42 protein-coding genes, 3 other RNA genes and 2 pseudogenes (2 of these 47 running past the window's edge) are annotated in these 57,671 nt (G+C 64.1%); 31 read left to right on the plus strand and 16 right to left on the minus strand.

All coding sequences use genetic code 11. The features are described from left to right. The 3 genes and pseudogenes from ABQZ00_RS07055 to ABQZ00_RS07065 all read left to right on the plus strand — a co-directional run. Positions 1-1,718 carry the 3' portion of a beta-L-arabinofuranosidase domain-containing protein gene (locus ABQZ00_RS07055; RefSeq protein WP_323537243.1) on the plus strand. It extends 658 nt beyond the left edge of the window, so only the last 1,718 of its 2,376 coding nucleotides appear in the window; the start codon falls outside the window, past its left edge; its stop codon occupies positions 1,716-1,718. Positions 1,719-2,080: 362 nt separating this feature from the next. Next, complete coding sequence (locus tag ABQZ00_RS07060) at positions 2,081-2,275, plus strand: helix-turn-helix transcriptional regulator (protein WP_323537242.1); 195 nt, start codon at positions 2,081-2,083, stop codon at positions 2,273-2,275. A gap of 13 nt (positions 2,276-2,288) precedes the next feature. Further along, positions 2,289-2,519: pseudogene (locus tag ABQZ00_RS07065) on the plus strand (transposase); the annotation flags it as partial. Positions 2,520-3,096: 577 nt separating this feature from the next. Here ABQZ00_RS07065 and htpG read toward each other — a convergent pair. Then, the gene (gene htpG, locus ABQZ00_RS07070; RefSeq protein WP_323537241.1) at positions 3,097-5,001 is read right to left on the minus strand and encodes a molecular chaperone HtpG; all 1,905 of its coding nucleotides are present in this window, start codon (positions 4,999-5,001) and stop codon (positions 3,097-3,099) included. Between the two features lie 241 nt (positions 5,002-5,242). On the opposite strand from htpG, the gene rsmD reads away from it, so the two are divergent. The 5 genes from rsmD (at position 5,243) to ggt (ending at position 9,171) form a co-directional block, all read left to right on the plus strand. Further along, positions 5,243-5,866 carry a 16S rRNA (guanine(966)-N(2))-methyltransferase RsmD gene (gene rsmD / locus ABQZ00_RS07075; protein WP_323537240.1) on the plus strand — a complete coding sequence of 208 codons (624 nt, stop codon included), beginning with the start codon at positions 5,243-5,245 and terminating at the stop codon, positions 5,864-5,866. Further along, a complete protein-coding gene (gene coaD / locus ABQZ00_RS07080) occupies positions 5,863-6,369 on the plus strand; it encodes a pantetheine-phosphate adenylyltransferase (protein WP_055851671.1) in 507 nt (168 codons plus the stop codon). Before rsmD ends, coaD begins: the two co-directional genes overlap by 4 nt. A gap of 46 nt (positions 6,370-6,415) precedes the next feature. Continuing rightward, the gene (locus ABQZ00_RS07085; RefSeq protein ID WP_055851674.1) at positions 6,416-6,913 is read left to right on the plus strand and encodes a hypothetical protein; all 498 of its coding nucleotides are present in this window, start codon (positions 6,416-6,418) and stop codon (positions 6,911-6,913) included. 198 nt (positions 6,914-7,111) lie between these two features. After that, positions 7,112-7,396 (plus strand): YfhL family 4Fe-4S dicluster ferredoxin, encoded by a 285-nt coding sequence (locus tag ABQZ00_RS07090; protein ID WP_115513252.1) that lies wholly within the window; start codon positions 7,112-7,114, stop codon positions 7,394-7,396. Next, positions 7,393-9,171: a gamma-glutamyltransferase gene (ggt, locus tag ABQZ00_RS07095; protein ID WP_323537239.1), complete on the plus strand. Its 1,779-nt coding sequence runs from the start codon at positions 7,393-7,395 to the stop codon at positions 9,169-9,171. The genes ABQZ00_RS07090 and ggt overlap by 4 nt, the downstream gene beginning before the upstream one ends. 337 nt (positions 9,172-9,508) lie before the next feature. Here ggt and ABQZ00_RS07100 read toward each other — a convergent pair whose 3' ends face one another. Next, positions 9,509-9,985 (minus strand): hypothetical protein, encoded by a 477-nt coding sequence (locus tag ABQZ00_RS07100; RefSeq protein WP_323537238.1) that lies wholly within the window; start codon positions 9,983-9,985, stop codon positions 9,509-9,511. A 455-nt stretch (positions 9,986-10,440) separates the two neighbouring features. On the opposite strand from ABQZ00_RS07100, the gene ABQZ00_RS07105 reads away from it, so the two are divergent. Further along, on the plus strand, positions 10,441-12,165 hold the full coding sequence (locus tag ABQZ00_RS07105; protein WP_503064268.1) for a glycoside hydrolase family 9 protein: 1,725 nt from the start codon (positions 10,441-10,443) through the stop codon (positions 12,163-12,165). A 64-nt stretch (positions 12,166-12,229) separates the two neighbouring features. On the opposite strand, the gene ABQZ00_RS07110 is transcribed toward ABQZ00_RS07105, so the two are convergent. Together ABQZ00_RS07110 and upp are read right to left on the minus strand one after the other, a co-directional pair. Beyond that, positions 12,230-12,308, minus strand: a non-coding RNA gene (locus tag ABQZ00_RS07110) — sX9 sRNA. A 304-nt stretch (positions 12,309-12,612) separates the two neighbouring features. Then, on the minus strand, positions 12,613-13,245 hold the full coding sequence (gene upp / locus ABQZ00_RS07115; RefSeq protein WP_323537236.1) for a uracil phosphoribosyltransferase: 633 nt from the start codon (positions 13,243-13,245) through the stop codon (positions 12,613-12,615). Between the two features lie 151 nt (positions 13,246-13,396). Between upp and ABQZ00_RS07120 the strand changes: the two genes are divergently transcribed. The 5 genes from ABQZ00_RS07120 to ABQZ00_RS07140 all read left to right on the plus strand — a co-directional run bounded on the left by ABQZ00_RS07120 (position 13,397) and on the right by ABQZ00_RS07140 (position 19,834). After that, positions 13,397-15,958 (plus strand): TonB-dependent receptor, encoded by a 2,562-nt coding sequence (locus ABQZ00_RS07120; RefSeq protein WP_323537235.1) that lies wholly within the window; start codon positions 13,397-13,399, stop codon positions 15,956-15,958. After that, positions 15,958-17,076, plus strand: a complete 1,119-nt coding sequence (locus ABQZ00_RS07125) for a phytase (protein WP_323537234.1) — start codon at positions 15,958-15,960, stop codon at positions 17,074-17,076. The genes ABQZ00_RS07120 and ABQZ00_RS07125 overlap by 1 nt, the downstream gene beginning before the upstream one ends. Then, positions 17,073-18,452 (plus strand): purple acid phosphatase family protein, encoded by a 1,380-nt coding sequence (locus ABQZ00_RS07130; protein ID WP_323537233.1) that lies wholly within the window; start codon positions 17,073-17,075, stop codon positions 18,450-18,452. Before ABQZ00_RS07125 ends, ABQZ00_RS07130 begins: the two co-directional genes overlap by 4 nt. Positions 18,453-18,792: 340 nt before the next feature. Next, positions 18,793-18,868, plus strand: a non-coding RNA gene (locus ABQZ00_RS07135) — sX9 sRNA. Positions 18,869-19,126: 258 nt separating this feature from the next. Then, positions 19,127-19,834 carry a glycosyltransferase family 32 protein gene (locus ABQZ00_RS07140; RefSeq protein WP_323537232.1) on the plus strand — a complete coding sequence of 236 codons (708 nt, stop codon included), beginning with the start codon at positions 19,127-19,129 and terminating at the stop codon, positions 19,832-19,834. 354 nt (positions 19,835-20,188) lie between these two features. Here the strand turns inward: ABQZ00_RS07140 and ABQZ00_RS07145 are convergent, their stop codons facing one another. Beyond that, positions 20,189-21,685 (minus strand): aminotransferase class III-fold pyridoxal phosphate-dependent enzyme, encoded by a 1,497-nt coding sequence (locus ABQZ00_RS07145; RefSeq protein ID WP_323537231.1) that lies wholly within the window; start codon positions 21,683-21,685, stop codon positions 20,189-20,191. A gap of 77 nt (positions 21,686-21,762) precedes the next feature. Here ABQZ00_RS07145 and ABQZ00_RS07150 point away from each other — a divergent pair, with 77 nt between their 5' ends. The 10 genes from ABQZ00_RS07150 (at position 21,763) to ABQZ00_RS07190 (ending at position 32,029) form a co-directional block, all read left to right on the plus strand. Further along, positions 21,763-22,236: an Lrp/AsnC family transcriptional regulator gene (locus ABQZ00_RS07150; protein ID WP_386261615.1), complete on the plus strand. Its 474-nt coding sequence runs from the start codon at positions 21,763-21,765 to the stop codon at positions 22,234-22,236. A gap of 1,089 nt (positions 22,237-23,325) precedes the next feature. Continuing rightward, complete coding sequence (gene queA / locus ABQZ00_RS07155) at positions 23,326-24,396, plus strand: tRNA preQ1(34) S-adenosylmethionine ribosyltransferase-isomerase QueA (protein ID WP_323537230.1); 1,071 nt, start codon at positions 23,326-23,328, stop codon at positions 24,394-24,396. Positions 24,397-24,477: 81 nt separating this feature from the next. Continuing rightward, on the plus strand, positions 24,478-25,623 hold the full coding sequence (gene tgt, locus ABQZ00_RS07160) for a tRNA guanosine(34) transglycosylase Tgt (protein WP_115513243.1): 1,146 nt from the start codon (positions 24,478-24,480) through the stop codon (positions 25,621-25,623). Positions 25,624-25,756: 133 nt separating this feature from the next. After that, positions 25,757-26,110, plus strand: a complete 354-nt coding sequence (yajC, locus tag ABQZ00_RS07165) for a preprotein translocase subunit YajC (protein WP_055851709.1) — start codon at positions 25,757-25,759, stop codon at positions 26,108-26,110. A gap of 331 nt (positions 26,111-26,441) precedes the next feature. Continuing rightward, entirely contained in the window at positions 26,442-28,286 is a 1,845-nt protein-coding gene (gene secD / locus ABQZ00_RS07170; protein WP_055851713.1) for a protein translocase subunit SecD, read from the plus strand. A gap of 114 nt (positions 28,287-28,400) precedes the next feature. Next, positions 28,401-29,369, plus strand: coding sequence for a protein translocase subunit SecF (gene secF / locus ABQZ00_RS07175; protein WP_055851716.1), 969 nt, complete (start codon positions 28,401-28,403; stop codon positions 29,367-29,369). 497 nt (positions 29,370-29,866) lie between these two features. Then, on the plus strand, positions 29,867-30,184 hold the full coding sequence (locus ABQZ00_RS23800; RefSeq protein ID WP_503064248.1) for a MafI2 family immunity protein: 318 nt from the start codon (positions 29,867-29,869) through the stop codon (positions 30,182-30,184). 69 nt (positions 30,185-30,253) lie between these two features. Then, positions 30,254-30,706: a hypothetical protein gene (locus ABQZ00_RS07180; RefSeq protein WP_323537229.1), complete on the plus strand. Its 453-nt coding sequence runs from the start codon at positions 30,254-30,256 to the stop codon at positions 30,704-30,706. Between the two features lie 116 nt (positions 30,707-30,822). Continuing rightward, positions 30,823-31,671, plus strand: coding sequence for a TIR domain-containing protein (locus ABQZ00_RS07185; RefSeq protein ID WP_323537228.1), 849 nt, complete (start codon positions 30,823-30,825; stop codon positions 31,669-31,671). 100 nt (positions 31,672-31,771) lie between these two features. After that, positions 31,772-32,029, plus strand: coding sequence for a hypothetical protein (locus ABQZ00_RS07190; protein WP_323537227.1), 258 nt, complete (start codon positions 31,772-31,774; stop codon positions 32,027-32,029). Between the two features lie 342 nt (positions 32,030-32,371). Here ABQZ00_RS07190 and ABQZ00_RS07195 read toward each other — a convergent pair whose 3' ends face one another. From ABQZ00_RS07195 to ptsP, 4 genes are all read right to left on the minus strand, one after another. Beyond that, positions 32,372-33,649, minus strand: a complete 1,278-nt coding sequence (locus tag ABQZ00_RS07195; RefSeq protein WP_323520080.1) for a carbohydrate porin — start codon at positions 33,647-33,649, stop codon at positions 32,372-32,374. A gap of 171 nt (positions 33,650-33,820) precedes the next feature. Continuing rightward, complete coding sequence (locus tag ABQZ00_RS07200) at positions 33,821-35,560, minus strand: PTS fructose transporter subunit IIC (RefSeq protein ID WP_323537226.1); 1,740 nt, start codon at positions 35,558-35,560, stop codon at positions 33,821-33,823. Positions 35,561-35,710: 150 nt separating this feature from the next. Next, the gene (gene pfkB / locus ABQZ00_RS07205) at positions 35,711-36,667 is read right to left on the minus strand and encodes a 1-phosphofructokinase (protein ID WP_323537225.1); all 957 of its coding nucleotides are present in this window, start codon (positions 36,665-36,667) and stop codon (positions 35,711-35,713) included. Then, positions 36,664-39,180, minus strand: coding sequence for a phosphoenolpyruvate--protein phosphotransferase (ptsP, locus tag ABQZ00_RS07210; RefSeq protein WP_323537224.1), 2,517 nt, complete (start codon positions 39,178-39,180; stop codon positions 36,664-36,666). Before ptsP ends, pfkB begins: the two co-directional genes overlap by 4 nt. 161 nt (positions 39,181-39,341) lie before the next feature. On the opposite strand from ptsP, the gene ABQZ00_RS07215 reads away from it, so the two are divergent. Beyond that, entirely contained in the window at positions 39,342-40,340 is a 999-nt protein-coding gene (locus tag ABQZ00_RS07215) for a LacI family DNA-binding transcriptional regulator (protein ID WP_115513231.1), read from the plus strand. A 986-nt stretch (positions 40,341-41,326) separates the two neighbouring features. Here the strand turns inward: ABQZ00_RS07215 and ABQZ00_RS07220 are convergent. Genes ABQZ00_RS07220 through ABQZ00_RS07230 form a run of 3 tightly spaced genes read right to left on the minus strand, consistent with a single transcriptional unit; the run spans position 41,327 to position 46,500 of the window. After that, positions 41,327-44,497 carry a multidrug efflux RND transporter permease subunit gene (locus tag ABQZ00_RS07220; protein ID WP_055851747.1) on the minus strand — a complete coding sequence of 1,057 codons (3,171 nt, stop codon included), beginning with the start codon at positions 44,495-44,497 and terminating at the stop codon, positions 41,327-41,329. Positions 44,498-44,509: 12 nt separating this feature from the next. After that, on the minus strand, positions 44,510-45,826 hold the full coding sequence (locus ABQZ00_RS07225; RefSeq protein ID WP_055851751.1) for an efflux RND transporter periplasmic adaptor subunit: 1,317 nt from the start codon (positions 45,824-45,826) through the stop codon (positions 44,510-44,512). Positions 45,827-45,840: 14 nt separating this feature from the next. After that, on the minus strand, positions 45,841-46,500 hold the full coding sequence (locus ABQZ00_RS07230) for a TetR/AcrR family transcriptional regulator (RefSeq protein ID WP_055851754.1): 660 nt from the start codon (positions 46,498-46,500) through the stop codon (positions 45,841-45,843). Positions 46,501-46,777: 277 nt separating this feature from the next. Between ABQZ00_RS07230 and ABQZ00_RS07235 the strand changes: the two genes are divergently transcribed. Then, a complete protein-coding gene (locus ABQZ00_RS07235) occupies positions 46,778-51,787 on the plus strand; it encodes an NAD-glutamate dehydrogenase (protein ID WP_323537223.1) in 5,010 nt (1,669 codons plus the stop codon). A gap of 248 nt (positions 51,788-52,035) precedes the next feature. Here ABQZ00_RS07235 and ABQZ00_RS07240 read toward each other — a convergent pair whose 3' ends face one another. Next, a complete protein-coding gene (locus tag ABQZ00_RS07240) occupies positions 52,036-52,824 on the minus strand; it encodes an SDR family NAD(P)-dependent oxidoreductase (protein WP_323537222.1) in 789 nt (262 codons plus the stop codon). A 293-nt stretch (positions 52,825-53,117) separates the two neighbouring features. Between ABQZ00_RS07240 and ABQZ00_RS07245 the strand changes: the two genes are divergently transcribed. Further along, positions 53,118-53,693, plus strand: a complete 576-nt coding sequence (locus tag ABQZ00_RS07245; protein WP_115553979.1) for a TetR/AcrR family transcriptional regulator — start codon at positions 53,118-53,120, stop codon at positions 53,691-53,693. Positions 53,694-53,758: 65 nt separating this feature from the next. On the opposite strand, the gene ABQZ00_RS07250 is transcribed toward ABQZ00_RS07245, so the two are convergent. Then, positions 53,759-53,854, minus strand: a non-coding RNA gene (locus ABQZ00_RS07250) — sX9 sRNA. Positions 53,855-54,300: 446 nt separating this feature from the next. Between ABQZ00_RS07250 and acuI the strand changes: the two genes are divergently transcribed. From acuI to ABQZ00_RS07270, 4 genes are all read left to right on the plus strand, one after another. Then, positions 54,301-55,287: an acrylyl-CoA reductase (NADPH) gene (acuI, locus tag ABQZ00_RS07255; protein WP_323537221.1), complete on the plus strand. Its 987-nt coding sequence runs from the start codon at positions 54,301-54,303 to the stop codon at positions 55,285-55,287. Continuing rightward, complete coding sequence (locus ABQZ00_RS07260) at positions 55,284-55,706, plus strand: hypothetical protein (RefSeq protein WP_323537220.1); 423 nt, start codon at positions 55,284-55,286, stop codon at positions 55,704-55,706. The genes acuI and ABQZ00_RS07260 overlap by 4 nt, the downstream gene beginning before the upstream one ends. Positions 55,707-55,873: 167 nt before the next feature. Beyond that, a complete protein-coding gene (locus ABQZ00_RS07265; protein WP_153066566.1) occupies positions 55,874-56,101 on the plus strand; it encodes a hypothetical protein in 228 nt (75 codons plus the stop codon). After that, entirely contained in the window at positions 56,098-56,865 is a 768-nt protein-coding gene (locus tag ABQZ00_RS07270; protein ID WP_323537219.1) for a hypothetical protein, read from the plus strand. Before ABQZ00_RS07265 ends, ABQZ00_RS07270 begins: the two co-directional genes overlap by 4 nt. Positions 56,866-56,900: 35 nt before the next feature. Here ABQZ00_RS07270 and ABQZ00_RS07275 read toward each other — a convergent pair. Both ABQZ00_RS07275 and ABQZ00_RS07280 read right to left on the minus strand, forming a co-directional pair. Continuing rightward, a pseudogene (locus tag ABQZ00_RS07275) lies at positions 56,901-57,245 on the minus strand (transposase); the annotation flags it as partial. 28 nt (positions 57,246-57,273) lie between these two features. Then, positions 57,274-57,671, minus strand: partial view of a DHA2 family efflux MFS transporter permease subunit gene (locus tag ABQZ00_RS07280; protein ID WP_323520048.1) — the final stretch only. It continues 1,039 nt past the right edge of the window; the window shows 398 of its 1,437 coding nt (coding positions 1,040-1,437); its start codon lies beyond the right edge, outside the window; the stop codon is at positions 57,274-57,276.

Raw genomic sequence — 57,671 nt, forward strand, 5'->3', positions numbered from 1 at the left:
AGGTGGCGGTGGGGCTGGGTGGTTATCTGCAGGGCATCTTCGCAGCGTTGAACGATGCGCAGCTGCAGAAAGTGTTGTCCTGCGAATTCGGTGGCCTCAACGAATCGTTCGTCGAGTTGCATGTGCAAACCGGCGATGCGCAGTGGCTGGCACTGGCGCAGCGGCTGCACCATCACGCCGTACTCGACCCGCTGGTCGCCCAACGCGATGAACTGGTCCACCAGCACTCCAATACCAATATCCCCAAGCTGATCGGCATGGCCCGCGAGTACGAGGTCACTGGCGACGCCGCCTCCGGCGCGGCAGCGCGCTTCTTCTGGCACACGGTCACCGACCGCCACACCTACGTGATCGGTGGCAACGGCGACCGCGAATACTTCCAGCAGCCGGATAGCATCTCCAAGTTCCTCACCGAGCAGACCTGCGAGCACTGCGCCAGCTACAACATGCTCAAGCTCACCCGGCATCTGTATCAATGGGGGCCGCAGGCGGCGTATTTCGACTACTACGAGCGCACGCTGCTCAATCACGTGATGGCGCAGCAACACCCGCGCACCGGCATGTTCACCTACATGACACCGCTGCTGGCTGGCGAAGCGCGTGGCTGGTCCAAGCCATTCGACGATTTCTGGTGTTGCGTCGGCAGCGGCATGGAGGCGCACGCGCAGTTTGGCGACTCGATTTACTGGGAAGACGGGCAGGGCGTCTACGTCAATCTGTATGTGCCCTCCAGCGTGCGCGACGCAGCGGGCTTCGCACTGAGCTTGCGCAGCACGCTTCCCGAGCAAGGCCAGGTAACACTGCGCATCGACGCCGCGCCGGCAGGCACACGCACGCTCGCCTTGCGCGTGCCCGGTTGGGCCGGCGCGCACACGCTGCAGGTCAATGGCCAGCTGCAAACACTGCAGCCAGTGGAGGGCTACCTACGTATCGACCGGCTGTGGAAGGCCGGCGACAGCGTGTCCCTGAATCTGGAGATGCCGCTGCGCCTGGAACCCACACCCGACGATCCGGCGTGGGTGGCCGTCATGCGCGGCCCGCTGGTGTTGGCCGCCGACCTCGGCGATGCCGCAACACCATGGAACAACAAAACGCCGGCGCTGGTCGGTGGCGATGACGTCCTGCAACGTCTGCAGCCGCTGCCGGCCCATGGCCACTACGCCTATGCCGATGGCGCCCAGCAATGGCGTTTTTCCCCGTTCTACGCCCAGTTCGATCGCCGCAGCGCCGTCTACCTGGAACATCGCGATACCGCTGCCTGGCAACAACGCCAGGCCGAACAAGCTGCAGTCGACGCAACGCAACGCGCACTCGACGCGCGCGCACTGGATCGTGTCGCCCTGGGCGACGACGTATCAGAAAAGGCACACGCCCTCACCAGCGACAGCTCCTACGCCCTCAGCTACCGCCGCCGCGCCGGCCGCGACGCCCGCACCGGCGGCTTCATCGCCTTCACCCTGCGCAACACCGCCCAGGCCCGCATCCTGCGCCTACGCTACTGGGGCGACGAAACCCGCCGCCGCTTCCGCATCCTCGCCGACGGCGAACTCATCGCCAACGAGCGCCTGGACGGCAATCGCGGCCTGGACTTCATCGATGTGGACTACGCATTGCCCACCGCAGTGGCCGGCCGCGCCACCCTACAGATCCGCATCGAACCGGAAACCGGATACTCGGCCGGGCCTGCGTTCGGGTGTTGGGTGTTGGAGTCGGCGTGAGCGCGTACATAGCAGCGACCACGACTTCACTCTATGGTCGATGTCGTCGCCTGCAGCTGATGATAGGTGCCTCTGCCTAAGGGCGACGATGCTAAAAAACGAAATGAATCACGTTCTTTAACGGGAGATAACGCTATTGCGCCCAGTCATGGTTGTGTCTGCGATTCGTTATGTAGTCCGCAACATCTGACTCCAAAGTGCTACTGGCACGACTTGATAAATTCGCAATGCTTCCGCGCAAATGATGGGAGCTTCAATGTTCCCAGCTGTTATCCAACTAAAGCCCTTCCTACTGTTTGACTTCGGCTCTTCAAGTGAGGAGACTCTGAACCTATGCATGTAGGAGATGGTGGAGGAGCTAATTGGACAGCGAAACGATTTCTTTAGCGACGAGGATCCGTGCTGCCAGGATTGGGGCTGGAATGTCCCAGACCGAGCTGGCGCAAAAATTGGGCGTCAATAGGGCAACCGTTGGGCACTGGGAACGTAGTGGATTTGCGCCCAGCCTCGATTACCTCTATGCGATGAGCGGTGTTGTGCAAGGCAGTCTAAATTGAGTTTTTCACGCCGTTACTAATCTTCGCCGCGTTGCTCGGAACAACGGAAGCCTTTGACTCCATCGAGCAACTCGCCTTTGGCAGCGGTCATTGGCGCGTACGCAATGCTGCACTAGAAGTCGCTAGCTTGCTCGCACCAGGAGAGAGGGGCGGGCTGTGGCGCAGCGCCGAACACGATGCCGATCCGGCAATCCGTCGTTCGGCGAGGATCTGGCTGGAACGGGAGCAGAGCGAAGTCGAATGATGGGTTTCTTTCGAGATAAGTTAAATACCCGGTTCGTTCGCCGATGGGGTGGGGGTATCCTGTTTGCAACTGCGATCTTGCTCCTGTCCAATCCCGAGTTGCTGTCGGCTGTGCTGTTGGTAAATATGATTGGTGTGGATGTGCTGGTCTTGTTTATCGGAATTCAACTGCGGCAAAATTGGTCGATTATTAGTGCCTTCATTATTGCTCCCTGCTGTATTAGGATAAAAAGGCTGTTTAAGTCGAATTGAATTCTGGTCAAGAATTTTGAGTCATAGTTAGATGCCAGTCGTATGAGGTCTTCATGGTGGTCTAAGATTACTGCTGGATAGTGGTCGCTACGGACTGCGTTGAGGCTGAATCGATGAATATTCTATGTCAGTAGCGTGGTAAATATCCTCTAGGGCTCATTATCTAGATCTAAATGGATGGCCGGTCTCGTCTGCAGCTACTCCTATGTTAAGGCATGTAGCAAAAAAAGTGCGGAGGAGGAAGGTTGGTCAAGCATTTGCCAGTTTAAATACAACGGCCAGAGTATGCTCCAGCCGTTGTATTTTCAGCTGCTACATCGCAGCTGTTAGGCCGACAACTCCAACAACAACTTATTCAACCGCCGCACATACGCCGCCGGATCCTTGAGGCTATCGCCCGCCGCCAACGCAGCCTGGTCGAACAATACGCGGCTCAAATCGCCGAAGCGGTCCATGTCTTGTTCCGCATCCAGCTTTTCGATCAGCGGGTGGGCCGGGTTAAATTCGAACACCGGCTTGCTTTCCGGCACGGCCTGGCCGCTGGCTTCCAGCAACTGACGCATCTGCAGGCCCAGGTCGCCCTGGCCGATGGCGAGGATGGCGGGGGAGTCGGTCAGGCGGTGGGAGACGCGTACTTCGGCCACGTCGTCGCCGAGGGCGGTCTTGATGCGCGAGGCCAGGCCTTCCTTGGACTTGGCGACTTCTTCCTGCGCCTTCTTGTCTTCTTCCGAATCCAGCTTGCCCAGGTCCAGGTCGCCGCGTGCCACGTCGACGAACGACTTGCCGTCGAATTCGGTGAGGTAGCTCATCAGCCATTCGTCGATGCGGTCGGTGAGCAGCAACACTTCGATGCCTTTCTTGCGGAAGACTTCCAGGTGCGGGCTGTCCTTGATCTGCGCGTAACTTTCGCCGGTGAGGTAGTACAGCTTGTCCTGGCCCTCGGCCAGGCGGCTCACATAATCGGCCAGGCCCACACTCTGCGCGCCGGTGGTGTCGTGCGTGGACGAGAAACGCAGCAGGCCGGCGACCTTTTCGCGGTTTGCATAATCTTCAGCAGGGCCTTCTTTCAACGCCTGGCCGAAGTTGCGCCAGAAGGTGGCGTAATCGTCAGGCTTGTCCTTGGCGAGTTTTTCCAGCATGTCCAGCGAGCGCTTGGTCAGCGCGGACTTCATCGAGTCCACCACCGGGCCGGATTGCAGGATTTCGCGCGAGACGTTGAGCGACAGATCCGACGAATCCACCACGCCCTTGATGAAACGCAGGTACAGCGGCAGGAACTGCTCGGCCTGGTCCATGATGAAAACGCGCTGCACGTACAGCTTCAGGCCCTTGGCCGAATCGCGGTGATACAGATCGAACGGGGCGCGGCCGGGAACGAACAGCAGCGAGGTGTATTCCAGCTTGCCTTCGACCTTGTTATGGCTCCACGCCAGCGGGTTGCCCGCATCGTGCGCGACGTGCTTGTAGAACTCCTGATATTCCTCGTCCTTGATCTCGGACTTGGGGCGCGTCCACAACGCGCTGGCGCGGTTGACCGCTTCCCACTCCGGCTCGGCGGGCGCATCGGCCTGTTCGCCGTGATGCTCCTTGCGCATTTCGATCGGCAGGCCGATGTGGTCGGAATACTTCTTGAGGATGTTGCGCAGGGTCCAGCTGTCGGCGAAAGAATCTTCGCCTTCCTTCAGTTGCAGCACGATACGGGTGCCGCGCTCGGGCTTGTCGATGCTGGCGATTTCGAATTCGCCTTCGCCACGCGAGGACCAATGCACGCCTTCGTTGGCGGGCAGGCCGGCGCGGCGCGAGTACACGTCCACCTGGTCGGCGACGATGAAGGCGCTGTAGAAACCGACGCCGAACTGGCCGATCAGGTTGGCGTCCTTCTTCTGGTCGCCGCTCAGATGCTTGAGGAAGTCGGCGGTGCCGGACTTGGCGATGGTGCCCAGATGCGAGACCGCATCCTCGCGGCTCATGCCGATGCCGTTGTCGTCGATGGTGACGGTGCGCGCGTCCTTGTCGTAGTCGACGCGGATGCGCAGCTCGCTGCTGCCTTCCAGCAGCTCGGGCTTGACCAAGGCTTCGAAGCGCAGCTTGTCGGCGGCGTCGGCAGCGTTGGAAACCAGCTCGCGCAGGAAGATTTCCTTGTTCGAGTACAACGAATGGATCATCAGCTGCAGCAGCTGCTTGACCTCGGTCTGGAAGCCCAGCGTCTGCTTGTCGGTGTCAACGGTCATTGGGGTCGTGCTCCATGGTGGTCCGGGCCGCACTGCGGCCGATGGCCTGGGGGATGAGGCCGTCGGCGGTTTTTTTCAAGGCGTGCCTGCGCGAAGGTGTGGCGCGTCGGTGCCCCGGACGGGCGGGGCGGGTATGCCGGCGGCAGCGGTATCATGGGCGGCCATCGCCTGCATTCCGACCCATGCTGCCACTTGCGCCACCTGTGTTACGCCGTCGTCCGCCTGCCACAGGCGCGTTGCGATGAGCCGCCCGGCACGGCCGGCGCCGCGTGGCGCCGAAGGCCAGGTGCGCATCGTGGGCGGGCGCTGGCGCAACACGCGGTTGGCGGTGCCTGACCTGCCGGGCCTGCGCCCCAGCAGCGACCGCGTGCGCGAAACGGTGTTCAACTGGCTGATGCCGCGGCTGCGCGGGGCGCGTGTGCTGGATCTGTTTGCCGGCTCCGGCGCGCTGGGGCTGGAGTCGGTCTCGCGCGGGGCCGCGCATGCCACGCTGATCGAGCGCGACCCCGGCCTGGCGCAGCGGCTGCGCGAGCACGTGACCAAGCTGGAGGCGGCCGATCAGGTGCAGGTACTGCAGGAAGACGCGCTGCGCTGGCTGGAGCGCGCGCCTGCGGCCCTGTTCGACATCGTCTTCGTCGACCCGCCGTTCGCGGCCGGTCTGTGGCCGAGCGTGTTCGAACGCCTGCCCGCACATCTGGCCGCCGAGGCCTGGCTGTATCTGGAAGCGCCGGCCGACCTGGCGCTGCAGCTGCCGGCCGGTTGGCACCTGCACCGCGAGGGCGGTACCCGGCAGGTGCGCTATGCGCTGTATCGCCGGGCCGCTGCTACACTGAACGGCGATCCGACCCCGGTAGTTTCCGTATGAGCGTGGCCAACAGCCGCACCGCCGTCTATCCCGGTACCTTCGACCCGATCACCAATGGCCATATCGACCTGGTGAACCGTGCCGCGCCGTTGTTCGAGCGCGTGGTGGTGGGCGTGGCGTACAGCCCGTCCAAAGGCCCGGCATTGCCGCTGGAAAAACGCGTCGCGCTGGCACAGGAGGCATTGGCGGCGCACAAGAATGTGGAAGTGCGCGGTTTCGATACGCTGCTGGCGCATTTTGTGCGCGACATGCATGCCGGCGTGCTGCTGCGCGGCCTGCGTGCGGTGTCCGACTTCGAATACGAATTTCAGATGGCTAGCATGAATCGTCATCTGATCCCGGAAGTGGAAACGCTGTTCCTCACTCCGGCCGAGCAATACAGCTTCATTTCGTCGTCGCTGGTGCGCGAGATCGCGCGGCTGGGCGGCGACGTTTCCGGCTTCGTGCCGGCCTCGGTGGTCGAAGCCTTGCGGCAAGTGCGCGAGTCCCGCGCGCAGGCCTGATCTCATCTGTCGTTCCATCACCACGCTTTTCAAAGGGAGGAGTTTCATGAAACACACCATGCGCGCTCTGGCGCTCGCTTCGATCGCCGCTCTGGCGGTCACCGCCTGCAAGAAAGAAGAGCCGGCGCCGACCGCCGCTGCCGCTCCGGCAGCGCTGAAGGCCCCGGCCAAGGACGACAACGCCGGCTGGAAGAAGTACCTGCAGGAAGTGGTCGGCCAGAACCTGGGCGCCACCACCAACAGCCCGTTCCTCTACTACTTGCCGCCGGAGTCCGATGCCGAGTTCGCCGGCAGCTACGAGCGTCAGCTGGAAAGCGTCAAGACCGCGCTGGCGCGTGGCGTGCAGCCGGGCAACATGCTGGCCTTCGGTTCGTCCGCCTCCACCAAGATGGCCGACCTGATCGACGCCGCGTTCAAGGACGTGCAGCCGGATTCGATGAAGGGCGTGCGCGTGCTGTTCATTGGCGACGCCGCCGAGAATGCGCGCGTGCAGACCATCGTCCAGCCCAAGGGCGCGGAATACACCTTCGTTGAAGCCAAGTAATGCCGTATCAGGCCGGATGCGCGGGAGGGCGCACCCGGCCGCGGCGTGGAAACGCACCATGCTGCTGAAGTTGCACTCCCTCGTAGCCGGCCTGTCTGGGCCGGCTTTCGGCAACGCCCCCGGCGTTGTCGTCCGGCTCGCCCGCGCGGTTTGCGCCTGCATGCTGCAGCGCGCTGCGCCCCGATCTGCGGAGCTGCCATGTCGCTGAAGATCAATGCGCTGTGCGTCAATTGCGACGTCTGCGAACCGGCATGCCCGAATCAGGCGATCTCGATGGGCGAAACCATCTACGTGATCGATCCGGCACGCTGTACCGAATGCGTGGGCCATTTCGACGAAGCGCAATGCGTGGTGGTGTGCCCGGTCGAGTGCATCGACCCGGATCCGGAGATTCCGGAAACCCATGATCAATTGCTGGCCAAGCTCATGCAGCTGCAGCGCGATCATCCCGAACTGTACGAACAGGAGCCTCCCGTCCCGTGAGCACTTTCTCCCAACGTTTTTCGATACGCGGCCTGCTGTTGCTGGCCTTGGTGCTGGCACCGCCGGCCTGGTCTGCGGATGGCGCCAAGCCTTCCGCCGGCGCGCCCGCTGCAGTCGCCGCGCATCCGCCCGGTGCGGCGGTGGCCAGCGGCCATGCATTGGCCACCGATGCCGGGCTGCAGATCCTGCGCGAGGGCGGCAACGCGTTCGATGCGGCCATTGCGGTGTCGTCCACGCTGGCGGTGGTCGAGCCGATCAGCTCGGGCCTGGGCGGCGGTGGATTCTTTCTGCTGCACGATGTCAAGACCGGCAAGGACGTGATGCTGGACGCGCGCGAATACGCGCCGGAATCGGCCACGCCGGAAAAATTCCTCAATAAGCAGGGCGAACTGGACCGCGACCGCTCGGTCAACGGGCCGTGGTCGGCCGGCATTCCCGGTCTGCCCGCCGCGCTGGTGGAGCTGGCGTCCAAGCACGGCCGGCTGCCGCTCAAGCAATCGCTGGCGCCGGCGATCCGCATCGCCACCGACGGCTTCCCGGTGTATGCGCGCATGGCCAAGGGCTACGCCTCGCGGCGCGAAGTAATGGAGCGCTATCCCGGGACGCGTGAGGTGTATTTGCGCGGCGGAAAACCCATTGCCGAAGGCGACACCTTCAAGCAACCCGAGTTGGCCCATACCTTGAAGCTACTCGGCGACAAGGGCTTTGACGGGTTCTACAAGGGCGAGACCGCCAAGAAGCTGATCGCCGGTGTCAAGCAGGCGGGCGGGCATTGGACTGCGGCGGAGCTGGCCGGTTACACGGTGAAAGAGCGCACGCCGATCCAGTTCGATTATCGCGGCTGGAAGATCACCACCGCGCCGCCGCCGTCCTCGGGTGGTATTGCGCTGGCAGCCATGCTGCAGATTCTGGAAGGCTGGGACTTGAACAAGCTCGATGACGTGCATCGCACGCATCTGGTGGTGGAATCGATGCGCCGTGCCTACCGCGACCGCACCTTCTTCCTCGGCGACCCGGACTTTGTCGACGTGCCGCAGCGCGTGCTGACCAGCAAGGATTATGCGCAAGGCCTGCGTGCCACCATCAATCCGGAAAAAGCCACGCCCAGCGATCTGTTGTCGGGCAACCCCACGCCGTTGGAAGACGACGAGACCACGCACTTTTCCATCATCGATGGCGAAGGCAATCGCGTCGGCGGCACCCAGACCGTCAACCTGTTGTACGGCTCGGGCCTGATCCCCAAGGGCACCGGCGTGCTGCTCAACGACGAAATGGACGACTTTGCGCTGAAGCCGGGCACGCCGAACGCCTTTGGCGTGATGGGCTACGCGGCCAACGCGCCCAAGCCGGGCAAGCGCATGCTCAGCTCGATGACGCCCACCTTCATGGAATCGGCCGACAAGGCGATCGTGCTAGGTACCCCGGGCGGCAGCCGCATCATCACCATGGTGCTGCTCGGCATCCTGGGTTACGACGCGGGGCTGGATGCGCAGGCGGTCAGTGCGTTGCCGCGCTATCACCATCAGTGGTTGCCGGACGTCATCGACGCCGAAACCGACGCGTTCTCGCCGCAGACTGCCAAGGGCCTGCAGGCGATGGGTCACGCGCTCAAACTGCCCGGCGATACGGCAGAAGGCGGGCGCGGGTCCAGCCACGTGTGGGGCAACCTGCAGACGGTGGAATGGGACAAGCGCAGCAATGTGCTCAGCGGCGGCAGCGACCCGCGTAATCCGGTGGGGAAGGCGGAAGTGCAACTGGATGCGGCAGCGCGATAACCCGTCAGGTCCCTTGACCAAGCTGCGGTGAAGTAGGTTGGGCTGATGTGGCGAGTGCGCTTGTTCGTGCCCCTGATCAGGACTGGCGGCATGCTGTCGTTAGTCACACTTCTGCGAGGTGTTCTGGTCTCCACTTGATGCAATCACCGCATGGTGATTGCATCAAGTGCGGCCACGGCACTCTTGAGCCCAGCAGCAACGCGTAGGCAGGCAGCACCTGACAGCATGTGCCAACGGTTCCTAATGTGCCAACGGTTCCTACGCAGCACCTACGCTCAACCGACAACAGCATTTCCTGTGTTGTCGGCTTGCAAGCGCCCACCTGCGGATGAGCAACTCAATTGAGTTTGATGTAGGTCCCTCTGTGCTGCGGGTCGTAGCACAGGGCTCCAGTCAGCGCTTTGCTTGTGGTGTTGCCTGGATCCTGTGGGTAGATGTGACAGGCAGTGTAGGGTGCTTGGGCTCCAGTGAACCTCAAGGTGAAATGCTGGTTGTCATCGGCGGGGCTGGTATGCACCCCGCCATTGGCCAAAATGATGACCTCGCAGACTGCTGCCTGCGCAAGTTCGCATCGACGCAATGTTGCCTGCAACGGCGCTCCGATGGCGGCGTACATGCCAGAGATCCAGTTGTTCTGCACCTGATTGGGGCTGGCATTCCACTGTTTGGATGCCAAGGCGGTCTGGCTTGAGGCTAGTAGCCCGAGCAGCAGCACTATCGGAAGGCATTTCCAGCGCTGCGGATGCTGCGAGCAATGCGGCCCCGGCGCGTTCGGGCTACGAGGAGTCGACGAAATGGTTGGGTGGCTGGTCATCTGTGGTCCTTGGCAAAGAGAGCCCATGCCGTAACACTCGCAATCACAAGCGTCGGGCAGGGCAGTGCGATGGGAGGTGCGGCATTGCCGCAACGCCAATCTAGGCGTGTGGCAATCTGAAAAATTGGGGGAGACGACGAGGCTTGCGGTTGTTTCTATTGAAATTCGCGTGGGACGCCGCGCAGTTGTTTTTCCGCTACGCCAACTGGGTGCGAACGCCGACAGACTGCGATGCAGGCAGCAGAAAATTCGGGTGAATCGCGAGGGTGTCAGCGCGCAGTCGCGATTGCTGTCATCCGGCGATGTTGGCGATCCGTGCTTTGGAGCGACGACACGCCGGCGATGTCGGTGCGTCGCAAGATCTGTTCAGCTGTCCGCATCGCGCGCGCTCGCCCGGGCTTGTGGCAGCACCGACATCCGGCCACCATTGGGCGATGAACAATCTCAATCTGCTGATGATCACAGCCGCCGTCCTGCTTTCCCCCACTGCCTGTTCGGCACAGACCGCTACGGAAAAGACCGGCGGTTCGATCCACGTCAATCAACTCGGCTATCTGCCGGGCTCAGCCAAGTTGGCGGTGGTCGGGTTGCCGCAGGACGCGGCGCCGGGGGCGGACCGTTTCACGGTCGAAGATGCGCAGGGCCGCACGGTGCTGAAAGGCACGTTGCAACCGCCAGCGCTGTGGTCGCCGGCCGGGCAGCAGGCGCGGGTAGCGGATTTCTCCAGCGTGCGTGCGCCGGGCACCTACCGGTTGAAGATCGATGGGTTGCCGACCTCGGATGCATTTCCGATCAACGCGCATGCGTATCAGCCGGTGGTCGATGCCTCGCTGAAGGCGTTCTATTTCAATCGCGCCAGCACCGCGTTGCCGGCGCAGTTCGCCGGGCGCTATGCGCGTGCGGCCGGGCATCCGGACACGCAGGTACGCATCCATCCATCGGCGGCATCGGCCACACGTCCAGCCGACAGCGTGATCAGTGCACCCAAGGGCTGGTACGACGCCGGCGACTACAACAAGTACATCGTGAACTCTGGCATCAGCACTTACACTTTGCTGGCGGCCTACGAGCACTACCCGGCGCTGTTCAAGGCGCAGGCCCTGACCATCCCCAACGACGCGCCCGGCGTACCCGGCATCCTGCAGGAAACCTGGTGGAATCTGGAATGGATGCTGGCCATGCAGGACCCGGCCGATGGTGGCGTGTACCACAAGCTCACCGACAAGCAGTTCGACGGTCTGGTAATGCCCGATCAGGCCAAGCAGCAACGCTACGTGGTGATGAAGGCTACGGCGGCCACGCTGGATTTTGCAGCGGTGATGGCCGCGGCCAGCCGTGTGTATGCGCCGTTCGAAAAGCAGTATCCGGGTGTGTCGGCGCGCATGTTGAAGGCGGCGCGTGATGCCTGGGCGTGGGCGCAGCAGCATCCGGATGTGATCTATCGCCAGCCCGATGACGTGCGGACCGGAGGTTATGACGATGCGCAGGTCGACGACGAATTCGCGTGGGCGGCGGCGGAGTTGTATGTCACCACCCGTGAGGATGGTTTCTACGATGCGATGTTGGCGCGCAATGTGCCGGCCAGCGTGCCGGGCTGGAGCAATGTGGGCGGGCTGGCCTGGATGTCGCTGGCCGCGCATCGCGACACGCTGACCGCGCATGCGGATCGTGCGCGCATCACGGGTGAGATCACCGGTCTGGCGCAGCAGTTGACCGAGCAATGGCAGGCATCGCCGTGGCGCCTGGCCATGACCGACAAGGATTTCGTCTGGGGCAGTAATTCCGCCGTACTCAACCGCGCGATGATGCTGTTACAGGGCTATCGCCTGACCCAACAACGGACGACGCTGGATGCCGCGCAATCGCATCTGGATTACATCCTGGGGCGCAATCCGCTGGGGTTGTCGTTCGTCACCGGGGTAGGCCAGCGCACGCCGATGCATATCCACCATCGCCCCTCGGAGGCCGACGGCATCGACGCGCCGGTGCCGGGCTGGTTGGCCGGCGGCCCGCAGCCGGGCCAGCAGGACGCCAAGGACTGCAAGGTGCCGTATCCGTCCACGTTGCCGGCGCTGTCGTATCTGGATAACACCTGCAGTTACGCGAGCAATGAAGTCGCCATCAACTGGAATGCGCCGCTGGTGTATGTGAGTGCGGCGATCGAGGCCTCGACGCGCTGATGGCTGCCTGAGGTTTCTAGCAAGCTGCACGATCAGGCCGCAGCTCTATCACTGTATTTAGAGCGGCTGATAAAACGTAGCGAGCAGTCGTCAGGTGGGTGCGGGCGGCGCGCTCAGACCCGGAGTGTACGAGATGGGCACATGCCGATTCCAAGCACCGGCCGTGCCCGTCTGGCGGCTGCACAGTCGTTTTGTTAGCTGCTCTTAGTTGCTATCTCATGCGCGTGCGCAGGGGGGGCTGTCCCTTCTCCCCTCGGGAGAAGGTGGCGCGTAGCGCCGGATGAGGTTACGGCGTCGGCAAGAACACTGGCATACCGTACCCTCACCCCAACCCCTCTCCCAATGGGAGAGGGGCTTGCCAAGCTGGTCTTTGACCAATCAGTCACCCGAGCGAGTGACTCGTCGTCCCATTTCAGACTCGGTCGATCCTGAGGCTCCCGCTGCGACTCACTCCACCCGCGTCCCGAAAATCCGGTCGCCCGCATCGCCCAGGCCGGGCAGGATGTAGCCCTTCTCGTTGAGGTAGTCGTCGATGGCGGCGGTGTAGACCTCCACGTCCGGGTGCACGGCTTCCAGCGCTTTCAGACCTTCCGGCGCGGCGACCAGGAAGATGCCCTTGATGCGGCGGGCGCCAGCGCGCTTGAGCATGTCGATGGTGGCGATCAAGGTGCCGCCGGTGGCCAGCATCGGGTCCAGGATCAGCGCGTCGCGTTCTTCCAGGCGGCCGGTCAGGCGTTCGAAGTAGGGCACCGGTTGCAGGGTTTCTTCATCGCGTTGCAGGCCGACCACACTAACGCGCGCAGCGGGGATCAGTGCCAGCACGCCTGGCAGCATGCCAAGGCCTGCGCGCAGGATCGGCACCAGGGTGATCTTGGCGCCGGCGATGCGCTGCACATCGACCGGGCCGGCCCAGCCTTGTTGCACGTGCGATTCGGTGTCCAGATTGGCCGTGGCCTCGTAGGCCAGCAGGGTGCCGAGTTCGGTCACGAGTTCACGAAAGCCCTTGGTGCTCAAGGCGGCATCGCGCAGCAGGCCGATTTTGTGCTGGACGAGAGGGTGGCGGACTTCGACGATTTTCATGGGCAGCGACAGACGGGAGAGGCGCACAGTGTGCCGCAGCCGTGCGTGGCGCTGCCACACATCGGGTGTGATCGCGCTTGCATATGTCATGTCGGTGAAACGTCGCAGACATAGTGTGTGCACCCATTCTTAACCGATTGGGGAAGCACTCGTGTTGAACAAGACTCCGCTCTGCCTGGCGATCACGCTGACGCTGGCAACCGCCGGCTGGGGCCCGCAGGCACGGGCGGCAGAGGCTGCTGCTGCATCCGGCGCAGCCAGCGGTGCGGCGGCCATCGATCTGGAGCGGCTGGAAGTGCGCCCGCAGCTGGAAGCGCAGGAGCGCGCGGTCGATCTCAAGCGCGCGTCCGATGCGATCCAGGATGCAGTGGCCTCCGATGCGATGGGCCGTTACCCCGACAAGAATGTTGCAGAATCCTTGCAGCGCCTGCCCGGCGTCAGCGTCACCCGCGATCAGGGCGAAGGCCGCTTTGTGGTGATCCGCGGGCTGGATTCGTCGCTCAACAGCGTGACCATCGACGGCATGAGCATGGGCACGCCCGAAGACGGCACGCGCTCGGCGCCGCTGGACGTGATTCCGTCCGATTCCACCGAGCGCTTGAAGGTGGTGAAGTCGCCCACGCCGGACATGCCGGGCGATTCGATCGGCGGTGCGATCCAGGTGGAATCCACCTCTGCGTTCGATCGCGACGGGCGCACCCTGCGCGGTTCGATCGAAGGCAGCCATCAGTCGCTGTCGGGTAAGACCAGCCCCAAGGGCGCGTTCAATTACAGCGACATCTACAACGGCACCTTCGGTGTGGCGGTGGGTGTGAACTATCAGGACCGCGAGTTCGAATCGGACAACACCGAAGTGGCGTACGACGCCTTCGCCGGTGGCGCTGCCGACGACCTGTTTGCCGGCGAAGTGCAGCGCCGCAAGTACTTTATCGAGCGCACCCGCATGGGCGCCAACCTCAATCTGGACTGGCGCCCGGATGCCGACAACCGCTACTACCTGCGCTCGCTGTACAGCCGTTTCGACGATGCCGAAACGCGCCAGCGCACCATCTTCGGCCTGGCCGATGGGCAGGTAAGCGCCAACGGCGATGGCACCTACAACGTGGCCGATCTGCCGGCAGACAGCATCGCCAAGCGCGTGCGCTACCGCACCAAGAAGGAAGACAACACGGCGATCAGTTTCGGCGGCGAAAACCGCCTGAGCAGCGCCACGCTCGATTACAAGGTGGGCTACACCAAGACCACCGAGCGGGTGAACGATGAGATGGAGGCGCGCTTCGACTACGACGGCGACGACCTGTCGGCCACCGTGGATCAACGCAGTGGCATCCCGCGGCTGGGTTTCTCCGATAACGGATGGCAGAGCAACCAGGACTTCGTGTTCGACCGCTTCGTGCTGTCACCCAAGACGGTGGACGACAGCGAGCACAGTGCGCAGGTCAATGTGCGCTTCGACGGCGAACATTCCAGCCTGAAGATGGGTGTGCTCGGTCGCTGGCGCGAACGCGATGTGGACGTCAACGAACAGGAACTGCGGCGTGGCCCGGCGATCGATCTGAGCAGCTGGACCACCGCCGCACCGGAGCACCGTGGCGGCACCTTGGGCGAAAGCATCGGTTCGGACGGCATGCGCCGCTACTGGCGTGCGTCGGGTGGTCTGTACAGCGCACGTCCGCAGGAGGTGGGCGGCAATGTGCAGACCTCTCTGCAGGACGACTACACCGCGAGCGAAGACGTGTTCGCCACGTATGCGATGGGTACCTGGGATATCGGCGCGTTGCGCATGATTGCCGGCGTCCGCGTGGAGAACACCCAGTTCAACGCCACCGGTAACCAGGTGGACGTGGCCGAAAACGGCCGCACCGCCACGGTAACGCCGCGCCAAGCCTCCAGCAGCTACACCAATGTGTTGCCGGGCCTGCACCTGCGTTACGACAGCGGCAACGACTGGGTGTTGCGGTTTGCGGCCAACAAGACCTTGTCGCGCCCGTCGTTCGGCGATGTGTCGCCACGCGTGAGCATCAACCGCGGCGATGAAGAAGTAAGCATCGGTAACCCGGACCTCAACCCGTATCGCTCCACCAATCTGGATCTGTCGTTCGAAAAATACATCGGCAGCACCGGGCTGGTGTCGCTGGGCGTGTTCAACAAGTCGATCGACGATTACATCGTGCAGACCCTCAGCACCACCGATGCCGAATTTCCTGGCCTGCAGGTGACACGCTCGATCAATGGCGACACCGCCAAGGTGCGCGGCGCCGAGTTCAATTGGCAGCAGACGCTGGACTTCCTGCCCGAAGGCTGGAACGGCGTGTTGGTCGGTGCCAGCGCCACGGCCCTGGACAGCGACTTCGACCCGGGCCTGAGCAATCGCGCCGGCGACGACTTCATGCTGCCGCGCTCGTCCAAGCGCATCTACAGCGGCCATCTGGGTTACGAAAAATACGGCTTCAGCGCACGTGTGGCGGCGGTGTATCGCAGCGAATATCTGGACACCATCGGCCAGAGCCGCGCGTACGATATTTATGTCGCTCCGCACACCCAGCTGGATGTCAGCATGAGTTATCAGTTCAACAGCCACGTCAGCCTGTATCTGGAAGCGCAGAACCTGCTGGATGAGCCATTGGAGCTGTATCAGGGCGTGCCCTCGCGCACGCTGCAGAACGAAGAGTACGGCCGTACCTATGCGCTGGGCCTGAAGGTGGCGCTGTGATGCGGACCGGCGTGTTGCTGCACTCCACACTGCTTGCGAGCGTGTTGCTGTTGGCAGGCTGTGCGACCAAGCCGGTCGACCGCGAAGCCGACGAAGCGCTGCTCACCGATCCCATGCTCAGCGAGGCGAAGGTGGCGCATGAAGTGGTGCCAGAAGCCTTCATCACTGCATTGACGCCGTCCGACAATCTGGATTCGCCGGCCAGCTGGATCGCGCCCGATGGCCGCCGCTGGGTGATCGCCACGTCCAAGGCCACGCATGCGCTGGTGGTATTCGATGGCGACAGCGGCAAGCGGCTGCGCGTGGTCGGCGGCAAGGGCAAGGCGCTGGGCAAGCTGGATCGGCCCAACGGGATTTCGGTGGTCGATGATCTGGTATTCGTGGTCGAGCGCGACAACCGCCGCGTGCAGGTGTTTTCGCTGCCGGAGTTCAAACCGCTGACCGCCTTCGGCCAGGACGACTTGCGCGAGCCTTACGGGCTATGGGTGCGCAAGCATGACGGCGGCTACGAGGTGGTGGTCAGCGACAACTACATGTCGCCGGCCAACAAGGACCAACCGCCGCCGCTGGCCGAGCTGGGCCAACGCTTCCGTCGTTATCAGTTGAATGCGGCAGGGCAGGGCTGGCAGTCACGGCTGACGCAGAGTTTTGGCGACACCACCGAAGCCGGTGCGGTGCGCATCGCCGAGTCGGTATTCGGCGATGAGGCCAATGCGCGGCTGCTGATTGCCGAAGAAGATGTGGCGGTGGGCACGCAGCTGCGCGAGTACGGCATGGACGGGCGCTATCGCGGGCGCGACGTGGGCGCCGGGCTGTTCAAGGCGCAGGCCGAGGGGTTGACCTTGCTGCAGTGCGCCGATGGCAGCGGCTACTGGATCGCCACCGATCAGTTCAAGGATCGCAGCGTGTTCCAGGTGTTCGATCGCAAGACGCTGGCGCATGTGGGCGCATTCGCCGGCCGCATCACCGCCAATACCGATGGCGTGTGGCTGGATCAACGCGGCGATGCGCGCTTCCCCGGCGGCGTGTTCTACGCGCTGCACGATGACCAGGCGGTGGCCGCGTTCGATTGGCGCGACATCGCACGCACTCTGCGCCTGAAGGACTGCGCACCATGAGCGCTGCGCGTACCGCGTGCTACGCAGCGCTGTCGTTGATGGCGCTTGCCGCTAGCCACGCGCTGGCTGGCGAGCGCACCGCTGAGCCGAATACGCAGGTGCCGGCCGGGTCCACCCATTACGTGGCCGACGGCTTCCCGGACCGCATCGTCGCCACGCCCGCACAGGACGCGGCCACCGGTTTCGCGGTGGCCTGGCGCACCGATGCCAGCGTCGATCAGCCGTGGCTGGAGCTGGTGATCGCCGGCGATTCGCCCGACGTCGGCACACCGCGGCGTCTGCGTGCCAGCACCGCCACGCTGAGCAGTGAAAATGGAAGCTCGCACCATCATCGCGCCGACGTCGACGGCCTCAAGCCCGATACGCTGTACGCCTACCGCGTGCAGGGCCATGACACCTGGGGCGCGTGGAATCACTTCCGTACCGCGGCCACGGCGCAGACACCGCTGACGTTGCTGTATTTCGGCGACACCCAGAACAAGAATCTCAGCCTGGTATCGCGGGTGATCCGCCAGGCCTGGCGTTCGGCGCCGGATGCACGACTGGCGCTGTTTGCCGGCGATCTGGTCAGCGGCAAGGACGGCCAGGACGACAACGAATGGGCCGAATGGTTCGAAGCCGGGCGCTGGTTGCTGGAAGGCACCGCAGTGGCGCCGGCACCGGGCAATCACGAGTACCACGAAGAGGGCGATGAGACCCCGCAGGCCACCCGCATCCTGGGCAGCCATTGGCCGGTAACCTTCGCGTTGCCGCGTAACGGGCCGTCGGCCACTGCGCGCACCAGCTATTGGTTCGACTACCAGGGCGTGCGTATCGCCGTGCTCGATGGCACCTCGGTGCTGGACCTGGGCACCGGGCCGGCGCAGGCGCAATGGCTGGACAAGGTGCTGGCCGACAATCCGCACCCGTGGTCGATCGTGCTGATCCATCAGCCGTTCTTTTCGCCGCGCGCCGATCGCGAGAACGAAAAACTGGTCGAGCAGGTCTTGCCGGTGATCCGCCGGCACAACGTGGATCTGGTGCTGCAAGGGCATGACCACACGTACGGCCGGCGCGGCGACCAAGCCGGGCAGGCCACGCCGGTGTTCGTGGTGTCGGTCGCCGGGCCCAAGCAGTACCGGCTCTCGGACATGGCGCGCAAGACCATGCGCCCGGTGGGCGAAGACACCCAGCTGTATCAGGTACTGCGTATCGACAACCAGCAGCTGGTCTATGAATCGCGCACCGCTACCGGGCGGCTGTACGACGCGTTCGAACTGCAACGCGACGCAAGTGGCGGCAAGCGGCTGGTCGAGCACGAGCAAGGGCGCATCGCACCGCGCGATTGCCCGCGCAACGCCACGCTCAAGGGTCGCGCGGATCGCTGCTGGGAGTGAGTTGAGCAGGCGCCTGAGCGTGAGCGAGCGTGTGACCCATGGCGGTGACGCCATCCCGAAGATGGCGACGTGTGCACTGGCGCGTAAAGCGCCTGCACAGCGCAGCGGCGCCATGCATATTCAACTGAGCGCGACTTCTGCGGGGTCGAGTGGCTAACACCACCACTGCGTTCACCGCCAGGCGGGCGCAGTCGGTACTCGATGTGGCCTATACCACGCGCATACTCTGCATCAGAACGCGCCATCCGTGCGCATCTGATAACTGCGCGTTGCGTTTTAGAGCAGCTAACAAAACTACTGTGCAGCCGCCAGGCGGGCGCGGCCGGTGCTCGGAATCCTCATGTACCACCCGTACACTCCGGTTCCTCCGCGCCGTCCACACCCACCTGACGACTGCTCGCTACGTTTTGTTAGCTGCTCTTATTGGTCGCTCTAAATATGACAAAACGGCGAAGGTTTCATCGGGCATTCGATGGAGTTTATGCGTCGTTTCAAAACTTCGCGGATGCATCGATTCTATCGATGAGAAATGCGATTGATCATCAGGTAATGTGAATTACATCACATCATTAGTGCGACTACGGTTGGCGCAGCTGAGCCGTCAACCGAGTAGCCGATTCGATGCGGTGCTGCGGTGACGGCTCTGGCTCCCCCAGCCCACCGAGTCGCCCCCCATGATTCCCCAATTGATTCACCTGACCGCACCCACCAAGCAATTGCTGTGGGAGGAGCGCCGGGTTTGCGATCGTTTGCAGCGTTTGTTGCCCGGATGGACCTGTCACGTCTGGGACGATGCCGATAACTCTGAACTGATGCGACTTGCGTTTCCCGAGTTTGCCCAGCGCTACGAGCGCATCCGTTTTGGCGTGATGAAAGCGGACATCGCGCGCTGTGCGTACATGCATGCGCACGGCGGTTTCTACTTCGATACCGACTACAAGCTGCTGCGTCCGCTCGGTGCGGAGGTCCTGTCGCAGCAATGCGTGCTTCCCATTGAAGAAGGCACGCCCGACAACGACGACTTCAAGATCGGTAACGCCGTCTTCGGCTCCGAAGCGGGGCATCCGTTCTGGGGCGCGTTCATCGAGCACATTTTCAATGTGCATGCGCCGGAAACGCTGGAAGACCACCGCGAGATTCCAATGATCTCCGGCCCGCGCGGGCTCACCCGCTTCTACAACGCGCATGCCGGGCAGTTCGCCGGCATCGTGTTCCCGCCGCGCAACGCCTTCCACCCGGATCGCACCTGGTTCGGGCTTGGCCATCGTGGTGGCCAGATCGCCGTTGGCTCGCACTTGTGCTGGGCGTCGTGGCGCGGCAAATCGCCACACCGTGCCGTGACCAATTATCTGCGCCGCAAGTTGAGCGCTGTGCCGATCTGATTGGTGCGTTTGTTGTTGCGACACGGCCATCGGCCTGGGCGAAGGCGGCGCAGGTCGAAGGTGTTTAGCCGATTCGCGAAGCACGTTGCTGGCGATTCATGCAAGCGAAAGCTTGCACGCCAGATTGGCTTCGCATTGCACCTTGCAGTTGTTGTGCGAGGGGCGATGGGCGAGGTGAGAGGCGGGCTTCGCAACAGCCTGGCGTCTGCTTGAACGCGGTCGATGCCTTGCGCAACGACCGCCGGTGCCGACCACGCTGCCAAACCAAACAACGCGGCGCAGATGGCAACTCCAACACCCAAGCGGGCAACGCACCGGCTGCAGTTGCGCAGCCGATGCATCGCCCGGCGCGGATCAGGCGGCCTCGGCCTGCACCTGGCGCGGGCCTTCCTTCAATGCGCGTGCGATCAGGCCGACCAGCAGATCCAGTTCGTCTTCGTCCATCGCAAAGTGCGGGGTGAAGCGCAGCGAGTTCTCGCCGCCGTGGATCACGTTGACGCCGCGATGGCGCAACCACTCTTCGGTGGAGCCAGCGCCATAGCACTTGAACTGCGGCGCCAGTTCGCAGGAAAACAGCAGCCCGGTGCCTTGCACCTTGGTGATCAGGCCGCCCAGTTCGGACTGCAGCGCCTGCAGCTTGGCAATCGCCTGTGCGCCGCGGGTGCGGATGTTGTCGCGCACTGCTGGGGTGAACAACGCCAGCGTGGCGCAGGCCACATCGAGCGCGCGCGGGTTGGTGGTCATGGTGTTGCCGTAGGTGCCCTTGCGGTACACCTGCGCGGCGTGCTCGGTCACCGCCAGCACCGACAACGGGTACTGCGCGGCGTTGAGCGCCTTGGAATAGGTTTCCAGATCCGGCGGGTCGAGCTGCTCGAAGCCGGGGTAGTCCACCACCGACAGCACGCCGTGCGCACGCAGGCCGGCCTGGATGGAATCCACCAGCAGCAGGCTGCCGTGCGAGCGGGTGAGCGCGCGTGCGGCGGCGTAGAATTCGGCCGGCAGCGCACGCCCCGGGTCGCCTTCGCCCATCACCGGTTCCAGGAACACCGCTTCGATAAACCAGTGGTTGCGCACGGCTTCTTCGAAGGCGCGCTCCAGGGCGGCCACGTCATAGGGCGCGATCGCAATCACCGAATCTTCGTCGCGGTAGCTGGCCAGATACTTGTTGTAGGTCTTGCGGCTGGAATCCGAATACAGCCCCGGTCGGTCGGTGCGGCCATGGAAGCTGCCCTTGACCACCAGGCGCTTGATGGTGGCCCCGGCATGCCGCGCGCCCGGGTCGGTGTGCAGCTTGGCGTTGGTATCGACGATGCGCGCGGCCAGGCCCACTGCTTCTGAGCCGGAGTTGAGACACATGAAACGTGCGAACGGGCAGCCGCCGCGGGTGTGACCGATCTCGGCGCGCAGGGCGCGGTCCAGCCGGCGCTGCGCCAGGCTGGGGGTCATCACATTGGCCATCACCTGCGGGCGCGCCATCGCCTCCAGCACCGCCGCCGGGGTGTGGCCGAAGCCGAGCATGCCGTAGCCGCCGGCGTCGTAGAGCACCGCGCCCTTGAGCGTGATCACCCACGGCCCACGCGCAGCCAGCGCCACGTAGGGCGTCACCGCATCGTCGGCGTAGAAGTTGATGAAGCCGTCCTGCACGGCGGCGATCTGGTCGCCTTCGTCCAGATCGAGCAGGTCGGCAGCGTCATCGCGCACCTGCGCGTATTCGGCAGCAGCGGCGTCGATGGCGTGGGCCAGATCCGGATGGTTGGCGGCCAGACGCACGATGGCGGCATCGTCCAGGCCATCGGTCAGGCGGCGGCCGGCGTGGGCACGCAGCGGGGCGAGCGGGGCGAGGACGGACATGGCGCATCTCCTGCATTGACGTTGTCCTTCCTATTATCGGCAGACGATCGGCGTTTGGCAGCGTGAATTTAGGCGTGATGTACGGTATTTTCGTCGATTCGCCGAACCGGATGCGCATTGTGAAGATCACCCCGTCCGACGAACGCCTGTTGTCGCTGCTGCGCGAGGACGCGCGTGCGTCCACTGCGCAGATCGCACGCCGGCTCGGCTTGTCGCGCACCACGGTGCAAAGCCGCATCGAAAAGCTCGAACGCGATGGCGTGATCAGCGGCTACACCGTGCGCACCCACGACGACTACGAACAGGGCCGCATCCGCGCGCACATCCTGATCACCGTGCTGCCCAAGAAGATGCCGGCCGTGGTCAAAGCCTTGCGCGACATCGCCGAGGTGCGCCTGCTGCACTCGGTCAGCGGCGCCTACGACCTGATCGCGCTGGGCGTGGTCGGCGGCGTCAACGAGATGGACGTGCTTACCGATGCGATCGGCGCGATCGACGGGGTGGAGCGCACCACCACCTCGATCATCCTGTCGACCAAGTTCGAGCGGTGAGGGGCTGGGAATCGGGAATCGGTAATCGGTAATCGTAAAAGCGGGCTGGCTTGTGTCGTCCGCGTTCCGGCCTGCTGATCCTGCTCTTACGAACCCCCAATCCCGAATCTCCACTCCCGGCCGCGCAAGCCGAGTCTGTCGATGATGTTGGAGCGGTGAAAGGGCGAGGAATCGGGAATCGGGAATCCTGAGAGTCATGATTCGCGAGCTAGCAAGCCCCTCTCCCCCCGGGAGAGGGGTTGGGGTGAGGGCGGGGCGAAGCCCATGTGGCATTTCAACTCCATGAGGCTTCGCTCGTACCCTCATCCGGCGCTGCGCGCCACCTTCTCCCGCCCGGCGGGAGAAGGACAAGCAGTCGAGCTGCCGCTCAAGCCCCTCTCCCCTCGGGAGAGGGGTTGGGGTGAGGGTACGGGGCGAAGCCCATGTGGCATTTCAACTCCATGAGGCTTCGCTCGCACCCTCATCCGACGCTGCGCGCCACCTTCTCCCGCCCGGCGGGAGAAGGACAAGCAGTCGAGCTGCCGCTCAAGCCCCTCTCCCCTCGGGAGAGGGGTTGGGGTGAGGGTACGGGGCGAAGCCCACGTGGCATTTCAACTCCATGAGGCTTCGCTCGCACCCTCATCCGACGCTGCGCGCCACCTTCTCCCGCCCGGCGGGAGAAGGACAAGCAGTCGAGCTGCCGCTCAAGCCCCTCTCCCCTCGGGAGAGGGGTTGGGGTGAGGGTACGGGGCGAAGCCCACGTGGCATTTCAACTCCATGAGGCTTCGCTCGCACCCTCATCCGACGCTGCGCGCCACCTTCTCCCGCCCGGCGGGAGAAGGACAAGCAGTCGAGCTGCCGCTCAAGCCCCTCTCCCCTCGGGAGAGGGGTTGGGGTGAGGGTGCGGGGCGAAGCCCATGTGGCATTTCAACTCCATGAGGCTTCGCTCGCACCCTCATCCGACGCTGCGCGCCACCTTCTCCCGACGGGAGAAGGATCTGCGACCTCCGCGATCTCCGCAGGTCTTGTTTGCTTGGAGGAAAAGGCTGCCAAACCTGCCTCAGCATGTCCCGCTAAACTAGCGCCCCCAAACCGCTGCACCGCCACGCCTTGAAGAAGTCCGATTTCAACTATTCGCTCCCCGACGAGCTGATCGCCCAGGCGCCGCTTGCCGAGCGTGCGGCCAGCCGTCTGCTGGTGGTACCCAAAGCGCCTGCAGACTTCAGCGACCGCCAGGTGCGCGATCTTCCCGAGCTGTTGCAGCCGGGCGATCTGCTGATCTTCAACGACACCCGCGTCATCCCGGCGCGGCTGTTCGGGCAGAAGGCCAGCGGTGGGCGGGTGGAAATCCTGATCGAGCGCCTGCTGGGCGAACGCGAGGCGCGGGTGCAGATCGGCGCGAGCAAGTCGCCCAAGGCCGGCAGCCTGATCGCGCTCGACGCGGGTGGCCAGGCCGAGGTGCTGGGGCGCGATGGCGAGTTCTATCTGCTGCGCTTCGACATCCCGTTGCCGCTGGAGCAGTGGCTGCCCGAGGCCGGCCGCCTGCCGCTGCCGCCCTACATCCGCCGTGAGCCGGGGCTGGAAGATCGCGAGCGCTACCAAACCGTATTCGCGCGCGAGGTCGGTGCGGTCGCCGCGCCCACCGCCGGCCTGCATTTCGACGAGCAGCTACTGGCGCGCTTGCGCGAGCGCGGGGTCGAGTTCGGCCACGTCACGCTGCATGTCGGCGCCGGCACGTTTCAGCCGGTGCGGGTGGATGCGCTCGAGCAGCACGTGATGCATAAAGAGTGGCTCAACGTCGGTGCCGCGCTGGTGGAGCAGGTGCGCCGCACGCGTGCCCGTGGCGGCCGCGTCATTGCCGTGGGCACCACGGTGGTGCGCTCGCTGGAAAGCGCCTGGCGCACCACCGATGCCGCACCCGATGGCGAACTGCTGCCCTTTGCCGGCGAAACCCAGATCTTCATCCTGCCCGGCTACCGCATCCGCAGCGTCGATGCGATGGTCACCAACTTCCATCTGCCCGAAAGCACGCTGCTGATGATGGTCTCCGCCTTCGCCGGCCGCGAGCGCATCTTCGCCGCCTACGCGCACGCCATCGCACAGCGCTATCGCTTTTTTTCGTACGGCGATGCGATGTTGTTGTGGGGCAGGGAATGGGGAATCGGGATTGGGGAATCGTAAGGCGGTATCCGCCGAACGATCAGCCACCTGCCAACCGCTCTTCCCATTCCCGATTCCCGACTCCCCATTCCCGGCCTTTCAATGTCCCGACTCCAGTTCCAGCTCCAGACCACCGACGGCCACGCGCGCCGTGGCCGCCTGACCTTTCCGCGCGGCACGGTGGAAACCCCGGCGTTCATGCCGGTGGGCACCTATGGCTCGGTCAAGGGCATCCTGCCCGAGCAGATCCGCGCGCTGGGGGCGGAGATCATCCTGGGCAACACCTTTCATCTGTATCTGCGCCCGGGGCTGGATGTGATCGGCGACCACGGCGGCTTGCACGGGTTTGCGCGCTGGGATGGGCCGATCCTCACCGATTCCGGCGGGTTTCAGGTGTTCTCGCTGGCCCACCGTCGCAAGATCACCGAGCAGGGTGTGACCTTTTCCTCGCCCACCGATGGCGCGCGGGTGTTCCTGGGTCCGGAAGAGAGCATGCAGATCCAGAAGGTGCTCGATTCGGACATCGTGATGATCTTCGACGAGTGCACGCCGTACCCGGCCACCGAAGAGGTCGCGCGGCGCTCGATGGAACTGAGCCTGCGCTGGGCGCAGCGCTCGCGCGATGCGCATGACGGGTTGGGCAACGACGCGGCGCTGTTCGGCATCGTGCAGGGCGGGGTGCACCCGGACCTGCGCAGCCGCTCGCTGGAGGGCCTGCACGCCATCGGCTTCGATGGCTACGCCATCGGCGGTTTGGCGGTGGGCGAGCCCGAGCACGAGCGCAACGCCATGCTCGAACACCTGCATCCGCAGCTGCCAGCCGATCGCCCGCGCTATCTGATGGGCGTGGGCCGGCCAGAAGACCTGGTAGAAGGCGTGGCGCGCGGCGTGGACATGTTCGACTGCGTCATGCCCACCCGCAACGCGCGCAACGGCCACTATTTCACCTCGTTCGGCACGGTGCGCATCCGCAACGCCAAATACGAACGCGACCTGGACACCATCGAGCCGGGCTGCGGTTGCCATGCCTGCAGCAGCGGCTACACGCGCTCCTACCTGCGTCACCTGGACCGCTGCAACGAGATGCTGGCCCCGATGCTGGGCACCATGCACAACCTCTGGTACTACGAAAAACTGATGGCAGACATGCGTGCGGCGATCGCGGCGGGAACCTTTGTGCAGTTCCGGCGGTCCTTCTATGCGGCACGCGGCGCCACCACGCCGCCGTTGCCGGGGGAAACCAGCTGAGCCCTGCCGTCCTTGCCTTTGGCGCGGACGGGGTGGAACCCGCGTGGCATAATTCCCGGCTGTTCCGCTCTGGCGGTACCTGAATAGCGAGTGGGCCCGTGGGGCGCGCTGGCACCAAACTAGGATGCACTGAATGAATTTGCTCGATTTCCTGATCCCGGTCGCCCAGGCGCAAGCCACCGGTGGCGCGCCGGCCGCCGGCCCGATGGGGAGCCTGTCCACCTTCGCGCTGCCGATCATCCTGATTGCGGTCATGTATTTTTTGATGATTCGTCCGCAGATGAAGCGTCAGAAGGAGCACAAGTCGCTGCTGGACAAGCTGGCACGCGGCGATGAAGTCATCACCTCCGGCGGCGTCGCTGGCGTGATTGCCGACATCGGCGACAACTTCATCACCGTGGAAGTGGCCGACAACGTCCGCATCCGCGTGCAGAAGAGTGCGGTGGGCCATGTGCTGCCGAAGGGCACGCTGAAGTCCGCCAGCTGAGTCGGGTTATCGGCATCGAGCACCGTCTGGCGCTGCCGGCCGGTGCTCGAAAACGCCAGGGGCCGCTCGTACACTCCGCTGTCGTCGCGCTGCCGATGCCTGCGTTGGGCTGCTCAAGACGTCGCTGCAATTGAAGGCCTGCAATACCACCGCTGCGCGCACCGTCAGGCGGGCGCAGTCGGTGCACGGAGTCGGAATGCGCCACTTGGCGTTTTCGCTTCGCGCACTGCCCGTATCCACCGGATGACCGCTCGCGACGTTGTATTGGCCGCTTGAAGTCGTTCTCACTGCTAGGCGCGGCGCCGGGATGGTGCTGTGCGGGACTGTCGCAATGCTCGAATTTCCTCGCTGGAAGTATTTCCTGATCCTGCTGGTGCTGGCGGTCAGCGCGTTGTATGCGCTGCCCAACATCTATCAGAAAGACCCGTCCGTGCAGATCACCGCCAGCCGCGGTGCACAGCTCGACGACGCATTGCGCAGCCGCATCGACGGCGAGCTCAAGGGCGCGGGCATCACGCCCAAAGCCGTCACCAAGGAAGGCGACAGCCTGATGGTGCGCCTGTCCTCGTTGCAGGCGCAGACCCGCGCCAACGATGTGCTGCGTCAGCAGCTGGGCGAGAACTACACGGTGGCGCTGAATCTGGCCTCCACCGTGCCGGAGTGGCTGGCCAAGCTGGGCGGCAAGCCGATGGTGCTGGGCCTGGACCTGGTCGGCGGCGTGCACTTCGCCATGCAGGTCGATCAGAAGGCTGCAGTGGAAAAGCGGATCGAAGGCTTTGCCGAAGACATCCGCACCACCTTGCGTGACGGCCGCATCGCCTATCGGGCGGTCGAGCGTCGCGGCGACAACAGCATCCAGATCAGCCTGGGCGAGGGCGCCAGCGCCGATGCGGCGCGCACCGCGCTGGCCAAGGCGCAGCCGTTGCTGACCTACGACGTCAGCGGCCAGAACATCGCAGTGAAGGTGCCGGAGGCCGAGCTCAAGCAGATCGCCAGCGGCGCGATCGAGCAGAACCTCACCACCTTGCGCAATCGCGTCAACGCGCTGGGCGTGTCCGAGCCGACCATCCAGCGCCAGGGCGAAGACCGCATCGTGGTCGAATTGCCCGGTTTGCAGGACACCGCCGAAGCCAAGCGCCTGATCGGCGCCACCGCTTCGCTGGAATTCCGCGCGGTGGTCGACGGCAATGCCGAAGACGCAGTGCGCAGCGGCAGCATCCCGCCCGAAGCCAAGGTCTACCGCGTGCGCGATACCGGTGCGCCGGTGTTGCTCAACAAGCGCGCGTTGGTGACCGGCGACCAGATGGTCAGTGCCAGCGTTAGCAACGACCAGAACGGCATGCCTGCCGTATCGGTGACGCTCAACAACGTCGCCGGCCAGCGCATGCTCGACTACACCAGCGCCAACGTCGGCAAGCTGATGTCGGTGGTGTACATCGAGCGCATCCCCACCGTGACCATGGTCGACGGCAAGGAAGTGCGCAGCGTTCGGGTCAAGGAAGAAGCCTTGTCGCCGACCCGCATTGCCGGCGTGTTCGGCAAGAACTTCCAGACCACCGGTCTGGAGAAGGTGGAAGCGGAGAACCTGGCCAAGCTGCTGAAGTCCGGCTCGCTGGCTGCGCCGATGGATTTTGTCGAGGAATACGTGATCGGCCCGAGTCTGGGTGCGGAAAACGTGGAGCGCGGCGTCACTGCGGTGGTGTACTCGTTCCTGTTCACGCTGGTGTTCTTCACCATCTACTACCGCGTGTTCGGCGCGATCACCTCGGTGGCGCTGCTGTTCAATCTGCTGATTGTGGTGGCGGTGATGTCGCTGTTCGGCGCCACCATGACGCTGCCGGGTTTTGCTGGCCTTGCGCTGTCGGTCGGTCTGTCGGTGGACGCCAACGTGCTGATCAACGAGCGTATCCGCGAAGAATTGCGGCTGGGCGTGCCGGCCAAGTCGGCGATTGCCGCGGGTTATGAAAAGGCCGGCGGCACCATCCTGGACGCCAACCTCACCGGTTTGATCGTGGCGGTGGCCTTGTATGCGTTTGGTACCGGCCCGTTGAAGGGCTTCGCGCTGACCATGATGATCGGTATTTTCGCCTCGATGTTCACCGCGATCACCGTGTCGCGTGCGCTGGCGGTGCTGATCTACGGCAGCCGCAAGAAGCTGAAGACCGTCGCTATTTGAGATGCGAGTCCGGCCTCGACCCCTGCAGCAGAGCTGTAGCGGGCGAGGGATGAATCCCTTCGCAAGCGTTGTGCATCCCGAGGGTGCGCAACGTCTAAACGGAAGATCTTTTCCATGAAATTGTTCCCGCTCCATCTCATTCCCAACGACACCAAGATCGATTTCATGCGCCCGCGCAAGCCGGTGCTGATCCTGATGCTGATCCTGGCAGTCGCTTCGGTCGGCATCATCGTCGGCAAGGGCTTCAATTACGCGCTGGAATTCACCGGCGGCACGCTGGTGCAAACCAGCTTCCAGAAAACGGTGGATGTGGACCAGGTGCGCGAGCAGCTGTCCAAGGCCGGCTTCGAAAACGCACAGGTGCAAAACGCCCGCGGCGGCAACGAGGTGATGATCCGTCTGCAGGCGCGCGAGCAGCACAACAACCGGGACGACGCTGCACGCACCGTTGCCGAAGAAGTGCGCAAAGCGGTCAGCACCGAGCAGAATCCGGCCACCGTGCAGCCCGGCGAGTTCGTCGGCCCGCAGGTCGGCAAGGACCTGGCCTTGAACGGCGTGTACGCCACGGTGTTCATGCTGGTGGGCTTTTTGATCTACATCGCCTTCCGTTTCGAGTGGAAGTTCGCGGTGGTGGCCAGCGTGACGGCATTGTTCGACTTGCTGGTCACGGTGGCCTTCGTGTCGCTGACCGGTCGCGAGTTCGATCTGACCGTGCTGGCCGGTCTGTTGTCGGTGATGGGCTTTGCGATCAACGACATCATCGTGGTGTTCGACCGTGTGCGCGAAAACTTCCGCGGGTTGCGTGTGGAACCGCTGGAAGTGTTGAACCGGTCGATCAACCAGACGCTGTCGCGCACGATCATCACTGCAGTGATGTTCTTCCTGTCGGCATTGGCGCTGTACATCTACGGCGGCGAATCGATGGAAGGTCTGGCCGAGACGCACATGATCGGTGCGGTGATCGTGGTGATCTCGTCGGTGATCGTGGCGGTGCCGATGCTGAGCATCGGGCCGTTTGCGGTGACCAAGCAGGATCTGCTGCCCAAGGCCAAGGATGTAGAGGCGCTGGCGCGTCGCCCCTGATCGGTTGGCAAAAGGTGTGACGAAAAAACCGCGCATTGCGCGGTTTTTTCGTTTCTGGCGGTGGACGCCTGGTTCACGGTTGTGCACTGTGATGTCACGACTCAAGATTGTGAAAACCAGGGATTTCGTCGGACACGTGATGCCGATCGATACGCAATACGTTGCGGTAGAGAACCGTTGGCCAGGACGAAGCGCCGCATCCAACTGAGATACGTCTGCTCAGTGCAAAGGCTGTAGTGCCTAACGCGCAAGCGGTCGCGCACTCGATCAAGCAACTGCGTCGGCGGACGTGCTGTTACGCCATTGTTTTTGGGGGTGTATTTCATACGCCCGCGTCTTTGCTGGATAAGGCTGGATACCTCGCAATAGTAGAGTCCGCTTACCATCATGTAATCCCGTGATCGCGGCTAGAGATTTCCCCCCATTCACAAAGCGCCAGCGATCGAAGATACTCCGTGCAACACCGCATTTCGGCGGGCCAATAGTAGTTAGGCCGCATGGACAGCATTGCATCGCGTCAGACATTAGTGCTCTCCCTAGTCCGCGCCCTCTGTGGCGAGGTCCACCCGGAATTGCGTCAAGCCTCGATCGAGGCCGATGAAAACGCCTTTATCGTTCGCCTCCGCTTCGAGTACGACGGTTTAGCTGCGGGTCTCGCGCAAGAGAACTGTTCTTGCGCAGCCACAGAGGTCATTGCGGACTTGGCTGCACCCTGGGACCTCGATGAGCAACATGTGTCTGTTCCCGCCCCTAGTGCCCTAAAGCCGCTGAGACATGTGGTCTACCGACGTTGGGAGCCTGAGGGTGCGGCCTAACAATTCATTCAATCCGACGCCGCTTCGCGGCGCGGCTTAATTCAGGCGTTAGGCCGCTCAGGCACATCTATGCAAACGTTCAAGTCTTGGCGTCCGATCGAACACGTCCCTGAATATCTTTCGGGTGTGTTTATCCTCCAGCACTTCGCCGGCTCCATGACTGTTGTGTGTGATGGAGACTTTGGCAATGGTCAGTTGCTTGTCTTGCGCTTCGAGGGTTTCGAGGCCGTGGCAACGCACGAGGAGTTCGCCCATCAGTGGCCTGGCGAATCGGCAGTTCCGAAGCTACCAAAGTCACCCGGCAGCAACTGGACGTTCCCTTTCTTGCAAGTCGAGAACTCGGAGTGGGCGGCGGACTCTGTGCAGGCGGTTACCTTCGGACGGACGCCTTGCCACTACTCCATAGTCTCAGGAAGCGACATCGTCGATATCCTTTCTTTGGAACCACCTGACGTGGCCTGGACTTCTGTTGAAGCAGTAGAATTGGTCATGCAGGCCGCAGCCAACCTAGGTGCGGCCTAACAATTCGTCCAAGCCGACGCCGCTTCACGGCGAGATTTAACTCATTTGTTAGGTGTCGAATATCCGTTCACACCCTTTCACGGCTAGCATCAATCTATCTCGTACAGGACGCCTTCATGTATTTTCAAGTGGTCATCGAAACGAACGAAAAGGTCGGCAAGCAAAGCAAAAACAAGCAGTACTTCGAACTGGATAAGGCTGATCTCTCAGACATTGAGGCAAGAGTCTTAGTCCCGTTCTTTAAAGGTGAAGACTTTCAGTTCGATGGCTACTTCCTCAGCAAAGCAGAGATCAAACGAATCGCCATTAAGCAGACTGAAAAGACGGTGGCCGAGCTTTCGAAATACGAGAACGATCACATGCCATCCAACGTGATTATGTTCGTTTCGCCGAGCGATATTCTTAGGTACGAAAAGTACACCAAGGACATCACTAACGAAGTTTTCGACCGCGTCAAAGGCACGCTATCAAAGGCGGCCCCAGCCACATCTTCGGTAGCCGAGAAGACAAAGTCGGAAGTCCTTGATCAATCGAAGGTCTTCATAGTTCACGGCCGAGACGACTTAGCCAAGATATCGGCCGCAAGATTTGTGGAAAAGCTCGGGCTTAAAGCAATAATTCTTCACGAGCAAGTCAGTGGCGGCAAAACCATCATTGAGAAAATTGAGGAGCACACCAACGTTGGTTTTGCTTTGGTACTGTACACGCCTTGTGACTCAGGTGGCTTGGTGGGTGACCAGCCAAAGTCTCGCGCTCGGCAGAACGTAGTCTTTGAACACGGCTATCTGATTTCAAAGCTAGGTAGGCGCCACGTTTGCGCTCTTGTGAAAGACGGTACGGAAGTTCCCAACGACATTAGTGGCGTGGTCTACGTGCCACTAGACGACCATGGCGCTTGGCACCTTGCCGTTGCCAAGGAACTTAGGAATGCCGGCTACGGCGTAGACATGAACAAGGTTATTTAATGGCCACCGCCGCCGACATGCCCGCGACGCCTAACCCCTCCTTCAATTGGATGCCTAACGGCGCCGCTTAAGTCAAACGCTAGGCCGCAAGAGGAAGCTCATGGGCTACATTCCAAAACACGCTGATTTGCAGTCACTGTCAGATGACGACCTGATCGATCGTTACGACGCCGCCGCACACAACACCGTCGTGGGCACCGGCTTCTACCGTGACGAGATTGTCCGGAGACAAATGGCTAGGGAGAGCGCTCGCATGCTGCAGCTAACTCAAACAATGCGCACCCTTACTTGGGTCATCCTCGCAGTCACAGCGGTTAACGCTGTGCTAGTGGGTTGGCAGATATGGGGCCAAAAGTGACCGGCTTTCGGCCTAACAATTCGTTCAAGCCGAAGCCGCCTCGCGGGTCGGCTTAACTCAGGCGCTAGGCAGTGGTGGGTCATTACAGCTTCGGCATCCGCTGTCGCGTTATCTTGCGTGGCCAGCGGCTGGCTGCGCGCGACCGGGTCGGCTGATAGCGCCTCATTGCGTGCGGTCGCGCGACTACGCGGCTCATCGAACTCTGTCGGCTACCGGCAAATGCCCAACCCAACCGAGTCGACGCAATGCGTTGTACTGCAATCAGATGCAACGCACCCGCCACTCACTTCAATCAGTGGTGCCCGCCAAGCATGCGCGCAACGCGCGCAGCTTCTCGACGGCTCACAAATTCCAATCGATCCGCATGCCAGCGATCAGCGCGTTCTTCAGATCGTTGGTGCGTGTCGGCTCGTTGAACTGGTCTGGGTTGATCACGTAATGCAGGTTCGGCGCGATGCGCAGGCGCTTGGTGACCTGGATGCCGTAGCTGAGCTCCATCATGATCTGGTTGTCGGCGGGGGTGCCGGTGCCGCCGGCCGAGGCGCGGGCCAAACGCAGGTTTTCCAGCGCTTCGTCGCTGTATTTCTGTTGGGTGATCACGAAGGCGATGTTGTCTTGCGGGCGGCTGGCGAAGGTGCCTTTCTGCACCAGGCCCAGTTGTACGAAGTGATCTTCGATGGCTTGGCCGCCGGTACTTTGCAGAATCGCGCCGAAGACGGTGAGGCCGCGGGTGCCGGAGGGGTCGGGGTTGGTGACCTGCTGCTCGAAGCGACCGAACAGGCCCGAGCGGCCCTGCTTGTTTTCATAGCCCAGCCCACTCAGCACGGCAGGGTTGCCGTTGCGGTCGCGCAGCGGGTCGGTGTAGTCGGAGTTGTCCTGCCAGCCGCCGAGTTCGTACATCGCGGCCATGCTGCCGTCGCCGCCCTTGTTCTTGTAGCCGACCGCATAGGGCACCACCACGCCGGTGGTGTCGTCGGTGCTCCACTTCAAGCCGTGCTGGCCGTCCTGCGCCTGCACCGGGTTCACTTCATACGCGCCGACATGCACATAGACCTTGGGCGTGACCCAGGCGGTGGCGTGCGCGGCCCAGCTGGACACCGGCCAGTAGGTGAAGTTGCTGGTGCGGAATACGAAGGTGGGGTTGCCGCAGGCCGAGTTGCCCTGGAAGTACTGGCACAGGTCCGAGCCGAGGAAATGGATGTTGGCGACGCTGCGGCCGGCTTCCAGTTCCAGGCGGTCGTTGAAGAGTTTTTGCAGCAGGGTGAAGTTGGCCAGACGCGTGCCCTGGCCGCCGTAGATTTCCTGCACCGAGGTGCTGTTGCCGATGCTGCTGTTGGACAGATTAGTGCCGTGACGATTGGAGACGTAGAGCTTGATGGTGGCGCCGTTCCAGCCGAACAGGCGGTCCATGTCGACATCGGTGCCGACCATCAGCTGGCCGGCGTAGGCATCGCCGCTCTTGCGGCCGCCGTCGATCATCGAGGCGGCTTCGCCGGTGTAGCCCAGCTTGAGCTTGAAGGCATCGGCGGCGTCCTGCGCCTGGGCGAGTGGGGCGATCGCCAGCGCGAGCGACAGGCACAGCAGGCGGGGATGGGCGCGGCGGGAGGGCAGGGCAGTCATGGCGGGACTCCGAACAAAGAGGGCGTGGCCAAGGTGGCGAACGCGACAGCACGTGGGTGGGCAAGCCGCTGGCGGCGCACATCGGTACGCGGCGCAGCGGTGATCGATCAGGGATGACGCGCATCCGGCGCGTCGGATGCGGCGGCCACCGGCCGCCGCAGGGTGCTGACGTCAGGCGATGACGTCGGCGACCGGCTTCTTGAGCACGCGCAGCGCAATCGCGGTGACCGCCACGCCGGCCAGCAGTGCCAGCACATACATCGCAAGGTGAGTGACGGCATTGGGAATCAGCAGCACGAAGATGCCGCCATGCGGAGCCTTGAGCTCGGCGCCGACCGACATCGAAATCGCGCCGGCCACGGCCGAGCCGATCATCAGCGCCGGAATGGTGCGCAACGGGTCGCGCGCGGCATACGGGATGGCGCCTTCGGTGACGAAGGCCAGCCCGAGCACGCCGGCGGCCGTGGCCGAGCCGCGTTCTTCGACGGTAAAGCGGTTGCGGAACAGCCAGGTGGCCAGCGCGATGCCCAGCGGCGGAGTCATGCCGGCCACCATGGCGGCGGCCATCGGGGTGTAGACCTGGCTGGCGATCAGACCGGTGGAAAACGCGTAGGCGGCCTTGTTGACCGGCCCGCCCATGTCGAAGGCCATCATGCCGCCCAGCAACAGGCCCAGCAGCAGCGCGCTGCTACCTTGCATGCCACGCAACCAGGCAGTGAGCCAGGCCAGCAGGTCGGCGACCGGTTGGCCGAACACGTACATCATCGCCAGACCGACCAACAGGGTGCCCAGCACCGGCAGGATCAATACCGGCTTGAGTCCTTCCAGGTTGCGCGGCAGCTTGATGTAGCGGTTGAGCGCGGCCACGCCGTAGCCGGCGATGAAGCCGGCGATGATGCCGCCGAGGAAACCGGCATTGAGATTGGCCGCGACCAGCCCGCCGATCATGCCGGGCGCGATGCCGGGGCGGTCGGCGATGGAGTAGGCGATGTAACCGGCCAGCGCGGGCACCATCAAGGTGAAGCCGGCCTTGGCGCCGATCTGAAACAGCGACCAGGCCAGCGTGCCCTGATGCGCGTCGTCGCCGGCATAGATGCCGCCCAGCGCGAAGGCCAACGCGATCAACAGGCCGCCGGCGGTGACGAACGGCAGCATGAACGACACACCGGTCATCAGGTGCTTGTAGGCGCCGGTGCGACCGTTGCCTTTGCTATCCGATGTGGCGCTGGCGCCTGCGACCGGGGCTGCGCCGCCCTGCACGCCGGCCTCGGCCAGCGCCTTCTGGATGAGTGCGGGGCCATCGTTGATTGCCGGCTTGGTGCCGCTCTTGAACAGCCGCTTGCCACCGAAACGGGCCAGGTCCACTTCGCGGTCGGCGGCGATGATGACAACGTCGGCCGCGCGGATTTCCTCGTCGGTCAACGCGTCCTGCGCGCCGACCGAGCCCTGCGTTTCCACGCGCATCTGGTAGCCGAGCTTCTTTGCGGCTTGCTGCAGGCCTTCGGCGGCCATGAAGGTGTGCGCGATGCCGGTGGGGCAGGAGGTGATCGCAACGATGCGCTTGCCGCCTGCGCCGGATGCGTCGGTCGCTGCCGATGCAGTGGTCGCGGTGGGCACGGCGAGCTGGCTGACGGCAGCGGCCGGGTCGTCCAGTACGGCGCCCAGGCTCAGCTGCAGCAGTTGTGCGTCGCCGAAGCGTGCGGTGTCGGCATCGGCATCGCCGACGATCAGGACCTGCGTGGCACCGCTGGCCAGTTCGGTCGGTAGCGCACCGAGCACGCCCTGGTCGCTGCGGATTTCGATCGTCACGCTGCGCCCGGCGGCGGTGGCCGCGCGGCGCAGCGCCTCGGCCGCCAGAACGGCTTCGGTACTGCGTTCGCCGGCGGCGATGACCACGATGGAAGAGGACATGGCAAAACTCCTGCTGTATTGCGGTCGCCGGTGTGGCCGGCGGGGGGAATTGGGGGCGTTACGCGTGCGGGTGGCGCGTGCCGGGACGACGGCGGTCCGAATAAGCCGCGGACACCTGCGTGCCGGTCGCTGCCTTGTGGAAGGCAGCGTTCACGACAGCGTCTCGATCACGACTTCGGCCGCAGCACGGCGCACGCCATCGGCGCTGAGCCTGCGCGCATCGCCGCTTTCCAGCCGACACATCGAAAACGCCGTGGCCAGCCGTGCGCACTGCTCCAGATCGGTGCTCGCATCCAGCAGCGCAGCGGCCAGGCCGGCCACCATCGCATCGCCTGCGCCAACGCTGCTGCCGTGCGCCAGGCGTGGCGGACGCGCGATCAGTCGCTGGTCGCGCTGCACGAACAACGCACCGTCGGTGCCCATCGAAATCACCACCAGCTGGATGCCGCGTGCCAGCAGTTCATGCGCAGCGGCGCTGAGTGCGGCGCGATCGGTGAGCGGGCGGCCGGTCCAGGCTTCCAGTTCGTGGCGATTCGGCTTGACCGCATAGGGCAGTGCATCGCGTGCTGCGCTCAGTGCGGCCACCAGCGGTGCGCCGCTGGTATCGAGCAACACGCGGGCACCGGCGGCGCCGGCCTGCGCCTGCAGCTGCGCCCAGCTGTCGTCGGGCAGGCCGGCCGGCAGGCTGCCGGACAACACCACCGGCAGGCCGGGGCGCAGCAGCGGCGCGAGTTGATCGGCCACGCTTTGCAGATGCGCGCTGGTCAGTTGCAGGCCGGGCAGGTTGATGTCGGTGGTGTCGTTGCTGCGCGCTTCCACCAGTTTGAGATTGGTGCGGGTTTCGCCGGCCACGCGCTGGCAGTGGTCGACGATGCCGCGCTCGCGGAACAGCGCTTCGAACACGCCGGCATTGCCGCCGCCGAGCACGCCAAGTGCGGCCACATCGGTGCCCCAATCGGCCAGGCACGCCGCCACGTTGATGCCCTTGCCGCCGGCATCGTTACGCACGCTGCTGGCGCGATGCACTGCGCCGGGCTGCAGGCTGTCGAGCCGGATGGTCTGGTCGATCGCCGGATTCAGCGTGACAGTGAGGGCCTGCAAGCTCATGCCATGCCCTCGCGCTTGGCTTCCAAAGCGCGCACTTGCTCGGCGGTTTCGCAATTGAGCGCCTGCTCGGCCAGCTGCTGCAATTGGCCGAGCGAAGATGCCCGCAGGCGCGCCTTCACCGCGGGGATGTCGTTAGGCGTCATCGACAGTTCCTGCACGCCCAGGCCGGCCAGCAGGCTGGCACCGAACGCATCGCCGGCCAGGCCGCCGCACACGCCAACCCAGCGCTCGTGCTTGCGCGCGCCGTCGATGGTGCTGCGGATCATGCGCAGCACCGCCGGATGCAGGCTGTCGGCTTCGGCGGCCAGCTCCGGGTTCTGGCGGTCGATCGCCAGCACGTACTGGGTGAGGTCGTTGGTGCCGATCGAGAAGAAGTCCGCGTGCCGCGCCAGCACGTCGGCCTGCGCGGCGGCGGCTGGTACTTCGATCATGATGCCGATCGGAACCTCCGGTGCATCCAGCTCGGCGCGGATGCGTGCGCAGATTTCGCGCAAGGCGATCAGCTCCGGCACCGAGGTGATCATCGGGAACATGATCGACAGCCGCGCCCCGTCCTTGGCCGCGCGGTACAGCGCCCGCAGCTGCGGCTCCAGTAGGTCGGGGCGACGCAGCAGCAGGCGCGCGCCACGCACGCCCAGGAACGGGTTTTCTTCGTGCGGCAATTCAAGATGCGCCACCTGCTTGTCGCCGCCGATGTCCAGCGCACGCACGATCAACGGGCGGCCGTCCAAAGCCTGCGCCATGGCGCGATAAGTCGCGTACTGCTCGTCTTCGGTGGGCGTGCTGCCGCTTTCCAGGAACAGGAACTCGGTGCGCATCAGGCCGACGCCTTCTGCACCTTGGGTGAGCGCCATCGCCACCTGGTCGGGCAGGTTGACGTTGGCGCCGATGTCGATGTGGTGGCCGTCGGTGGTTTCGGCCGGCAAGGCGCGCTGCGCGGCTTCGCGCTCGCGGATGGCCTGTTGTTCGGCGATGTGGGTGCGTGCCGCGTCCAGATCTTGCGCGGACGGGTTGATGTACAGGCGCCCGCTGCTGCCGTCGATGATGGCGGTGGCGCCGTCTTCGATCTCCAGCAACTGGCCGCCGGCCGCGACCAGCGCCGGTAGGCCAAGGGTGCGCGACAGGATCGCGGTGTGCGAGGTCGGGCCGCCCTGTGCGGTGGCCAGGCCGAACACACGTGCGGTGTCCAGATTGGCGGTGTCCGACGGCGACAGGTCGCTGGCCAGCAGGATGCAGGGCTGGTCGGGCAAATCAGTCAGGCCGGCGCCCGCTGCAGACGGGTCGAGCTGGGCCAGCACGCGGCGACCGACATCGCGCAGATCGGCCGCGCGGCCGGCCAGCACCGGGTTGCCTAGCGCGGCCAGGCCGGAGGCGATCTGTTCCACCGCCTGGTGCCAGGACCACGCCACACCATGGCCTTCGACCATCAGCTGGCAGGTGCGGGTGATCAGGTCGGTGTCGTTGAGCAACTCGGCCTGGGCCTTGAAGATGGCCGCGTCCGAGGCGCCGAGACGGCGCTGGGTGTCGTCCTGGATCGCCGCCAGCTGCTGGCGGGTGCGGGTCAGCGCATCGTGCAGCTGTGCGCCGCCATCGCCCAGGCCCACCGGCTGGTCGGCCACCTCGGTCTGCGCCGCACGCAGGCGGTGCACGATGCCGATCGCCACGCCCGGGCTGGCGCCGATGCCGACGATGGCCGGCTGCGCCTGCGGCGGGGTCCAGCCGACCACCGGTGCGGCGCGGCGTTGCGCGGCACGTTCGGCATCGGCCTTCTCTTGTGCGGTCAGGCTGTCCATCACCGAGCGCAGGCGCTTGAGCAGCGCCGCCGCATCGTTGCCTTCGGCCGAGACGGTGATGCTATCGCCAACACGCAGGCCCAGCTGCAGCAGGCCGACCAGGCTCTTGGCATCGGCGGCTTGGTCGCCGGCACGCACCTGCGCACGCGCAGAGAAGCCGCGCGCGGTTTCGGCCCAGCGCGTGGCCGGGCGCGCATGCAGGCCGCTGGGGTAGGCGATGGTCCACTCGAAGCGTTCGGCCAGATCGGTGGCCGGCGCGGCGCTGGTGTCGGGCGCGCGGTCGCCGGTGAGCGCCGACACGATCACGCCGGGGTCGTCGGTGGTGAACAGCGCTTCCAGCTGCGCCGGGTCCTGGATCAACCGGGTCAGCCGGCGCAGCAGGGTGATATGGGTGTCGGATTGAGCGGCGATGCCCACCACCAGCCGGGTGATCTGGCCGGGGTTCCATTCCACGCCCTCGGGCAGCTGCAGCACCGCGATTCCATCGCGGTGCACCAGGTGACGGTCTTCGCCCACCCCGTGCGGGATGGCCAGGCCATGGCCCAGGAAGGTATTCGCCAGGCCTTCGCGGCGTCGCATGCTGGCGTCGTAACCGGGTGCCACGCAGCCGGCGGCGACCAGCAATTGCGCAGCCTGGGCGATGGCATCGTCCTTGTCGCGGGCGTGAGCACGCAGGCGGATGAGCTCGGGAGTGACGGGGGCTGGCGACGGAGAAGACAAGGCGGGCTCCGATGGGGGGATCAGGCTGGGAAGTATAGTGGGAACGTTCCCACGATCCAGGTCAATGTGCAGTGCACAAAATCCTTGTAGTGCTTTCGGGTTAGCATCGGAACTGACACCGCGCCTGGGTCAGGTGCGCAAATGGAGCGGGAACGGTCCCAGTGAGTATCAGCATCAATGACGTGGCCCGGGTGGCCGGTGTGTCCAAGTCCACGGTCTCGCGCGCGCTGGGCACCGGCCCGGTGAGCGAGGAGGTGCGTGCCAAGGTTGAGGCGGCCGTCCGTCAGACCGGTTACCGCCCCAATCTGATGGCGCGGCGATTGCGATCCCAGCAGTCCGGCATCCTCGGCGTGATCGTGGCCGATATCCGCAACCCGTACTTCACGTCCCTCATCCGTGCGGTGGAAGAGGTTGCTTACCGTGCCGGTATGCGCGTCACCCTGTGCAATACCGATGAAGATCCCGAGCGTGAGGCGCTGTATCTGGAGCTGATGCAGGAAGAGCGCATCACCGGGCTGATCTTCGCCCCGACCCGGGTGACGGTGGGGCGCATGCACGAACTGGCCCTGGATTACCCCACGGTGCTGGTGGACCGTGCCGGCCCCGGCAGCCGCTACGACAGCGTGGTACTGGATAACGCCGCGGCGATGGGCGAGTTGGTCACGCATCTGCAGGCGCAGGGATACCGACGCATCGGCGGGTTGTTCGGCAGCACCAGCACCACCGCGGCCGAGCGCCGCGACGGCTATCTGGCGGCGATGCGGAGGCAAGGACTGACCCCGGACTACCGCGAAGTGGCGCCGACCGCCGAAGCGGCGATTGTCGAATTGGAACAGTGGCTGGCAAGCGACAGCCGTCCCGAAGCCATCGTCACCAGTAACAGCCTGCTGCTGATGGGCGCATTGAAAGCCGCGCGCACCGCCGGCCTGCGGCTGCCGCAGGACCTGGCCCTGGCCGGCTTCGACAACGAGCGCTGGACCGACCTGGTCGAACCGGGCATCACCGTAGTCGAACAGCCGGTCGAAGACATGGGCCGCGCCGCGATGTCGTTGCTGCTGGAACGCCTGAGTAACCCGCAGCTACCGATCCGCCGCATGGTCATGACCGGGCGTTGCGTGGTGCGCGGTTCGACCGCTGCCCGTGCACCCGATCAGACGTAGCGAGCGATAGACCACCGAGCGATACACCACCGTAGGAGCGCACCCGGGCGCGACCAAGCCTTACCGACAGCCCTGATCGCGATCGATAAGGCCCCATCGCGCCCAGGTGCGCTCCTACAGTGCAATGCCAGTGCGGATCGCAACAATGCCAGGGCGGATCGCAATGCATGTGGGAGTGACGACCTGCGCGTGACGTGCGCTGCCGTTTCCGATCATCGCCATCTCGTAGGAGCGCACCTGGGCGCGACGGGCGTTACCGATAGAGCGTTCGCGCCCAGGTGCGCTCCTACAGTGCAGTGCCAGGGCGGGCCGTAACAATGCCAGGGCGGATCGCACTGCATGTGGGAGTAACGACCTGCGCATGACGTGCGCTGGCGTTTCCGATCATCGCCATCTCGTAGGAGCGCACCTGGGCGCGACGGGCGTTACCGGTAGAGCGTTCGCGCCCGGGTGCGCTCCTGCATTGCAATGCCAGTGCGGATCGCAACAATGCCAGCGCCGGTCGCACTGCACCTGGGAGTAACGACCTGCGCATGACATGCGCTGGCGTTTCCGAGCATCGCCATCTCGTAGGAGCGCACCTGGGCGCGACGGGCGTTACCGGTTAAGCGTTCGCGCCCGGGTGCGCTCCTACAGTGCGATGCCAGTGCGGGTCGCAAAAATCCTAGGGCGAATCGCAACGCATGTGCGAGTAACGACCTGCGCATGACGTGCGCTGGCGTTTCCGATCATCGCCACCTCGTAGGAGCGCACCTGGGCGCGAGGGGCGTTACCGGTAGAACGCTCGCGCCCGGGTGCGCTCCTACAGTGCAATGCCGGTGCGGATCGCAACAATGCCAGCGCCGGCCGCACTGCATGTGGGGGTAACGACCTGCGCGGCAGGTTGCTAGTGCGGGTGCCTGCCGTGTGCTGCCCCATGCCAAGGACAGCACGACAAAAAAGCCCCGGCATTGCCGGGGCTTTTCGTCTTGCAATCAAGCGATCGATCAACGATCCGGACGGTGCGTGCCGGAGTCGTTCTGTGCGACCAGATATTCCTTGGACTGCTCGTCCAGCTTGTCGCCCAGCATGCGGCGCACCACCACAAAGAACAGCGGGATGAAGATCACGCCGAGCACGGTGGCGAACACCATGCCGCCGATCACGCCGGTACCGATGGAGTGACGCGAGTTGGCACCGGCACCGGTGGAGATCGCCAGCGGCAACACACCCAGGATGAAGGCGAACGAGGTCATCAGGATCGGGCGGAAACGCAGATGCGCCGCTTCCAGGGTCGCCTCGCGCAGGGTCTTGCCCGCCGCGCGCTGCTCCACTGCAAATTCCACGATCAGGATCGCGTTCTTTGCCGCCAGACCAATCACCGTGATCATGCCGATCTTGAAGTACAGATCGTTCGGCAGACCGCGCAGCATCGAGAACACGATCGCACCCAGCACGCCGATCGGCACCACCATCAGCACCGCCACCGGAATCGACCAGCTCTCGTAGAGTGCGGCCAGGCACAGGAACACCACCACCACCGACAACGCCAGCAGCAGCGTCGCCGCGTTACCGGCAATGATTTCCTGGTACGACATGCCGCTCCAGTCGAAACCGAAGCCCGGCGGCAGATCGTTGTTGACGATCTCTTCCATCGCCGTCATCGCCTGACCGGAGCTACCGCCCGGGGCAGGGTTACCGACGATGTTCACCGCCGAATAGCCGTTGTAGCGATTCAGCGCCGGCGAGGCGTACGTCCATTCGGCCTTGACCACGTTGCTCAGCGGAATCATGCCGGGCTGGCCATCGGCACCCACCGCCGTCGTGCTCGGGCTGAAGAAGTTGCGCAGCGACTCGGGGCCGGTACGGAACTGATCGTCGGCACGGATGTTGACGCGCTTGATGCGGCCTTCGGAGAAATAGTCGTTGACGTACACCGGTGCCAGCATCAGTTGGATCGAGCTGTAGATGTCGCTGACTTCCAGACCCATCGACTGCGCCTGCACGCGGTCCACATGCAACTGCAACTGCGGCGAATTTTCCAGGCCGTTCGGGCGCACGCCCACCATGGTGTCGGCCTTTTGCGCTGCCTTGCCGAGCACGATGTTGCGCGCCTGGGTCAAGGCTTCCTGGCCTGCGCCGGAGCGATCCTGCAGCCACATGTCGAAGCCGCCGAACTGGCCAAGGCCCTGCACGGTCGGCAGGTTGACCACGAAGATCTGCGCGCCCTTGATGCCGTAGAAGGCACCGTTGAGTTGCTGGATCAACTGCTCGGCAGTGACGTCACGCTCGTCCCACGGCTTGAGCCGGATGAAGCCCATGCCGACGTTTTCGCCCGAGCCCAGGAAGCTGAAACCGGCAATCTGCAGCATGCCTTCCACGGCCGGCTGCTTTTCCAGCACCGCACGCATTTGCGCAAACGCTTCGTTGGTACGGATCTTGGTGGCGCCCGGCGGCAACTGCACGATGGCCACCGCAAAACCCTGGTCTTCTTCCGGCAGGAAGCTACCCGGCATGCGGGTGAACAGGAAACCGCACAGCACCACCAGCACTACGAACACGATCATCCACGGCGGCGAGCGCTTCAGCGTGTGACCCACCACGCCGACATAGCGATGCGCCAGCTTGTCGTAGTACTTGTCGAAGGTGCGGTAGACCCAGTTCTTCTTGTCCGAATGGGTGGGCTTGAGGAAGCTGGCGCACAACGCCGGCGTAAAGGTCAGCGCCAGGAACGCGGAGAAACCCATCGACATGGCGATGGTCAGCGCGAACTGCTTGTAGATCGCACCGGAGGCGCCGGGCTGCAGCGAGGAGGGGATGAACACCGCCGCCAGTACCACGGTGATGGCCACCACCGCGCCGGTGATCTGGGTCATCGCCTTCTGCGTGGCCGCCTTCGGCTCCAGATGCTCCTCGCTCATGATGCGTTCGACGTTCTCGATCACCACGATCGCATCGTCCACCACGATGCCGATCGCCAGCACCATCGCAAACAGGGTGAGCTGGTTGATGGTGAAGCCGATGGCGTACATGCCGAAGAAGGTGCCCAGCAGTGCCACCGGAATCACCAGGGTCGGGATGACCGTGGCGCGGAAGTTCTGCAGGAACAGCAGCATCACCAGGAACACCAGCACGATGGCTTCCACCAGCGTGTGCACCACTTCCTCGATGGAGATGCGCACGAAGGTGGTCGATTCGTACGGCGCAAACCAGGTCACGCCCTGCGGGAAGGTGGGCTGCAGTTCGTCGAGCTTGGCACCGACCGCCTCGGACACGTTCAGTGCGTTGGCGCCCGGCAGCAACTGGATGCCGAAGGCACCGGTGGGCTTGCCGTTGTACTGGGTATCGAAGCCGTAGTTGCTCGGCCCCACGGTGACCCGCGCGACATCCTTCAGGCGCACCGTTGCACCGTTGTTGTCGGTGCGCAGGATGATGTTCTCGAACTCTTCCGGCGAGCTGAAACGCCCTTCCGCCGATACCGTGGCAGTAAAGCTGATGCCTTGCGGCGTGGGGTCGGCACCGACCGAACCGGCCGCGAACTGCACGTTCTGGTTACGTACTGCGGTCAGCACCTGGGTGGCTGACAGGTTATAGCCCTGCAGCTTCTCCGGGTTCAACCAGATGTTCATCGCGTACTCGGCGCCGAACTGGTTGGTGCTGCCGACGCCGGGAACGCGCGAAATCTGCTCGAGCACGCGCGAGCCGACGATGTCGTTAAGCGCATCGCGGTTGATCGACGGGTTGTCCGACCGCAGTGCCGCCACCATCAGGAAGCCGGCGTTGGCCTTGGCCACCACCACACCCTGCTGGGTGACTTCGGACGGCAGGCGCGGCGTGGCCAATGACACCTTGTTCTGCACCTGCACCTGCGCGATATCCGCGTCGGTGCCGGTTTCGAAGGTCAGGGTGATGGTCACGCGGCCGTTGGAGGCCGACGAGGAGTTGAAGTACAGCAGGTGGTCGATACCGGTGAGCTGCTGCTCGATGACCTGCGTCACCGCTTTTTCGGCGGTATCGGCGCTGGCACCGGGGAAGTTGGCGGTGACGGTGACCTGCGGCGGGGCGATCGTGGGGTACGACTCGATACCCAGATTCAGGATCGAGATCACGCCCGCAAGCGAGATCAGGATCGCCACCACCCAGGCAAAGATCGGGTGTTCGATAAAAAACTTAGGCATGTCCGGGTTCCGTCACTGCTGCTTGGACTGGGAGTCGGCCGGTTGCGCGGCCGCATCCTGCTTGGGCTGTTCCTGCGCTGCCGGTGCCGCGGCATCGGCTGCGTTTGCAGCCGGTGCGGCCTTCGCATCGTCAGCCTGGCCTGCGGCCGGAGCCGCGCCAGGTGCACCGGGCTGACCCGGCTGGCCACCGGCGGCCGGCTTGTTCGGATCCCACGGCACGCCCTTGGCTGGCTGACCTTCCTTGGCCTTCTGCACGCCATCGACAATGATCTGGTCGCCCGGGGTCACGCCGCCGGTCACGATCCACTGGCCCTTTTGCTGGCCGTCGACAGTGAGGTTCTTGCGCACCACCTTGCCGTCCTTGCCCAGCACCAATGCATAGGCGCCCATCGCATCGCGCTGCAGCGCCTGCTGCGGCAGCAGGTAGGCATTGTTGCGCTGACCCAGGCTGGCCTTGAAGGTGACGAATGCACCCGGCAGCAGCGCCAGTTCCGGGTTGGGCAGGGTCGCGCGCAGCGATACCGCACCGGTGCTCGGGTCCACCGTCACTGCCGACACGTCCAGCGTGCCGGGGTGCGGGTACAGGGTGCCGTTGCCCAGCTCCACGTTGATGGTGGACTTGCCGTCGCCGCTGAGCTGCACGTTGCCGCTGCTCTGCGCCTGGCGCAGCGCGGCGAGTTCTTCGCTGCTCATTGCAAAGTTCACGTACAGCGGGTCGATCTGGTCGACCGTGGTCAGCAGGGTGGCTTCACCCGAGCCGACCAGCGCGCCTTCGGTGACCCGCTGAATGCCGGCACGGCCGGTGATCGGGGAGGTGACGCTGGCGAAGCTGAGCTGGATGCGGGCGGACTCGACCAGGCCACGCGCCTGCTGCACGTTGGCCCCGGAGGAGCGCTCGGTGGCTTCGGCGTTGTCGATGTCGGCGCGCGAGACGTATTGCTGCGGCGCCAGGCTACGCGCGCGCTTGGCGGCGACCTGGGCGTTGGCGTAGGTCGCCTGCGCGGCGGCCAGCTGGCCCTGTGCCTGCAACAGCGTGGCACGCAGCGGCATCGGGTCGATCTCGAACAGCGGCTGGCCTTCCTTGACGTCGGTGCCTTCGGTGTACAAGCGCTTGAGCAGCACGCCGTCTACGCGGGCGCGCACGTCGGCCGAGCGGAACGCCGACAGGCGACCCACCAGGTCGCGCTCCAGCGGCAGCGTCTGCGGCTTCATTTCCAGCACCGACACTTCCGGCGGCGGCGGCGCCTGCTGTTGTTCGGGCTTGCTGCAGGCAGCGAGCGCCACGGTGATGGCCAAGGCCAGGCCGAAGGTGCGGAGCGGGGCAATCATCAGGAGGAACTCCGTTAGGGTCTTGAAGTGAGAAGAGCAAGCGGGGCCAGCGCAGGCGCGGCGTTGGCCGCGGCAAACGCCCGCAAAAAGGTATCGACGGCGAACTGCGCCCACTGCTGCCTGGCGGCAAGGCCGGCGCGATGGGGAACCTGAAACCGTTGGCGATCGAAATCCAGCCCGACGATCATGCTGAGCAGCAGCTCGGCCATGAAGTGCGGATCGTCATGGCGCAGCTGGCCGGCGGCCATCGCTTGCTCGAAGCGATGCGCCAGGCGTTGCTGCATACCGACGACGCCCTCCTGGAAGATCTGCTGGGATTGATCGGGGAACCGGTGCGACTCGGCTTCCACCAAACGACAGGTCTGTAACACATCCGGGCTGTTCAGACGGTCAAGATGGGCCAGCGCGAAGGCCAGCAGATCTTCGCGCAGATCGCCTGACACCGCGTCCAGCGGTACCGTGGCCAGGTGCACGTGGTCCTGCAGGACATCGCGCAGCAGATTCTCTTTACAACCGTAATAGCTGTAGAGCGTTTGCTTGGAACAGCCGGCGCGCTCGGCCACCGCGTCCATGCTCAGCCGCATGCCGCGCTCGGCAAGCAACGTATGCACGGCAGCATGGATGCGGCGATCGCAGTCCGAACGCCGGGCAGCACGGGGGGAACGAGGAGTCATGGCGGTAGACTATACCGTCCAGTTTAGTTTTTAAACAGCCTTGACGATCGCAGTTTGGTCTGCGCAACGCCTTGTGTGCCAAGCATTCGACCGGACTTTGCCGGATCTGGCGGTCCGGCGACCCTGCGGCCGGCCAGGGGTGGGGAAACTACAGAGCCATACGGCTTTTGCGCCACTGCCGCGCCTGCTACGTGCCGCGCATTTGCGCTATGCAGCAAGGCGTTGTCACGGCGCATCGGTACAATTCAGGTTTTCCACCGAGCATCCCAGCTCTCTCATGACAGCCAAGAAAGCCGCTTCGAAATCGTCCACGACGTCGGTCAAACCGGTCGCCGAACGTGCCGTCCCCGTGCTTGCCACCGAACCGCAGGCGGTCACCCTCGAGCCGGTGTTTGCCGCGTTGCGCAAGCGCTACCCGGCGGCCCGACAGTCCGAGGTCCAGTTGTTCGCGGCCGATTTCTATCGGCGCATGGAAGAGGACGAGTTCCCGAACCATCCACCCGAGCAGTGGGCGGCGTTGGCGGCCGACATGCTGGAATTTGCGCGCGTGCGCAAAGCCGGCACGGTCAATGTGCGGGTGTTCAACCCGGCCCTGAAGAGCCACGGCTACGAGTCGCCGCACACGCTGCTGCAGATCGTCAACGACGACATGCCGTTCCTGGTGGACTCGGTCAGCATGACCTTGTCGGACCTGGGCATCGGCGTGCATGTGCTCGGCCACCCGGTGCTGCGCATCGCGCGCGACAAGGCCGGCAAGCTGACCGCGGTGGGCGAGGGCAAGAGCGAATCGTTGATGGTGCTGGAGATCGACCGCCAGCCGGCCGATGAGATGGCCAAGGTGGAAGCGGCGGTGCGCAAGGTGCTGGGCGAAGTGCGCGCCATCGTGCACGACTGGGCCTCGATGCGCGAAAAGATGGTGATGCTGGCCGACGATCTGGCCACCCGCCGCCTGCCGATCGACGACATCAGCCGCCACGAAGCGCAGGAGTTCCTGCGCTGGGCTGCTGCCGACCATTTCACCTTCTTCGGCTACCGCGAGTACCGCGTGGAGAAGCAGGACGGCCAGGAGGTGTTGGCACCGGTTGAAGAAACCGGCCTGGGCCTGATGCGCGGCCACGACACCTCGCCGGCGCGCCCGGTGACCACGCTGGCGGCGCATGGCTTGAATGCGTCGTCCAAGCGCAAGGACGCGTTGATCCTGACCAAGACCAATGCACGTTCGCGCGTGCATCGCGTTGGCTACATGGATTACATCGGCATCCTGGAATTCGATGGCAAGGGTCGTATTGTCGGCGAGCAGCGCTTCCTGGGCCTGTTTACCTCCAGCGCCTACAACCGCCGTCCGTGGGAAATTCCGCTGGTGCGTCAGCGCCACGAATACGTGATGAGCAAGTCGGGGCTGACCCCGAGCAGCCATAGCGGCAAGGCGTTGCGGCATATCCTTGAGACGCTGCCGCGCGAAGAGTTGTTCCAGTCCAACGAAGAAGAGCTGTACCGCACCGCGATCGGCATCCTGGGCTTGCAGGAGCGCGTGCGTAGCCGCATGTTCCTGCGCCGCGACAAGTACAGCCGCTTCATTTCTGCACTGGTGTACATCCCGCGCGAGCGCTTCAACACCGATGTGCGGTTGCGCATCGAAGGGCTGTTGAAAGACGCGTTGCACGGCGAATACATCGATTCGTCGGTGGTGCTGGGCGAGTCGCCGCTGGCGCAGCTGCATCTGATCGTGCGGCCCAAGAGCGGCGAAGCGCTGGAGTTCAACACCACCGAACTCGAATCGCGGCTGGCGCATCTGTTGCGCAACTGGCGCGATGCCCTGCGCGAAGCGCTGGTGGCGCGTCACGGCGAGGCCAATGGCCTTCGCATGGCGGCCAACTTCGGCCGCGCGCTGCCGGCCGGCTACATCGAAGAGTCGTCGATCGAATCGGCGGTCTCCGATGTCGAACATCTGGCAACCCTGGATGGCCCGGACGATCTGCATCTGAGCCTGCAGGAAATCCGTCGCGACGACGGCGTGCGGCTGGATGCCGGCGAAGGCCTGCGTTTGAAGTTGTACCGTCAGCTCGACGACATCCCGTTGTCGGATGCGATGCCGATGATGGAAAACATGGGCCTGCGCGTGATCTCCGAGCGGCCGTATCGGCTGCAGGTGGGCGAGACGCCGGTCTATATCCAGGATTTCGAAGTCGAATCGACCGCGGGCAAGATCGACGCCGCCCATGCCGATGCCGGCTTCGGCGAAGCCTTCGAACGTATCTGGAATGGCGATGCCGAAAACGACGGCTTCAACCGTCTGATCCTGGCCGCCGGTCTGCACTGGCGCCAGGTCGCGTTGCTGCGTGGTTACTGCAAGTATCTGCTGCAGACCGCGGTGCCGTTCTCGCAGGCTTACGTCGAAGCCACGTTTACCCGCTATCCGCTGCTGGCACGGCTGTTGGTGGAACTGTTCGAAGCGCGCTTCGACCCGTCCACCGGCAGCGAAACCAAGGCGCAGATCTTTGCCGGCCAGGAACGTCTGCGCGAAGAACTCTCCGCGCTGGCAGGTGGCGATGAGGCCACGCTCAAGGCCCTGGAACCGGTGCTCGCGGCACGCGGCGGCGACCGCGCTGCGCAGCAGGAAGCTACCCGCGCCACCTTGCTCAAGCTGATGGACCGCGTGTCCAGCCTGGACGAAGACCGCATCCTGCGCAGCTTCATCGATGTGATCGATGCCACGCTGCGCACCAACTACTACCAGACCGACAAGCACGGCAAGTACGGCCATTGCATCAGCTTCAAGCTGGATTCGGCGATCGTGCCGGACCTGCCCAAGCCGCGTCCGTATCGCGAAATCTTCGTCTACGGCCCGCGCGTGGAAGGCGTGCATCTGCGCTTTGGCGCAGTGGCGCGTGGCGGCTTGCGCTGGTCGGACCGTCGCGAGGATTTCCGCACCGAAGTGCTGGGTCTGGTCAAGGCGCAGATGGTCAAGAACACCGTCATCGTGCCGGTCGGCGCCAAGGGCGGTTTCTACGTCAAGCGCTCGCCGGTCGGTGGCGATCGTGACGCGATCCAGGCCGAAGGCATCGCCTGCTACAAACTGTTCATCCAGGGCCTGCTCGACATCACCGACAACATCGTCGGTGGCAAGATCGTGCCGCCGCCGCAGGTGGTGCGCCACGATCAGGACGACCCGTATCTGGTGGTCGCCGCCGACAAGGGCACGGCGACGTTCTCCGACATCGCCAATGGCCTGGCGCTGGATCACGGCTTCTGGCTGGGCGATGCGTTCGCCTCTGGTGGTTCGGTCGGTTACGACCACAAGGGCATGGGCATCACCGCGCGTGGCGCGTGGGAGTCGGTCAAGCGCCACTTCCGTGCGATGGGCCGCGATTGCCAGAGCCAGGACTTCAGCGTGGCCGGCATCGGCGACATGTCCGGCGACGTGTTCGGCAACGGCATGCTGCTTTCAACGCATATCCGCCTGCTGGCCGCGTTCGATCACCGGCACATCTTCCTCGACCCGTCGCCGGATGCGGCTGCCTCGTTCGCCGAACGCGAGCGCCTGTTCAAGCTGCCGCGTTCCAGCTGGGCCGATTACGACGCCAAGCTGATCAGCGCCGGCGGCGGTATTTATCCGCGCACGTTGAAGTCGATCGACATCAGCGCGCCGGTGCGTGAGGCGCTGGGGCTTGAGGCCAACGTCAAGCAGCTCTCGCCCAACGCCCTGATGAACGCCATCCTCAAGGCGCCGGTGGACCTGTTCTGGAACGGCGGTATCGGCACCTACGTCAAGGCCTCCAGCGAATCGCATGCCGATGTGGGCGATCGCGCCAACAACGGCCTGCGCGTCAACGGCGGCGAGCTGCGCTGCAAGGTGGTGGGCGAGGGCGGCAATCTGGGCCTGACCCAGCTGGGCCGCATCGAAGCGGCGCAGACCGGCGTGTTGCTCAACACCGACTTCATCGACAACTCGGCCGGCGTGGACACCTCCGATCACGAGGTGAACATCAAGATCCTGCTCAACGACATGGTGCAGGCCAAGAAGCTCACCTACGACGCACGCAACAAGCTGCTGGCGTCGATGACCGATGAAGTGGCCGACCTGGTGCTGTGGGACAACTATCGCCAGAACCAGGCGATCAGCCTGATGGAGCGCATGAGCGTCAAGCGCTTGGGCTCCAAGCAGCACTTCATTCGCACGCTGGAATTGCAGGGCCTGCTCGATCGCCAGATCGAATTCCTGCCGTCCGATGCCGAACTGTCGGCACGCAAGGCGCGCGGTCAAGGCTTGTCGCGGCCGGAACTGTCGGTGCTGCTGTCGTACTCCAAGCTGGTGGCGTTCCAGCAGCTGCTGGAATCGGATATTCCGGAAGACCCGTATCTGTCCAAGGAATTGCAGCGCTACTTCCCGCAGCCGCTGCAGAAGAAGTACGCCGATGCGATGGAGCGCCATCGCCTCAAGCGCGAAATCATCGCCACCGCGGTCACCAACACCACCATCAACCGCATGGGCGCCACCTTCCTGATGCGCATGCAGGAAGACACCGGCCGCAGCATCGGTGAGGTCGCCAAGGCCTATACCATCAGCCGCGAAACGCTGGACGCGCGCGCGCTGTGGACGCAGATCGATGCGCTGGACGGCAAGGTGCCCGAGTCGGTGCAGATCGATGCACTGGAAGTGATCTGGCGCCTGCAGCGCTCGTTCGTGCGCTGGCTGCTGCTGCGTCCGGGCCAGATGCCGGGCATCACCGCAGCGGTGGAGCGTTACCACGGCCCGTTCAACGATATCCGTGTGGCCTCGGGCGTGTTGTCCGACACCCAGCGACCGCTGTACGAAGCCAGCGTGCAGGAGTGGCAGGACAAGGGCCTGCCGCCGGCACTGGCACAGCAGCTGTCCGAGTTGCGCTATCTGGAGCCGGCGTTCGACATCATCGAAACCGCGCGCACCCGCAAGCTCAAGCCGGTGGAAGTGTCCAAGGTGCACTTCCGTCTGGGCGATGCGCTGCGGCTGCCGTGGTTGTTCGAGCAGATCGACGCGCTGGAGGTCAACGGCCGCTGGCATGCGGTGGCACGTGGCGTGCTGCGCGACGAACTGGCCGCGCATCAGCGTGCGCTGGTGGGTCAGGTGCTGACCATGCCCGGCAGCAGTGCCGAGGACAAGGTGGCCAACTGGATGGCACGCGACGATTCCAGCCTGCGCTTCACCCTGGCGATGTTGAGCGATGTGGCCGAGCAGAAGACGCTGGACTATCCGACCGTGTCGGTGGCCGTGCAGCGGCTTGGCCAGTTGGCGGCGCACGGGCTGTAACTAGCGTGCGCGGCATGACGGCAGAGCGATTGCTCCGCCGTCATGCCGCCTGTCATCAGTGGATGAGTGTGTGTTGCCAATGAATAACGCAGAAGGCCGCCCCAGGGCGGCCTTCTGCGTTATTGGATGCGTGCTGATGACGTAGTGAAGCTGTGCGCGCGCGTGCAGGCACAACACAACACCGCGGGCCCGCACCGATCGCCATGCGAGCCATGCGAGCCATGCGGGCAGCAATGCAGCTCAGCTCGTCAGGTCGTCGGCTGATAGCGCTCGGCAGCGGTCGCCTGCCGGATGTCCGACAGCAAACCCTGACGCGCGCCATCCAGTGCGTCCCAGCGTTCGGCCACGTGCAGCGGCGGAATGGTGACCAGTTCGCGGCGATCGAAGCCGACCAGCGCGGCGTCGACCAGTTCGTTAACGTCCATCAAGTCGCTCAGCGTGTTGATGTCGATACCGGCGCGTTCCCAGATCTCGGTGCGCGTGCCGGCCGGCAAGACGGCCTGCACATACACGCCCTTGGCGCCAAGCTCCACGTGCAAACCCTGCGACAGGAACAGCACGAAGGCCTTGGTGGCGCCATAGACGCTCATGCCGAATTCGGGCGCAAACCCCACGACCGATCCAATGTTGACGATCGCACCGCTGCCGGACTGCGCAAAGCGCGGCGCAACGGCGGCGGACAGGCGCGTCAACGCGGTGACATTGAGCGCAATCAGGCGGTCGATCGCCTCGGCGTTTTGCTGCACGATGCCGCCCGATTGCGCCATGCCGGCGTTGTTGACCAGGATGCCGATCTGCGCGTCGTCGCGCAGGCGGGTTTCCACAGTGCTCAGGTCGGTTGGCTGGGTCAGGTCGGCCTGCAGCACATCGACGCTGACGCGATGGGTGTCGCACAGGTGCGCGGCCAGGGCGTCCAGGCGTTCCTTGTCGCGTGCGACCAGCACCAGGTTGTGGCCGCGTTGGGCGAAGCGCTCGGCGTAGACAGCACCGATACCGGTGGAGGCGCCAGTGATGAGGACAGCGGGAAGTGCGGTCATGGAAATTCCTTGAGTGAGAAAGGTGGAAAGGCGCACGACGTGGCCGCAAACGGCCCAGGCGCCGGCCCGACGCCTGCACGGTGACGTGTCACCGTGACCATCGCGATGCGATTGGTTGGCGTCAGGTTGCCCAGGGCAGAGGGAGCGGGCAGCGACGCGTGGGCATTGAGGGTGCTCAGAAAGACGGCGGATGCAAAGATTACGAATAAAATCTAACGTGTCAATACTTTGATGACGCGCAACATCAAAGTATGCTGTCGCTGTCCCCATTCCCCCCACGGAGCGTCGCAACGATGAAAGTGACCAAAGCACAGGCACAGGCGAACCGGGCGCATGTCGTCGAAACCGCCTCGGTGCTGTTTCGCGAGCACGGTTATGCAGGGATCGGTATTGCCGATCTGATGGCCGCTGCAGGGTTCACCCACGGTGGTTTCTACAAGCAGTTCGGCTCCAAGGCAGATTTGATGGCCGAATCGGCAGCCTGCGGCTTGGCCAACATCGCGGCACAGTCCGAGCGCGTGGACAAGACCGATTTCGTGAACTTTTATCTGTCGCGCGGACATCGCGACAGCCCTGCCACCGGTTGCACGATGGCTGCGCTGGGCGCCGAAGCCGCGCGTCAGCCGGAGCAAGTGCGCGAAGCGTTTGCAGCCGGGGTCGAAAACCTGTTGGCCGCGCTCGACCGCAGCGGGGCCGCGCCCGGTACTGCCGAGGCAGCAGATGAGCGCGTCAACACGCTGAACATGCTGGCGCACGCCATCGGTGCCATCGTGCTGTCGCGGTCGTGTCCGAACGATTCGCCACTGGCCGACGAAGTCATTGCGGTATGTCGTGACCAGATCCTGTCGTCGTTGCAACCCTCCAACTGACCGAGAGAAGTGCAGCTGCGTCCGGCGTGGTCTAGGGATTGGCTATAGCGCCGTGTGCCAAGAAGGGCTAACAAACCATAGCGAGCAATTGTCAGGTGCGTTTGCAATTGTCAGGTGCGTTTGGATGGCGCGCTCAGAACCGGAATGTACGCGTGGTGCATGCCGTACCGAGCACCGGCCGCGCCCGCTTGGCGGTGAGCACAGGCGTTTTGTTAGCTGCTTTTAGCGAAATGTTTTAGCGAAATGCGCTTTTACTGACACGCCAGCTCACGCGTGGCCACTCCTTGCAGGAGTGCCATGTGCTTGGCGCGACGCCGCTCACCCGGCTGTACGACGAGCCGCTGAAGCGACACGCCCACCGAGCAAACGTTGCAGGCGATCAACGCCGTCCACGTCAGCCCGACTCAAGCGACTTCGTTGCCGCAGCGGGAAGCGTCTTGCGCCGCACGGTGGCACCGCATCACCGGAGATCCCGCACCGCACCGCCATCGCAGTCCCCTAGCGGCGTGATCGTCAACTGGCCGCTGCGCTGTCATTGACTGCGTCATTGACTGCAATCAGGGACGCGCTCACCCGCGGCCTCAATCCATCCCATCAGGAGAAGACAATGACCTTCAATGCATTGCTCGCCACGCAAGCCAGCGAGACGGTGACCACCGAACTCGTGCAGTTCAACGAAGACGACCTCATGCCGGGCGAGGTGACGATTGCCGTCGACTACTCGACCGTCAACTACAAGGATGCGTTGGCGGTCACCGGACGCGGCCCGATCATTCGCCGTTTTCCGCTGATTCCCGGCATCGATCTAGCCGGTGTGGTCGAAGCGTCCAGCGATCCCGGCATTGCGGTGGGAGACCGCGTGCTGGCCAATGGCTGGGGCCTGAGCCAGACCCATCATGGCGGCTATGCGCAGAAGGCGCGGGTGCCTGGCGACTGGTTGATCAAGCTTCCGGCGGCATTTTCCACCCACGATGCGATGGCGATCGGCACGGCCGGCTATACCGCCATGCTGGCGGTGATGGCGCTGGAGCACGGCGGGCTGACCCCCGAACGCGGCGACATCCTGGTCACCGGCGCAAATGGCGGCGCCGGTTCGGTGGCCATCGCCTTGCTGGCAGGGTTGGGGTATCGCGTGGTCGCCTCCACGGGCCGGCTGGAGCAGGCCGCGTATCTGCACAGCCTGGGCGCTGCCGAGGTCATCGACCGCAGCACTCTGTCCGAACCCGGTGCGCCGATCAGCAAGGAGCGCTGGGCAGGCGTGGTGGATGGGGTGGGCAGCCACACGCTGGCAAACGCGCTTGCGCAGACGCAGTATCGCGGCGTGGTGACCTCGTTTGGCATGGCGCAGGGCGTTCAATTGCCGGCCTCGGTGCTGCCCTTCATTTTGCGCAACGTCACATTGGCCGGTATCGATTCGGTCAACGCGCCGCAGGCGGTCCGCATGCAGGCGTGGTCGCGTCTGGCGCGCGATCTGGAGTTGGGCAAGCTGGCATTGACCACGACGACAGTCGGGCTGGCGGAGGTGCCGCAGATTGCCGCCCAGCTGCTGGATGGCAAGGCGCAGGGGCGTACTGTCGTGGATGTAAACGCATGAGCGCGCCCACTGCATCGCGGGCGTTCCGCTACCTGGCCACGCTGTCGGCCCTATTGTTTTTCGCGCTGGGCGCTGTCTGGTTGCTGGCGCCTGCGACCATGCTGGCCAACTGGGGCGTCGCCTTCGACAGCAACGCTTTAGGTGTGGTCGGTCGCCGCGCCGCGCCGATGTATGCGGCCATCGGCGTGATGCTGTTGCTGGTACGCGCGGTACCGCCATCGCCGGGTCGCCGCGCGGTGATTGCCGGCTTTGCCACCGCGTGCCTATCGTTGGCAGTGTTGGGCGTGTCGGAATGGGCTGCCGGGCATGTCAACGCCGGTATTTTCCCGGCGGTCGCCATCGAAATCGGGCTTCCGCTGGCCTTTCTGTTGGTAACGCGTGCCGAGGCGAGGCAGCGACGCGCTAACCGCGCGCGTTGATCGATGCATGACGGCAGCCTGTTGCGTGCCGTCATGCAACTGAAAGGCTTGGACATGCGGCAAGAGGGCCAACACACTTTCTCGGCCCGGTGCTCCACCGGAATGGTGCGCTCAATAGCCACATTGGACAGCGCCGGCAGGACCAAGGCGACGGTGACCCGCACTGTATGGGCGCTGATGGTGAAGTGCAGGGGATCCAGCAGTTCAGCGCCTTTGACAAGCCCCAGACCAGTAACGTGGACCCAACACAGGCGCAGGGCTTGTCGATGCAGCAATACGCGGAAAAGATGAAAGTGACCCTTTCATCCCATCGGGTCAGCCACGCGCTGGGAGCAGAGCGCAGCGCCGAGCAGCAACAGGGGATATGCTTCCGCCTTAATCATGATCCAGCTTGAATTACAGCCCTATGCGTATCACTGCAGCCGCCAGTTCGCTTGTCGTGTTACTGACCATGGCGCCTACCGTCTCAGTCTCTGCGGCGGAAACTGACATATTCGGCATCAAATTAGGGGCGCCATTAACGCTGCCCATTTGCCAACTCTCCTTACCCGCTCCAGCTGCCCGCCGCAGCAGCACAGGATTAGGGAGTAGGGCGTTCAACAAGCTGACGGCCCCGCCGCCGGAGCCGCTGAAGGCCACTCCACCGGCAACAGGGTTGTGCGTCGCGCCCGGCACGACAAACATGGCCGTGGGCAATACCGAGTTCGGGCCAGGCGAATACGCTTACCTGGTCTTCGCCACCGCTGAGTTCCCGGCGTGGGTCGCGCCCATCGGCATGTCGATCGGCGCGGGCGCAGGTGACGCTTTTTCTCTGGAAGGTGCGGGCGGCCTGGTTTTACTGCAGAACGGGCGTGTGATCGCCTTGCGCTTCAACACCACGGGGTTCGAGGCGCAGCCGCGCGTGATGGAGCTGCTCAAGCGCAAGTTCGGTCCGCCCGGTTCGCAGAAAGCCGTGACCTGGAACAACGATCTGGGTGGCAGCCGCGAATCGATTTCCGCGCAATGGCGCACGCCCGATTTCTTTGCGGATTATTCTTCGGTCGTGCAAACGCAGGCCATGCAAGCACAGGGGCTGTCGGGCGGTATCGGGTTCCTCAACATCGGCAATGATCTGGGCCAGCAAGTGCTTCAACCTGCTAGCAAGGAAGCGGAATTCTAGAGAACTGACGACGTTCTCGCGGTGCCTAGAGCGTGTTATGGACGTTGGAGCAGGCTGGTGGCATTCCCCAGCATCAGAATGCTGAAGACCAAGAAGTGGAGCCCTGCCAATGTTTCAGGTAAGCGCTTCTAGTCCCGGGCCAACCGCCTGAAGTGGTTGACCCAGCCGAAGCTGCGCTCGACAACCCAGCGACGTGGCAGAAGCACGAAACCTTTCTTCGCTTCCTGCAACGTCACCACATGCAGTTCGATGCTCTCTTCGAGCGCCGCAGCAGCAGCAGGATCTTTGCCCGAATGCCCTTGGTCGACAAAGGCCAGTTTCACGGGCTCGCCGTTCACATGCTGGATCTCTTGCGCCAGAGCGCCAACCTGGGCGCGCTGCACGCCCGCCGTTTAAGCAACAAGGGTTTCAGCCGCGCGAAGCGCGGTGTCCGCTCATTTCTTGCCCGGCGTTCTTGTCGAAGCGCACATGCCACCAGGTGGCGCTGAGCGAAATCAGGCTGACCACACAGAACGCCAGCGAAAAATCGCGTTGTGCCGGTTGGGTGTGATCGCCGGCCAGCATCGCCAGTTTGAGAATCATCGCGCCGGCGCAGACACCCACCGACAGCATCAGCTGCTGCAAGGTGGTGTACAGGCTACTGGCGCGGCTCATGCGCGCGCTGGGCACGTTTTCGTAGGCGATGGTGTTGTAGGCGGCGAACTGGAACGACATGAAGGCGCCGCAGCACAACAGCAGGCCGAATATCAGCGCCGGCGGCCAGTCGGGCCGGAACAGCGCGCACACCATGTAGCCCAGGCTGGCCA

Origin of the sequence: Xanthomonas sp. WHRI 10204, assembly GCF_040202875.1 — a bacterium.
In the GTDB taxonomy this organism is placed as follows: Bacteria; Pseudomonadota; Gammaproteobacteria; order Xanthomonadales; family Xanthomonadaceae; genus Xanthomonas.

What these genes read in the sequence shown, in the direction of transcription:
- ABQZ00_RS07130 (WP_323537233.1), top strand. Translation starts at nt 17,073, where the DNA reads ATGAGCGCTGCGCGTACCGCGTGCTACGCAGCGCTGTCGTTGATGGCG.
- secD (WP_055851713.1), top strand. Translation starts at nt 26,442, where the DNA reads ATGCTCGAATTTCCTCGCTGGAAGTATTTCCTGATCCTGCTGGTGCTG.
- ABQZ00_RS07260 (WP_323537220.1), top strand. Translation starts at nt 55,284, where the DNA reads ATGAGCGCGCCCACTGCATCGCGGGCGTTCCGCTACCTGGCCACGCTG.
- acuI (WP_323537221.1), top strand. Translation starts at nt 54,301, where the DNA reads ATGACCTTCAATGCATTGCTCGCCACGCAAGCCAGCGAGACGGTGACC.
- ABQZ00_RS07140 (WP_323537232.1), top strand. Translation starts at nt 19,127, where the DNA reads ATGATTCCCCAATTGATTCACCTGACCGCACCCACCAAGCAATTGCTG.
- ABQZ00_RS07240 (WP_323537222.1), bottom strand. Translation starts at nt 52,824, where the DNA reads ATGACCGCACTTCCCGCTGTCCTCATCACTGGCGCCTCCACCGGTATC.
- ABQZ00_RS07235 (WP_323537223.1), top strand. Translation starts at nt 46,778, where the DNA reads ATGACAGCCAAGAAAGCCGCTTCGAAATCGTCCACGACGTCGGTCAAA.
- coaD (WP_055851671.1), top strand. Translation starts at nt 5,863, where the DNA reads ATGAGCGTGGCCAACAGCCGCACCGCCGTCTATCCCGGTACCTTCGAC.
- ABQZ00_RS07090 (WP_115513252.1), top strand. Translation starts at nt 7,112, where the DNA reads ATGTCGCTGAAGATCAATGCGCTGTGCGTCAATTGCGACGTCTGCGAA.
- ABQZ00_RS07150 (WP_386261615.1), top strand. Translation starts at nt 21,763, where the DNA reads ATGTACGGTATTTTCGTCGATTCGCCGAACCGGATGCGCATTGTGAAG.
- ABQZ00_RS07125 (WP_323537234.1), top strand. Translation starts at nt 15,958, where the DNA reads ATGCGGACCGGCGTGTTGCTGCACTCCACACTGCTTGCGAGCGTGTTG.
- tgt (WP_115513243.1), top strand. Translation starts at nt 24,478, where the DNA reads ATGTCCCGACTCCAGTTCCAGCTCCAGACCACCGACGGCCACGCGCGC.
- ABQZ00_RS07085 (WP_055851674.1), top strand. Translation starts at nt 6,416, where the DNA reads ATGAAACACACCATGCGCGCTCTGGCGCTCGCTTCGATCGCCGCTCTG.
- ABQZ00_RS07220 (WP_055851747.1), bottom strand. Translation starts at nt 44,497, where the DNA reads ATGCCTAAGTTTTTTATCGAACACCCGATCTTTGCCTGGGTGGTGGCG.
- yajC (WP_055851709.1), top strand. Translation starts at nt 25,757, where the DNA reads ATGAATTTGCTCGATTTCCTGATCCCGGTCGCCCAGGCGCAAGCCACC.
- ABQZ00_RS07180 (WP_323537229.1), top strand. Translation starts at nt 30,254, where the DNA reads ATGCAAACGTTCAAGTCTTGGCGTCCGATCGAACACGTCCCTGAATAT.
- ABQZ00_RS07145 (WP_323537231.1), bottom strand. Translation starts at nt 21,685, where the DNA reads ATGTCCGTCCTCGCCCCGCTCGCCCCGCTGCGTGCCCACGCCGGCCGC.
- pfkB (WP_323537225.1), bottom strand. Translation starts at nt 36,667, where the DNA reads ATGAGCTTGCAGGCCCTCACTGTCACGCTGAATCCGGCGATCGACCAG.
- ABQZ00_RS07185 (WP_323537228.1), top strand. Translation starts at nt 30,823, where the DNA reads ATGTATTTTCAAGTGGTCATCGAAACGAACGAAAAGGTCGGCAAGCAA.
- ABQZ00_RS07200 (WP_323537226.1), bottom strand. Translation starts at nt 35,560, where the DNA reads ATGTCCTCTTCCATCGTGGTCATCGCCGCCGGCGAACGCAGTACCGAA.
- ABQZ00_RS07230 (WP_055851754.1), bottom strand. Translation starts at nt 46,500, where the DNA reads ATGACTCCTCGTTCCCCCCGTGCTGCCCGGCGTTCGGACTGCGATCGC.
- ABQZ00_RS07195 (WP_323520080.1), bottom strand. Translation starts at nt 33,649, where the DNA reads ATGACTGCCCTGCCCTCCCGCCGCGCCCATCCCCGCCTGCTGTGCCTG.
- ABQZ00_RS07225 (WP_055851751.1), bottom strand. Translation starts at nt 45,826, where the DNA reads ATGATTGCCCCGCTCCGCACCTTCGGCCTGGCCTTGGCCATCACCGTG.
- ABQZ00_RS23800 (WP_503064248.1), top strand. Translation starts at nt 29,867, where the DNA reads ATGGACAGCATTGCATCGCGTCAGACATTAGTGCTCTCCCTAGTCCGC.
- htpG (WP_323537241.1), bottom strand. Translation starts at nt 5,001, where the DNA reads ATGACCGTTGACACCGACAAGCAGACGCTGGGCTTCCAGACCGAGGTC.
- rsmD (WP_323537240.1), top strand. Translation starts at nt 5,243, where the DNA reads ATGAGCCGCCCGGCACGGCCGGCGCCGCGTGGCGCCGAAGGCCAGGTG.
- ABQZ00_RS07190 (WP_323537227.1), top strand. Translation starts at nt 31,772, where the DNA reads ATGGGCTACATTCCAAAACACGCTGATTTGCAGTCACTGTCAGATGAC.
- upp (WP_323537236.1), bottom strand. Translation starts at nt 13,245, where the DNA reads ATGAAAATCGTCGAAGTCCGCCACCCTCTCGTCCAGCACAAAATCGGC.
- ABQZ00_RS07245 (WP_115553979.1), top strand. Translation starts at nt 53,118, where the DNA reads ATGAAAGTGACCAAAGCACAGGCACAGGCGAACCGGGCGCATGTCGTC.
- ABQZ00_RS07105 (WP_503064268.1), top strand. Translation starts at nt 10,441, where the DNA reads ATGATCACAGCCGCCGTCCTGCTTTCCCCCACTGCCTGTTCGGCACAG.
- secF (WP_055851716.1), top strand. Translation starts at nt 28,401, where the DNA reads ATGAAATTGTTCCCGCTCCATCTCATTCCCAACGACACCAAGATCGAT.
- ABQZ00_RS07265 (WP_153066566.1), top strand. Translation starts at nt 55,874, where the DNA reads ATGGGCGCTGATGGTGAAGTGCAGGGGATCCAGCAGTTCAGCGCCTTT.
- ABQZ00_RS07100 (WP_323537238.1), bottom strand. Translation starts at nt 9,985, where the DNA reads ATGACCAGCCACCCAACCATTTCGTCGACTCCTCGTAGCCCGAACGCG.